Genomic DNA, 54443 nt, shown 5'->3' on the forward strand with positions numbered 1-54443 from the left:
CGTCACGGAAACGAAGATATCCCGCCATTCTTCCGGAATGCGTATATGACCGATGTAACCGCGAATTATGCCTTTATCGGGGCAAAAAACATCACGATTCCTTTACCGGACAGGACTAAACGAACATTTGCTTATCTGTGCGTATTCGATCCGGGCGGATGGATGCCTGTAGCATGGGGAAAGGTAACGGGAGACAAGGCAGATTTCTCTGCCGTCGGACCCAACATCGTGTATCATGCCGCGTTATACGCCGGCGGAAAGTTAGCGTTGACAGGAGACCCGTTTCTGTTGGATACGATGGGACAGATCGTTTATTATACGCCCCGGCCGGAGACGATCGACTGCGTATTGGAGCGCAAGAACCCCGAAGCCGGGAATCTGGCTTTCCTTCCTCCTTCGATGAAAGGCGGCCGCTTTCAGGGAGCCGACAATCCGGAGTTTGAACATCCCGTCACATGGCATATCATAACCGAAGAACCGGATTTTAAATACACAACCGTCGTGCCGGAAAGTAAAACGCCGGTAAAATATGTCCGGTATCAGGCTTCGGACAGAACGCAAGGCAATATGGCGGAAGTCGAATTCTATGCCGCAGACGCAAGCCGACCCTTGAAAGGGAAGATCATCGGCCGTTACAAACCGAGCATCTATTATCCCCGAAACGGAGCCGAAAAACTGTTCGACGGAGACCCGCTGACCTTCTTCCATTCGAGCGACACGCTGAGTTGGGGGGGATTGGAACTGGAGAGACCGGCTGTGATCTCAACGATCCGTTATATCATCCGAAACGACGATAACGGTATCCGCAAAGGCCATGAATACGAACTTTTTTACATGGATAAAGGACGCTGGAAATCGTTGGGAAAGCAGACAGCCGCGGAAGATGACCGGTTGCTTTACAAACAAATACCGGAAGGCGCTTTGTATTGGCTTCGCGATTATACCAAAGGCAGAGAAGAAAGAATATTCGAAATAAAAGATCATACGGTTATTTGGCATTGAGGAAATGGAAACGTTACGAACATCGTCTTATATGATTCCGGTCAGACTGGAGAAAGAAGCAGGAAAGTATATGCTGATTCACGGCTATACGGGAGCCGTGGATATCGTATCGGAAGAATTGCTGACAAAAATCAAATCCGTATCTTCCGGAAATAATTTCTCGGAAAGTACGCTGCAAACGTTATTGAAGAGAGGATATGTAACAACGAAAACTCAAGCAGAAGAATATGCGTATGTAGCAAGAATGGCCAAGGCTTTGCATAGAAAAAACGATATTTTAAATACCTCGTTTACGTGGGTCGTTACTTACAATTGCAATTTCCGTTGCCCGTATTGTTTTGAAGGACGTGATAAAAAAGACGGAAGACGCCGCTTCGTTTTTACCAAAGAGCAGGTCGATATCGCTTATAAGGCACAAGATATTATTCAGCCTCATAAAGAATTACGGAAACCGGTAATAACTCTATATGGAGGCGAACCTCTTTTGGCAGAGAATAAAGATATTGTCAATTATATCGTAGAAGAAGGACGAAAACGCGGTTATTCATTCAACGCAATAACAAACGGGTATGAGATAGACCGGTTTTTGAACTTGCTTTCTCCGGATGGTATTCATAAACTTCAAATAACGATCGACGGCACGAAAGAAACTCATGACCGACGGAGAAAACATTATAAAGGTTATGAAACATTCGACCGGATTGTAGAGAATATCGGATTGGCATTGCAAAGAGGGATAAGAATCGTTGTTCGGATGAATTCGGACGAACATAATATCGAACAGTTTGCCGAATTAGGAAATATATTTGAGCAAAAAGGGTTCTTTAATTATCCTGAATTTTATATCTATTCAGCCAGATTGAGGGATTATTATGATCGTATTTCATCGGAAACGAAAGACTTAAGCTTTATACCCCCGAGTTCCTTTACAACAAAACAAATACAGTTCAGCTCGATGGCTTTCAGACAAGATAGCGGGATGTATAAAAAAATATACGATGCGCTGGTAAACAAACACCCCATGCCTTTTAATTCCATCAGTTGCATGGCACAATCAGGAGGATACGTTCTCGATCCGATCGGAAATATCTATCCGTGCTGGGAGGTGGTCGGGCAAAAAGAGAATATAAAGGGAGTCTATTCCAAAGAAGGAGTTCGGTGGAACAACGACGTATTGAATAAATGGCAAAATACGGATATCAGCCAAAAAGAACCTTGCCGGCATTGCAAATACGCCCTGATATGCGGAGGCGGATGTCCTTATCACCGACAATTAAAAGGACGCAAATCACAATGTATAATATTTAAAGGATCGTTTGATTTGATTATAAATAAGGCGTATGCCGAATTAAATAAACAGTATTAATTTAAATTCTTATTTTATGAAAAAGAAAAAAGACGAGAGAGGAGAGTTGAACTCCTTAAATTCGGAGTTATCCGAATTCGATTTGGAACAGTTGGAAGAACGTTTGGAAACCGATCCATTGGGGGTTGGAGGTTTGTTGGACCTTGCATCGACACAGGATCTATCACAATCAACGGGGATAGTAGGTGATTGTGAATGTTATTGTAGTTGGGGGTCTCACAACAACTAACATTGGCAAAAAATGTTATTTACTATCTATTGAAACCTATATAAAGGAGTAGATAAATGATAGTAATGTTAAGCGTATCAACGGATATTATATCATGATTGGTAAGAAGTTTTATATCTTTATGCTTTATATTCGTTGATACCTTTTTTTCTTATAACCGATTTACGAAAAGATATCTTATGTATAAAATACTTCTTATTCTAAGTTTGATATTGGGGGTTATGCAGCCTGTTCAGGCACAGCATATCCTCAAAGGCGTTGTATATGACGAGGCCGGCACGGGAGTCTTCTCCACGACCCTGCGGGTTCTTACGGAAGACTCCGTCTTCGTAAGCGGAGGCGTCACGGATGGCAATGGGGACTTCGAAATCAAAAATATAAAAGCCGGAAAATATATCTTAGCCGTAAGCAATATCGGATATGCCGGACAGTTTATCGCTTTCGAGATGCCCGGTAGCGATTACACCCTGCCGACGGTCGTCTTAAAAACCGATGTGGTCGCACTGGGCGAAGTGACGGTGAGAGGAAGTACATTTATCCGAAAAAAAGACCATCTGTTGGTTATCCCGGACAAGCAGCAGATCAAACACGCCTTTTCGGGATACGATCTATTGTATAACCTGATGATTCCGGGACTCGACGTAAACCGCAAAGATAAAAAAGTAACGGCTACGACCGGCGAAGCGACGCTTTATATCAATGGCGTAAAAGCGGATTTTCGGGATGTACAGAATCTTCGTCCCAGAGACATCGAAAAAGTGGAATATTACACCTTGCCCACCGGAAAATATACGGGCGACGCGGCCTCCATCAACTATATTACCAAAACATACACGACCGGAGGCTATGTAAATATGGAAGCAGAACAAAAGATCGGTTATTTGGGGGGCAACTACGATGTAGCGGCTAAGTTATCGCACAAACAAACGAATTATTCCTTTTACGGAGGATACAGTACAACCGGATACGGCGGTATAAAAAAAGAAAAAAACGAAGCGCTGTTCCTTTCCGATTATACGGTAAATCGTAACAGGGAAACCGGATACGCAAATTACCGAAGCAATTACAAATACATACACTTTCAGGTTAGTAACAGTACGAAAAAACGGAATCTATTAAGCCGGTTTTCCTTAAATCGCAGTGCAACTCCGCAAAACGACCGTGACGAACGATTGAATTATACCGGTCACGATGAACGGAGCGTAATGTCGTCCGAAAAGAGCGAAAGCAGCAGCCTGAAACCGACGGCATACCTGCGGGGCGATTTCAATCTGTCGGAAAAGCATCTGTTAAAAAGCGAATGCGTGACATGGTATACCCGAAACACATACGAAAGGACCTATACGGAAGATCAACGACGGTCGTCAACCTCGGTAAACGAAAATCTATACTCGTTCGTTATGACAAACCGATATACCTTCCGACCGGATGCCTATAATACATTTTTTACACGACTGAATCATTATCATGATATCTCCTCATTGACATATACAGGCGATTATGATTCGCGGCAGCATTTGCAGAAAGGAGAGACTCTTCTTATGTTCGATTATACTCACGAGTTCGGTGAAAAAATTACGTTGTCAATCGATCCGGGAATTTCGCTAATGAATTACCGATTGCAAAACGAAAGAATGAAATACGTCTGGACATTCCGAACCAGTACATGGGTTCGTTATCGTTTTAATTCTCTGCATTGGATTGGCGTGGGCTTTTCACATCACAACAATCAACCGGAAATAAGCACATTGAACGAGGTCGATCAAACGATCGATTTCTATCAGATCAAACGCGGCAATCCCAATTTGAAGAACACCAAGCTGCTCAATCTGTATATGATGTACGAAGGTCGTATAGGTCCTTTCAACATGCAGGCCAGAGTTTGGAAAGAGCAGTTCAAACACAATATTTATCCCCACTACTACGCGGAAGGAAATAAATTGATCAGCAGTTACCGTTCCGACGGTTCGTTCAATCGTTTCAATGCCGATATGTCCGTCTCCTGCCGCATCTCGGATCATATACGAACTCGTCTGGGATTGGAATACCATGATATGTACACCGACATCGAACAGTTGCATCTGAGCCGGAAAAACTTTGCCGCATCGGCAGATGTAAATTGTTTTATTCAATCGTTCGCAATCAATGCTTATCTCAAAACTCCGAAGAAGATGCTGGATCAGAGCCGGCTCGTATTCATGGAAACGCCGATGATCTACGGACTGTCCGTACGTTACAGCAATCGAAACTTGATGGCCGAAGCCGGTACGGAAAATCCGTTTACCCGACAGGCGCAATACAGGGAATATGCCGATTATAACATCTACCGATACGACCAGACGCAAACGAGCCGTATCTATCAGCAGACGGCATACCTCAAACTCGCTTATACTTTCGACTTCGGCCGGAAAACGTCGCGCGATCAGAGCGAGGTAGATAAAACGATCAAGAGCGCCATCCTGAAAGCAGAGTAAAAGATATGGACAGAACATACAAAATACTTCTTATTCTAAGTTTGATATTGGGTGTTATGCAGCCTGTTCAGGCACAGCATATCCTCAAAGGCATTGTGTACGACGAGGCCGGCACGGGTGTCTTCTCCACGACCTTGAGGGTCCTTACCGAAGACTCCGTCTTCGTAAGCGGAGGCATCACGGACGACAACGGAAGCTTCGAAATCAAAAATATAAAAGCCGGAAGATATATCTTAGCCGTAAGCAATATCGGATATGCCGGACAATGTATCGCTTTTGAGATGCCCGGAAGCGATTATACCCTGCCGACGGTCGTCTTAAAAAACGATGTGGTGGCGCTGGGCGAAGTGACGGTGAGAGGAAGTACATTTATCCGAAAAAAAGACCATCTGTTGGTTCTCCCAGACAAACAACAGATCAAACACGCCTTTTCGGGATACGATCTATTGTATAACCTGATGATCCCCGGCCTCGACGTAAACCGCAAAGATAAAAAAGTGACGGCTACAACCGGCGAAGCGACGCTTTATATCAATGGCGTAAAAGCGGATTTTCGGGATGTACAGAATCTTCGTCCCAAAGACATCGAAAAAGTGGAATATTACACCTTGCCCACCGGGAAATATACGGGCGACGCGGCCTCCATCAACTATATTACCAAAACATACACGACCGGAGGCTATGTGAATATGGAAGCAGAACAAAAGATCGGTTATTTGGGGGGCAACTACGATGCGGCTGCCAAGTTATCGCACAAACAAACGAATTATTCCTTTTACGGAGGATACAGTACAACCGGATACGGCGGTATAAAAAAAGAAAAAAACGAAGCGCTGTTCCTTTCCGATTATACGGTAAATCGTAACAGGGAAACCGGATACGCAAATTACCGAAGCAATTACAAATACATACACTTTCAGGTTAGTAACAGTACGAAAAAACGGAATCTATTAAGCTGGTTTTCCTTAAATCGCAGTGCAACTCCGCAAAACGACCGTGACGAACGATTGAATTATACCGGTCACGATGAACGGAGCGTAATGTCGTCCGAAAAGAGCGAAAGCAGCAGCCTGAAACCGACGGCATACCTGCGGGGCGATTTCAATCTGTCGGAAAAGCATCTGTTAAAAAGCGAATGCGTGACATGGTATACCCGAAACACATACGAAAGGACCTATACGGAAGATCAACGACGGTCGTCAACCTCGGTAAACGAAAATCTGTACTCGTTCGTTATGACAAACCGATATACTTTCCGACCGGACACTTCCAACACATATCTTGTTCATCTAAATCATTATCATGACAGATCATTCATGGAATATAGCGGAGATTACGAATCCAAACAGCATTTATTAAATGGACAAACAATTTTCAGAATAAACTATATACGTGAATTTGGGAAAAAAGCCACACTATATGTTGATCCGGGCATTTCACTAATGAATTACCGATTGCAAAACGAAAGAATGAAATACGTCTGGACATTCCGAACTAATACATGGGTTCGTTATCGCTTTAATTCTCTGCATTGGATTGGCGTGGGCTTTTCACATCACAACAATCAACCGGAAATAAGCACATTGAACGAGGTCGATCAAACGATCGATTTCTATCAGATCAAACGCGGCAATCCCAATTTGAAGAACACCAAGCTGCTCAATCTGTATATGATGTACGAAGGTCGTATAGGTCCTTTCAACATGCAGGCCAGAGTTTGGAAAGAGCAGTTCAAACACAATATTTATCCCCACTACTACGCGGAAGGAAATAAATTGATCAGCAGTTACCGTTCCGACGGTTCGTTCAATCGTTTCAATGCCGATATGTCCGTCTCCTGCCGTATATCCGATCATCTGCGTGTTAATATTGGAATGAAGTACCGTTACATGTATACCGACATCGAGAAGTTGCATCTGAGCCGGAAAAACATTGCCGTATCGGCAGATGTAAATTATTTTATCAAATCGTTCGCAATCAACGCTTATCTCAAAACGCCGAAGAAGATACTGGATCAAAGCCGGCTCGTATTGATGGAAACGCCGATGATCTACGGACTGTCCGTGCGTTACAGCAATCGAAACTTGATGGCCGAAGCCGGTACGGAAAATCCGTTTACCCAACAGGCGCAATACAGGGAATATGCCGATTATAACATCTACCGATACGACCAGACGCAAACGAGCCGTATCTATCAGCAGACGGCATACCTCAAACTCGCTTATACTTTCGACTTCGGCCGGAAAACGTCACGCGAGCAGAGCGAAGTAGATAAAACGATCAAGAGCGCCATCCTGAAAGCAGAGTAAAAGACTATGAACCGATACGTCGATATAACCGTTCAGCCGTTGTCTTCTTCCGTACAGGAAGAACGATACCTCTTGTTGTGCCGCGGACACTATTACGAGGCCAGCGCTTCGGTGGCCGAGTTGGTGGAGGAACTTCGGAAGCATCCGGACGAAGAAGAAGCGATTGCGGCTTACGTCGGCCGGACAGCAGGGAAGTATACGGCCGCACAGATACGGCAGGTGATCGATACGTATCTTGCTCCGCTTTTCGAGGCTCAAGAGAAAAAACGTATTTTTCTTTATGAGAAAGAACTGTTCGGCGCAGCGACAATCGATAAATTCTCGGACAGATTCCGCTTTTTGTTCCACCGGGCGTGTATGACGGTCGTAGCCCTTACGGCCGTCGTGCTGAACGTATATTTCTTTCTGACGACCGAGGATTTATTGCTCTTCAATAATAAAGTAGACGTGTATACGGTGGCGGGACTGTTTGTCTTTATGCTGGCATCGTCTTTTTTTCATGAACTGGGACACGCCTCCGCCTGCAAATATTTCGGCGTACGGCACGGAGGCGTGGGCTTCGGGCTGTATCTGAACTTCCCCGTGCTCTATACCGACGTGACGGAGGTGTGGAGGCTGAAGCGTTCGCAACGATGCATCGTCAATCTGGCCGGTGTGTATTTTCAAAGTTACGGGCTGATCGCGATGATCGTTTTATTCCTCCTGACAGGCAACGATATTCTGCGTTACCTGATCCTGATGATGAACTTCGGTTTCGTCATGACACTGAATCCTTTCTTCAAGTTCGACGGTTACTGGATCGCTTCCGATCTGCTGGGCGTACCGAATCTGCGCACCCGGTCGATGGAGTTGCTCGGATACGGATATAAACGCCTGCGCCGACGTCCGGTGACGAAGACTCCCTATTTGCTGCAAATACGTCCGTTGGAGAGATACGGATTGTTGTTGTATGCCATTGTCGTAAACCTGTTCATGGCAAGTTATTTCTTTTATATCATCCCACGGTTTCTGTACCGGTTCGTACGGACTTTCCCCGATCAGATTCATGAACTGATCCTTTATCTGTCGAATAACATCACCCCGCCGTTTACCCTGTTGCGGAATATCGGGGCGCAACTGCTTTTCGTCGGATTGTTAGTTTACTTATGCTGGAAAGCGATTCGTCCACTCATAAAAAAGTATGCCGGCAAATAGTTTTTTTCGTTCGGAGCGGACGCACACGGGCGCGGCGGTTTTACTGATTGGCTTGGTGATCGTCTTTTTATTTCGTATAGAAGACCCGTATCACTTCGCACTGCTGTTTTCGACCTTTTTCATGGCCATTGTTCGTCCGTTTCCTTTCAAACAATGGACGAGCATTGATATCTGCCTCGGACTGATCACGGTCTACGACCTTGCCTCGTGTCCGTATGCCGAATATTCGGCCCCGGCTATCCGTCATGCCTGCGTGTCGCTCCATTGTTTTGTTGCCTACCTCATATCGCGGAGACTGTTTACTTCCGCGCGTGCCGGACAAATCCTGCTGCAAGGTAGCTGCCTGCCTGTCGGTGCCGCATTATTCCTTGCCGGCTGCTCGTTTTTCATCTTCCGGCAGTCGGTATGGACTGCCGGCTTTCAGGATACGTATCATCTGCGTTTTCTGTTTCGTCCGTTAGGATATATTACGAATGTCTGGGCGGAAATATTACTTGTTCTGTTGGGATGGGTATGCCTCATACGCCGCTGTTCAAATCTTTTTGTTTTTGCAGTCACCGGGGCGATCCTGCTTTCCTTTTCGCGGGGCGCATACATCGCATGGGGAGTCTATCTGATCGTTTGGATGCTGTCGGTAACGCCTGTACGGGAGAAATGGCGTCTGCCGGCTATCGGCCTTATCGCTGTGGTGCTGGCAGGGATATTTTTTCAGAGAGAAATAAAGACCACCTTACAGATGAATCGTACCGTATCACAGCAACGCAGCACCGAAGGACGCATCACAGCCACACAAGCCGGATGGAACGCTTTCGTCCGACGCCCCATACAGGGTTACGGCAACGGAAATTATGCTCATGCCGCCGATCGGTGGCTGAATCAGGACAGCACGATGCCTTATACCTCTTTCGCTCCGAATATCCTGATCCGGTTATTGACGGAAAAAGGCATCGCAGGCAGTTTGCTTTTTCTGATGCTGGCCGTCGCCGTCGTCCGAAGCCTGCTGAAACACCCCGAACGTCAGGAAAACCGCATCATCGGATGTACCTTCGCAGCCATAACTACGAAAGAGATGACACAAGCCACACTCTTCGACACGCCTTTCGCGCTGCTGATCCTGTATATCATGCTGGCATACCTGCAAAAAGAAGAGGCATGCGGCGAAGAAGAACAGCCTCGCCTTCTTTGGGCAAACAGTCAACTGACGATCCCCGTCGTTCTGTCGGCGCTGTATCTTGTACAGCTGCGGTTCGACTTGCAGCGGAAAGAGAATAACCGTTATTTGCAGGAAAGTAGCGAGGCCTGGAAAGAAGGAAGGTATACGGAAGCCATTCGCCGGACGGAACGGACGGAGAAGCAAACGTCCGGACTGATCAACCGGGGAATCGTCTATATGCAATATTACCGTACGACGAAAGAGCGCGAATCTTTGCAGAAAGCGTCGGAAGCCTTTCGCGAAGCGCATCGCAAACATCCGGACGACACGGAAATACGTTATTTGTCCGTACGTCTGTATACCCATGCCCGTATGCCGGAACGGGCACTGCCGGTAGCCCGGGAATTAGCGACGAATTATCCGAAACATTCACTTTATCTGGCCGCCCTGTCGGATGTCCTGTATCAACAAAACCAAAAAGAAGCCGCATTACAACCCTTGACGGAGGCTATCCGTTATACTCCGCGCCTGTTGACCGGACAGCGGATACGGGAATTAAAACAATACGACCGGAAATTCTATGACGCCCTGCTGCAACGGCTATGTACCCTGACACCGAACGACGGAGACAGTCCGGCCGACTATGCACGTTACGGATACATTTCCCGATGGTGCGGAAATCGTGCCCTGTCCGACAAATACCTGCGGATAGCCGTAGAAAGACTGCCCAACCTCGCAACACCCTGGCATCTGTTAGGCAATGACGATAAATATCACCTGCTGATATACGGAGCGTTTCGGAAAAAACAGCCGACGACCGATTTTTTCGAAAATAAGGAAATAACGGATTGGGAATTATTCGTGCGATCTTACAGACATAAGTTCGAAAGTCGCTACGGATGTTTGTTGACAGACATCGATACCCGATAAAGTACGATTCTTCCGGCAATAGAAATATTCGAACAGACGGATCTTATTTGTGCAACTTCAAGTTAAACAGGACCAAAAAAGGATTCGAATCTTCGTCGATATTTATGTTGAGTATTTCATCGGCTATTTTTTTCATGTATTGAGGGTGCGAAAGTTCAACGATGAATTTATTTTCTGCGACGCCTTTGATCTGAGTGCAACCGTTCAGTTGTTCATCATAGAGGAAAGAAGAGAAGTGTTTGTCAGACTTTGAATATACGGTATAGTTCAGAGTCGGTTCCATGCATGCTCTGAAAAGGAAATACGCATCGTTTTCGTATAAATCGACAATGTCTTTGATATGACTTTGTTCTTGAATATATGCAGTCAGATCAGCTTCTTCGAGTTGTCTTACGCCTTCTTCCGATAGATATTTATCGGACATGACTTTGATTTCGGGTCGAAGTTCTCCTTCGTTGTCAATCGAATAGATGATTGGGGCAAATCGTTTGTAGTAATAGACTTTATTCGCTGAGCGATAAAAGGGTTTTACGGCAAATAATCGGGATTCGTTTACTCCTTCATATTCCGGCGAGAGTAAAACGCTTGGGGCGGGTTCTTCGGTCGAAAACAATAATAGTTTACTTTGAGTATGTTTTTGCCCGAAAACATCGCTTAAAGCAAAGAGGTCTTTGTTCAGACAGCAAAAGGAACGGCAGTGTAATCCGATGTTAATGATTTTATATTCCATCGCAGGAAGTGTATATTGAACGATACTCGTTTTCGCATTATCCAATAAAATGCCCTACTTTCCAATAATGGAAAAGCATATCCGCATTTGCTGAAGCTATTAAACGTACTTGTGTATGCTCAAGGTCAGAGCCGATGGCTCGTACAACGAGAGATAAATCTTGGTTCTCTGTTTTGTTTATTTCTTGGCTCATATCGTTTCGGTGTTATAATTGATTGAATTTATTCATGGCATTTGCCTTAATATCGTCTGCAATATCAATGTAGGGTTTCATCGCCTTGTAATCGCTGTGTCCTGTCCATTTCATAACTACCTGCGGAGGTATTCCCAATGCAAGCGCATTGCAGATAAACGTTCTACGACCGGCGTGTGTGCCAAGCAAGGCATATTTTGGTGTAACTTCGTCAATGCGCTATTACCTCTATAATAAGTTTGGCGTATGGGTTCGTTAATCCCTTCCAACTCAGCCAATTCTTTGAGATAATCGTTCATTTTCTCATTGATTTCAGAAGCCGATTCTTTCAGCTTGTTGCTACAACCATTCTTTACACGTTGCTTGTCCGAGTCCCACTTGGCAGCATCGATGCGATAGCCTGTAGTGAACTCAATCCGCTTGGAAGCGAAATTGACACGCATACGAATCGGCATGTTCTCAACAATGAGAACACCGTCCTTTTTCCTACTTTCCAACGTGAAGATAATATTCCGTTTGATATTCATGCTTTGGGGTGTTTTGATTTCTGCACCCAAATTTACACCCCAAAATTGATTCTACCAAAGATTTTCTATGAAATCTTATTTTATTAATACTTTACTTAAAGTGCTATTATACAATAGTATTGAACGTTTATTATACTGTTTGAAGGTTCAAGAGAAAGAGCCTCGCTCTCTGCCGGAAGGCTAAGAGATAATCAAGCCGGTGGAAGAAAAAAAGTCCTACGGACACATACTCGTAGGACTTTTTGCATGTAAAGGCGTGTAAGATATTTATCTCCTCATCCAATTAAACACTCCGAAACCCATCAGAGCAATAATACTTATCAGATTTTTTTCATCGATTGCTATCATAAGATTCACTTTTTCAACTCTTTTTCCACCCATTCACGGACCGTCTGTTCGGTTGCGCCGTTTAGCAACCGGCCGTCTCGCCACTGGATTTCGGGATAATCTTTTTTCAGTTGAGCCACACTGTTCTCTATGCCGCTACTTCCCGATGTAGCAAAAGGGATCACCGTTTTCCCTTTCAGAGGATGACTTTCGATAAATGTGCGGACAATCGTTGGCGCAACATTCCACCAGATCGGATAGCCGATAAAAATCACATCATAATCCGAAATATGCTCTTTTTTCCCTTTGATAGCCGGGCGAGACTTCGGATTTCCCATTTCCTGCGAACTGCGCGACTGTTTGTTTCGCCAATCGAGATCGTCACTCGTATAAGATGTTTGAGGAACGATCTCATAGAGTTCTCCTCCGGTAACTTGCGCAATCTTCTTGGCGGCTCCTGCCGTAATTCCCGTTGCGGAGAAATAAACAACTAAAGCTTTATTAAACAAAGCTTCCTGTTTACGAGCCTCTTGTGTGTAAGCGTTGCTGCCGAATAAAATGATACTCAAAGCAGCAAAAATAATTCGTTTCATGTTTCTTTTGCGTTAAAATATTCTACTTATTAAAATGCGTTTCATAAAAGTCCGATCATTTTTCTACAATCTGTTCCACATATTCCGGTTTCCTTCTTCGTACAGTCAGCTTGCTTTTGAGTATCGGTGTAAATATCGTAAAACCAATGTTCTCCCGCTTCGACTTGCAATACCGTAAGCATCAGCGGCAAAACAAGAAACACCGTTCACATCATCCATTTTTGCCGTCTCATATATCCCATTTTTTAGCGTTTACAATGCATTTCCTTTCAATATCAATCCGTTTTCTTCAAACCATCGAACAAGCAGATCTGCAAGATCGTTGTTATTGAGGTTGCTCATCAAGAGATGCTGACCTATGGCAAAGATAATCATAATATCTGATAAACTCACTCCTTTCGGCGGATTTTATTTCACGAACAAAGTTTCGTACTTCATAGGCCTCACCTGTCTTCACGACTCTCATACCGACATCCGGAGTTGCGATCAATGCATTTTGCAGATTTAGGGAGAAATGAGCCCTTTCCTCTCCCCGACAAAAAGTCGTTATTTTAACTCCGGATAGCTGATACGGGTGTGATACATTGTTTTGAGCTTGTCGATGAATGTAGCTTTGACGGTATCGATATCCTTAAATGTCAAAGGAGCATTGTGCAACAGGCCGTCGTTGATCTGACTGTCGATAATTTTATGGACGAGTGTTTCGATATGCTCATCCGTATATTCGTTAAGGCTGCGCGATGCCGCTTCGATCGAGTCGGCCATCATCAGAATGGCTGTTTCTTTCGTAAACGGGTTGGGTCCGGGATAGGTGAATTTCGCTTCGTCAACGGGCTGATCGGGATAAGCATTTTTGTATGAATTGTAGAAATATTTCGTTTTGCCGCGTCCGTGGTGTGTTTGGATGAAATGGATGACGGCACGTGGGAGCATGGCTTTTTCAGCCATCTTAACGCCTTCTGTCACGTGGCTGATGATGATCTGTGCACTTTCTTCGTACGACAACTTGAGGTGTGGATTCACCTGCTTGTGCTGGTTCTCGGTGAAAAATGCAGGGTTTGTCATCTTCCCGATGTCATGATATAGCGCACCGGTACGTATCAGTTGGGTATCTGCGCCGATCTTGGCGCCTGCCGCCGAGGCCAGAATAGAGACTTGCAGGGAGTGTTGAAATGTGCCGGGACACGTTTCCGAAAGTCTCTTGAGCAGCGGCGTGTTGATGTTCGACAGTTCAACCAGCGTGATGGGGGAAACGAAACCGAAAAGTTTCTCGAGCATGTATATCAATACGTACGAGAACATCAGCAGAATAAAGCTGATGCCAAAGAAAGGCATCATCTGCCAATTGATTTTGTTCAGATCCCCTTCCTGATAGAGCGCAAGCCCCAAGTAACACAACACATAAGCAAGAGAGATGAAAAAAGCGCACCGGATCAGTTGCGAACGCTGCGTCAATTCTTTCAGACTGACCATAAAAACAATACCTGCAATAGTTTGCAGCATCAGAAATTCGTGTGGAAACGGGGCGATGAGTGAACAAAGCAGTACCGTGATCAGATGCGTGAAGAGCGCCGTGTGCGAGTCGAAGAACGTACGAACTACGATCGGGACGATGGCAAACGGCAGGATATAAATATTGATCAGGTCGTATTTGAGGCATATCTCGGTCAACAGACAAGGCACCAGTATACATATCTGAATAAAGATGTTATTGTTGCGCCGAAAGAAAATCTCGGGATGAAATGAGATAAAATAGAATGCACAACAGAGTAAGATACCAAAGATGAGCACGAGCTGACCTGCCCATATCGTGCCATATCGGCGGCTGCCACCCGATTTTGTTTCGTGGATGATTTTCAGGGAGCGGAGGATGTTGTACGTTTTGGCATCCACCACCTCCCCCCGGTCAACGATTCGCTCGCCTGCTTGCACCATCCCGATGGAGAGGGAGACGTCGTGCAACCTCTTGTTCAGCACATTGTCCGATGTTTTCACATCATACGTGAGGTTGGGCTCCAGATACTGTTCGAAATTGCTCGACCACAGTTCGTCTTTATCCATCGGCTCGGGAGCGTTCTTCATAATTTTTTTGTAAGCTGTTTTGGCCGAATATAAGTCACTGACATTCCTTCCAACAGCCACGTTTTTCTTCAGCACGTTTATTCGCGTACGATTTTCCGAAGCCAGTTTCTCGAGCTCCGGAGTGGCTACGATACCTTGTTCATAAAGCTGTTGTATCTGACGGTTGAGGTATTGCCATAACGGAGTGCTCATCGTATGTTGTGAGAGGTAATCGTTTTTCAGGTTTTCCAACACCGTTTTCGATACATCTTCTTTCAACCGGAAATACGGTTCGAAACGCGCCCTGATGCTGTCTTTTTCAGCCTTGATTTCCTGATCGCTCTTGTAGATTGGAAAGTCGTTCGGTGCTGTCAGCAGGTCATACCTCCACGGCTTACCTTCATGGAACTGATAAGGGAATTTCCCTTCACGCGGAAAAAAATAAGCGATAATCGCAGCCGTAACGGCGAAAAAAAGGAACGATTGTATAAATGCTTTCTTTGACTTCATACGTATCTTCTGCTCAAACGAATCATGAGTTTTCAGGGCGAAATGTACGCAAAAAATCAATCTCAGCAAAAAAAAGAAAGCGGCGGAAGATGTCGAGATTCTTTCTCTGCAATTTTTTCATATCTTTGTACGCCGATCTTTCTTATCGACATGAACAAATTTATTCATCTTAATTTAATAATAACATAGCGTATGAAAAACTGGAAAAAAACACTTTGGACAAGTTTGTTGTATGTGGGAGGAGGAATGCTTCTTTCCGCACAGCAACCGGCTTTAAAGTTCAATGCAGACAAAAAATTCAAGATCGTTCAATTTTCCGATGTGCATTATATCGAGGGCGATCCGCGCTCGGCCGGTTCATTGGAAAATATCGTTGAGACGCTTGATGCCGAGAATCCGGACTTCGTCATCATCACCGGCGACGTGATTTATGGCAAGCCGGCCGAAACTTGTATGCGGGCTGTGTTGAAGCCTGTCTCCGAACGAAAGATTCCTTTTGCCGTAACGTATGGCAATCATGATGACGAGTTTGACATGACCCGTGAAGAACTGTTTACGGTGATTCAAAGCATACCTTACAACTTGACAGCTACGACCGAAGGTATCCATGGCGTGACGAACTTTATCTTGCCGATTCTCTCGGCTACGACCGGAAAAACGGCCGAACTGCTGTATTGCTTCGACTCGAATGCCTATTCGAAACTCGAAGACGTGAAGGGATACGATTATATCAGAGCGGATCAAATTGCTTGGTATCGCGCACAAAGCGAGTCTTTTACACGTGCCAACGGAGGTATTCCCATCCCCTCGTTGGCTTTCTTCCATATCCCGTTTCCCGAGTTTAATCAGGCCTCTTCGGACGAGCATGCACACTTCTGCGGAACACGTATGGAAGCCGCTTCATCTCCGAAACTCAATTCGGGCATGTTTGTGGCGATGAAAGAGATGAAAGATATCGAAGGGGTGTTTGTCGGACATGATCATGACAATGATTACGCCGTTCAGTGGCATGGCATTCTGCTGGCTTTCGGACGCTATAGCGGTGGAAATACGGTTTACAACAACCTCAAACCGAATGGAGCCCGCATCATTGAACTGACGGAAGGGGTCAAAGGTTTTCGTACGTATATCCGTCTGCGGGGTGGAACTATTATTAACGACCTGAAATATCCCGAATATTTTACGGACCAGAAGAATTAGCACAAACAAACACTCCAATATGCCACATGTCGGGATAACCGGCTATCCAACCGCCACGTTTCGTTTTTCCGTTTGGGAAGAGCGAAACGTGGCGTTTGTTGTTTTAGCTTTCTTTCTCCATCTTTTTTTCAGGCTCGGGTCCATCCCTCGCATTTTATACCCTAAAACCCATTCGTTTGATAAGAAAGACGGCTTCTTCGTCCAATAGCGGCCTGAAAACTTGTAGAACCACCTGTCTCGTGCTTATCTTTGCATCCACAGACATAATATTTCATAATAAAGTCTTTTTAGTGGTATATAAATGGTTTATGCGAGGAATCCGAGACGTGAGTCTGGGATTTTTTCTTTTTAAGGCTTTACCATAGCCGAATGCATGCCGCCGGAATATTGGATCCGGTTTTGTCCTGCCTCGTCCGAATAAATCACATAATATTCGATATCCCGAAGTGTTTCGGCCATGCGGAGAGCTGCTTCTACGCCCATCGCCATAAACGCCGTGGCATATGCATCTGCCGTCATGCAGTCAGGCGCAATGATCGATGCACTCAGGATCGTTTGCTCCGAAGGATAGCCGGTGCGGGGATCAATCGTATGGGCGTATTTCTTGCCTCCTTTGATATAAAAATTACGGTAATTGCCTGACGTAGCCATCCCTCTCTTACCGCAAAGCGCTACCACCTGGCCGATGTCATTTTTAATCCCTGTCGTATCGTCTTCAGGCTTACTGATACCGATACGCCAGCATTCTCCTTTGGGATTCAATCCTTTGGAGGTAACTTCGCCACCGATATCGACCATATAATTTTCTACTCCCTCACGTTCAAGCAGTGCAGCAATCACGTCGCAGGCATACCCTTTGGCAAGGGCGGAGAAATTAAGCTGGATACGCGGGTCTTCCTTGATCACACGCCGGCTTTCGAGACGTATTTTTCGGTAGCCGACAAACGTTAACAAGCTATCGATAACGGGTTGCGATACACTGTCTTTTTGTTCAAATCCAAAGCCCCACAGATTGATCAACGGAGCAGCTGTTGCATCGAAAGCTCCATCGGAGTGCACAGATACTTCCATGGCCTTGTTAAAAACGGTTATGAACCGATCGTCAATCTCCACCTCTTCGTTTCGATTTACTTTGGCCAATATCGAGTGGGGATTAAAAGGGTTCAGAGAGAGATTAAAGGCCTGAAACTCCGCGTCGATTTTTTCGGTCAACAACACGGACGATTCGTATTTAATCTGATAGAGCGTATGAAAAACCGTTCCGCTCTCTTCGTAATATTGAGGTGGAGAAGAGCGGCACGATATAACCGACAGGATGGTCAAAAAAAAGAGAGCAGATCGAAAAAAAACGCATTGTTTGTTTGTTTTCTCTGAAGGAAATTTCATCATCGGATTCATTGTATTTTCTGCATTAATTTTCGCGCAAAGATACGTTACAATTTTCATTTTCTTCAACAATAAAATTTCAAGGATTCTACAAGGCCATCCGCTGTAAACTTTACAAACTATAAAATTATTGAAAATCATCTGCTTGTAAAAATTTTAACGATTTTATATTATCGGATGATTTGTTTATTTTCAAACAATTACATAGGATTTGCTAAAAAAGCATCACGCCACAAAATACAGACAAGGTTTTACGCAATCAGGATTGATTGGAATAAAGTAATGTAGATTAACAATAACAGTGCCGTTTAAAGCCGTAAAAAAAGAATTTATAGCGGAAATATCGAAATAAATGCTTAATTTTGCAGCTGTTTTGGTGATACGTCGGTCATTCTGCCGTTCGCATAAAAGGGAATCCGGTCGGAGTCCGGAACAGTGCCCGCTACTGTGTAACCCGTGAAGAGGAAAAGCAAACTTACACCACTGTCGTCATTGACGGGAAGGTCGCTTTTCGGGGTGCAGTCAGGAAACCTGCCAAGCATAAAAGACGAACATGTTCTCGGGGGCAAGAACAGCGTGATTGGAATCGAATGATTTTTTAGTTTCGACCATAGGGTGAGAAGCCTGCAAGTAGCCATGCTGCTTTGCAGGTATGTTTAGGTTATTGTTTATCAGTTTTATGATGAAGTTGATCCTGTCGTTTGCATTATGTTTATGTCTGTTCGGTACGGAAGCGGTGGCGCAGAATAAGTATGTGTTGTCCGGAGCCGTCACCGATGCGACAGGACATCCCGTATCGATGGCAACCGTTGCGATTGAACATACATCGCTGGGGGCATTTACCGACGACAAGGGACATTATACCTTGGAGTTGTCGGCCGGGAAGCATATCGTTGCCGTATCTTCGGTCGGATATAAAACCGAGAGAAAGGAACTGAACATCCGAAAAAACACGAAGCAGGATTTTATGCTCGAAGAAAACACGGTTGTTTTAAAAGCTGTCGAGGTTTACGGCAAGACGCAGTCCCAACAGGTCAGAGAGGGAGCATATGCCGCCAATGCCCTTGATATGAGGCCGCTTACCAATACGATCCACAGTCTGAATACGATCGTCAACCGCACCATGGGCGTCAAAGTGCGTGAAGAAGGTGGGGTAGGTTCCGATTTCGAACTGTCGGTCAATGGCCTTTCGGGCAATTCCGTGCGTTACTTTATCGACGGAGTGCCGATGAGCGCGAAAGGGCGCGGCATATCGCTGGCCAACTTGCCGGTCAATATCATCGACCGGGTAGAGATCTACAAGGGAGTAGTGCCTTCGCATTTGGGAGGCGATGCCTTGGGAGGCGCCATTAACGTCATCACCCGAAAGGAACGGAAGAACTACCTTGACGTGTCGTACGGCATCGGGTCGTTTCATACCCATAAAGCCGATATGTTCGGGCAGTATGTGATGCCGAAGAGCGGCATCGTGATCCGTCCCGTAGCCGGAATTAATTATTCAAAGAACGATTATCTGATGAAAGGCGTCGAGCTGTGGGACGAGGCCGAGCGACGCTTCCGGCCGTTCGACCGCAAGCGTTTCCATGACGATTATTTCTCGGTACTGACACAGCTTGAAGCCGGTGTTACGCATCGCCGGTGGGCTGATGAATTTTTCCTTTCGGGATCGTTCTCGTCCGTACACAAGCAGCTGCAGACCGGTTCGATTCAAAGCATCGTGTACGGTAAGGCCGAGCGCGAATCCGAAGCATGGAACATCTCGGCGCGGTATATGAAGAATGATTTTCTGCTGCCCGGCCTCAAAGCCAACCTTTCCCTGTCGCATACGTGGGACCATGCGCTGACGACCGACACGGCATTCCGCAAATACAACTGGGACGGCGCTTACATCGAATCGTCACGCAACGAGATTACGGGGCGCGACCGTACACGCCGGCATAACAAACGGCCGCTGACGACCGTGCGCACCGGGTTCGATTACCGCATTGACGCGCGTCACGGTCTTAACCTAAACTATTTGATGAACCGCACGGGCAATGAACGATACGACGAGATCGATACCGACTTTGATCCGTCGAACGATATCTTTACGAAGCATATTCTGGGGCTTTCGTATAATCAGCGTCTCGTGAACGATCGTTGGCAGAACTCGTTATTTGTGAAGAATTATACGAATTATTTGAATGTCACCCAGCAGGATTTGCCGTGGATTACCGGCTCGCGCGAGAAGCAGGGCGCTTCGACGAAAAACTATACCGGCTACGGACTGGCTATGCGCTATGGTTTCGGCGAAGGGCTGTCGCTCAAGGCTTCGTACGAACACAGCATGCGTCTGCCGCTGGCACGCGAGTTGCTCGGCAACGGTACGACCGTCTATGCCAACCTGCAGCTGAAGCCCGAAAGCAGCGACAATTACAACCTCGGACTGTTCGGTACGCTGAACCCCGCGCCCGGTCATCAGCTGTTTTACGAAGTGAACGGCTTTTTCCGCAATGTGAAAGACTATATCCGCGCCGTGATCTCCGAGGCCGAAGGGCTGAGCCAGTACGGCAATGTGGCCAGCGTGGCCATTAAAGGCATTGAGGGCGAAATAAGATATACGTACGACGATTGGTTGCAGGTGATTGCCAACGGCAGTTATGAAGACGCCCGCAGCATGACGCGCTATTACCCCGACGGCAAGGAGATGATTACATACAAAAACCGTGTGCCGAATCGGCCGTGGCTGTTCGGTAACGTGGAGGTGAACGTGAAGAAGCGCGATTTTCTGCTGAAAAAGAGTATTCTGCGTGCAGGTTATAACTTCGAGTATGTGCATTGGTTTTTCCTGACGTGGGAAGGATACGGCAGCCTTGCGAGCAAGTCGCGTATTCCTTCGCAATATCAGCACAACGTATCGCTTTCGCTATCGTTCGATAACGACAAATACAATGTGTCTGTTACCTGTAACAACCTGTTCGATCGTTTGGCTTACGATAATTTTAAGCTGCAGAAGCCCGGCCGGTCGTTCTTTTGCAAATTCAGAATATTTATTAACTAATTATATTAACAAGGACAATGAAAACTATTCGATTTTATGTATGGATGCTGCTGGCCGCATTGGCTGGCGTAGCTTTTACGGCGTGTGAAGATGACAAACCCGATCCGAAGATCATCGATCCGCTGTTGGAATCGCATTTCGATGTTTGGGTATCAATCGGCAAGAATGCCGGTATGGGGTCTGCAGGGACTTTATTGGTGCAAAACATGAAATCGCTCGACACAAAGGAGCAGATTCATTTTGTGAATACCGGAGCCGACGTAACGGCTAAACTGTATCAGGAATCCATTATTAAAGGCGCTTATTACTATCAGGTTCCGAAAGAGCAAAACCGTTTTGGAAAATATCAGATTGTAGGAAATAAAGTCAGAGTTATCAAAGAGTTTTCGTTTCAGAAGAATACGCTGAAAGATCGCCGTTATACGCATGCGTGGATCGATGACCATACGCTGGTGTTGATGGCTGCTAACGGAAAGGCCGATAAAGTGATCTGGATCAAGGTGAATACGGATCAGATGAATATTGTTGCCGAAGGCGAACTGAAGTTGCCGAAATTGCCGGGCAAAGCCGGTAAACCGGGTAAATTCAGCACATCGGGTATTGCCGGCTTCAGAAAGAGCGACGGAAAAATCCTGTATTCGTATCTGGATAATAATGATAAGGTACGTTTTTACATGGCTTTTATTAACCCTGCCGATATGTCGGTAGAGAAGACCGTGATGGAAGACCGCGCCGAGTTTATGGCCGGAACGGCTTATGGCGAACTTTTGCAGAGCAAGAGTTTCTTTACGCCCGAAGGCGATTACTACTTGGCCTGCAACAGCGTACTGAAAGGGGCAACGAGCAACACTCAACAATATGGCTCATTGTTACGTATTAAGAAAGGTGAGACCGACTTCGACAAGAGCTACAAAGGGTATAATTATCCGAAAGGCAAAATCGTAACGGTCGATTATCTGGGTAATGAGAAAGCATTGCTCTACATTCAGGACCCGGAATATACGAAAGCGAAAGGCTGGGGAGAAGACTATAACTGCTACTACGCCGTCCTCGACTTGAAGACCGACAAAGTGGAAGAGATCAAGCACGATGGCAAAGTGCTGCCTTACAGCAGCGGTACGTTCTCGCAGCGTTCCATTGTGCTGGGCGACAAGGCGTATATCGGGGTGAATCCCGAAAATGAGCTGCCTTGTGTTTATATCTACGATATCAAAACGGGAGAGGTAACGAAAGGCCTGACAATTGCCAAAGGTTATCTGTTCGGTCGTATCGTGGCATTGAAAGATAAATAGAAACAGTATTGAAATGAAGAAGGTAAGGGCGTTTTTCTTTTCCGTTCACCGGATATTCGGGACGATCGTCTGCGTATTCTTTTTTATGTGGTTCGTGTCGGGGCTGGTACTGATTTATCACCCGTTCCCGAATGTGACCGATCAACAGTTGCGCGAACGGATGGAGCCGTTGCCTTCTTCATTGCCTGATGTGGAGGCTGTGTTGGCGCGTCTGCCGGAGCCGGTCTCGAACATTGAGGCTGTCGGTGTGCGTCAGTTTCAGGGGCAGACGCTCTTGACCATCGAGACGGCAGACAGCGTCTATGTGCGTTGCGCCGATACGTTGCAGACGGTCATGCCCGTTACGTGCGAGACGCTCGACGCCGTAGCACGGCGGTGGGTCGATGCCGATCCTGTGCGTGTCGATACGTTGCATAAACGTGACATCTGGATCATGTATTCGCGCTACCTGAGCGAAATGCCGATCTGCAAATTTTATTACGACGATGCCGAAAAGCATGAGCTGTATATCGCTTCCCGCACGGGAGAAGTGTTGCAGTTCACCACCGTCCGTCAGCGGTTCTGGGCGTATATCGGAGCCATCCCGCATAAGTTCTACCTGCCTGTGCTTCGCCAACATACCGACGCATGGGTCTGGTCGCTCACCATCGGCGGGATTATTGCGCTGATTGCCGCCCTGTCGGGGTTGTATGCCGGCATATACATTTTATATAAGCGCTACAAGTCGCGCGGTAAATTCGGCAGTCCGTATAAGAAACACTGGTATAAGTGGCATCATATCAGCGGACTGATTTTCGGCGTCTTTCTCGTTACGTTCGCCTTCAGCGGCGCGATGGCTTTGCAGCGTATTCCACAGTGGGTCATCAAGACGCATGGCGACTATCGCGTCAGCGACACGAAGTTTCGGGGGCGTCCGCTTCCGGTCGAACGTTATACGCTCGATTACCGCCTTCTCGCGGAGGCTTATCCCGGGCTGAAAACGGTCGAATGGTCGCATTTCCGCGATGTGCCCGTCTATGAGGTGCAAACGGCCGACCTTACGGTCAGCATCGACGCCTCGGGTACGGACGTGAAAGAGCTGAGCCTGACGGACAAGCAGATTACGCAGGCTGTACGTCATATCCATGGTGAAGAGGCGGAACTCACGGTTTCGCTTATCGACACATACGAAGAGTATTACCTCTCGCGAAGCGGTCGGTTGCCCTTGCCTGTATATAAGGTGGAGGTCGATAATGCGGATCGCAGCGTCTATTATGTCGATCCGGCTACGGGCGAGTTTCGTTATTTGAATCGTGCCCGCAAAGCCAAAAAGTGGGTGTTCAGCGGGTTGCATTATCTGAATATTCATTGGTTAGTGGAACGTCCGGTCTTGTGGACCATCGCCATCTGGACGCTGTGCCTTGGCGGAGCGTATGTGTCGTTGTCCGGTATTTGGTTGGGTATAAAATATCTTCGGCGGAAGATGAAGAGGAGATAATGGTTAATTGTCAATGATTAATGGTTAAGGGGAACCTTTGATTTTTAGCTTTTCTCTTTTCATTTTTAACTTTTAATTTTTCACTTATAAAATAAGAAAGATGATGAAAACATATTTATGGATGGGGATGCTTATGGTAATGAGTATATGTAAGGCACACGAAGGACGAAACTTCGTTCACTCGGACATGCTGAAAACGATGTCGGCAAACGATAAGGCGGCGATCGTAATGGTTTATTTCGGTACGACGCACGACGACACACGCGCCTTGACGATCGACCGTCTGACGGAACAGGTGCAGGAAACATTTCCCGATTTTAAGGTGCGCGAAGCGTATACGTCGCGCACGGTGATTCAACGTCTCGCCAAAAGAGACATTACGAAAAAGACGCCGCTCGAAGAGCTTGACTGGTTGAAGAGGCACGGTTACACGCACGTGATCGTACAGCCTACGACGCTGATCGAAGGCGTGGAGATGGAAGCCCTGCGCCGTGAGGTAGCCGGCGTATCGGGTGATTTTAAGGATATCCGCGTAGGGACGCCGTTGCTGTACACGCCCGATGATTACCGGGCGGTAGCCGCAACGCTCGGCACTGTGCCTTCTGACGGTCGGGCTGTCGTATGGGTCGGACACGGAACGTATATACCGGCTACGGCACAGTATGCCATGCTGGGCGATGTGATGAATGTCGAAGGGCATGAGCACCATTTCGTCGTGACACTCGAAGGCTACCCGATGCTTTCCGATACCGAAGCACGGATCAGGAAGAGCGGAGCCGAACGTGTGGTATTATGTCCGCTCATGTTCGTGGCCGGCGACCATGCCAAGAACGATATTGCCGGCGAGATGAAGGAACAACTTGAAGCAAAAGGGTATCAGGTAGAAACGATATTGAAGGGATTGGGAGAATATGAAGGTATCCGTGCCGTTTTTATCGACCATATCCGTTTCAGTCTGCATCATAAGATGACGGACATTGTAGAAAGAAAAAAGGTTTATGCGACGCCCGGGTACGAATACCGGCACGACGAATAGAGAACCTGTAAAACCGTTTGTATCGGTGCAAAGGAAAACAGTTATTTTAATAGTATTAGTTTTTTATGAGAATCAAAAGTATTACGTTATGTGCTGTGCTTTTCGGTGTTTTATGTACCGTGCAGGCACAGGATCAGAAAGGTTACACGAACTTTCAGGACACCACCTTTCATCTCGACGAAGTATCGATAACGGGAGCGCAGCAAAAGAAAGTTTCCGTGATGAAACTCGACGTGCCGGCGTCATTTCTGCCGGTATCGACCAACAGTTTGCCTTCGAAGGTGCTCGAAAACCGTGGCATCCGCAATATTCAGGATGCGGTGCGTTTCTTGCCCGGCGTGCGTGTACAAACCTCCTACGGAGCGTTTCAACAGATTTCGATCCGTGGTTTTGACCACTCTATCGTGATGGTCGACGGGGTACGTGATGAACGTTCGTCGATCAACAACTCGTATCCGTTCATGGATCTCTCGTCGATCGAGAGCATCGAACTGCTCAAAGGCCCAGCATCGGTGCTTTACGGACAGTCGGCTGTGGGCGGTGTACTAAACATCGTCCGTAAGGCGCCTTCTGAAAAGCAAAAAGTCAATGCACGCATCGCTTACGGCAGTTATTACAATCTGGAGACAACGCTCGGTTTCGGAGGCAAACTCGCAGGGCCGCTCAATTACTTCGCGAACTTCAATTATCAGACGCAGGAAGGCTGGCGCGATAATGCCATGAGACGCTTGTCGGGGTATGTAGCCTTGGGAGGCAAGCTGACCCAGGCCGATGAGCTCGATATCCGTATCGCTGCCCATCGCGATTATTACCCGACCGAAATAGGTCTGCCCGATGTGATGCCCGCCGATATTTATAACACAGTCGATAACTCGAAGTACCTCAGTAAAGGGGATCTGCTGCCGGGGTTAGACCGCAAGGCGCGTTATAACAGCGAATCGGATTTTATGTATAACCGTAACTTCAACGCGTCGCTTATGTGGAAACATACGTTTAGCAATGCCGCCAAACTGATGAATAAATTCTCGTACACAAACGACGATATTGACTATTTCGGCACCGAAGACCTGGCCTATCTGACGAGCGATAAGCCGATCTATCCCCACTATTATATGAAAGGTAAGACGAAGGTCTATATTTCGCTCGATTCGCTTCGTTATGATTTTCCGTTGCGCTTTTCGCACATGGCGCAGACGTACAACAATCAGTTGGAGCTGAACGGAAAGTTTTCGACCGGAAACATTAAGCACAATTATCTGGCAGGGTATTCGTTAATTGCCCTGATCCGTGATTCATACAGCGGTTACGACTTGGGAAAGAATGTCTACGGTCCCGGTTTGACCGGACATGGTACGGTACATAATCCACACAGTATTGGATGGATGGAGACGAATTTTGGGAAGGCTTACGTATCACGTACGTATATGCATGGTTTCTATTTGCAAGACCTGATCGAAATCAGTGACAAACTAAAAGTGCTATTGGCCGGACGTTACGATTTGTACGGCTATAAGCGCGTAGCCGGTGTGCCGACCATCGATGGACAACGAAGTTACAAAATGCCGGCCGATACGCTTTTTGATCGTGTGAAGACCGGGGCATTTACGTATCGTATCGGAGCTGTTTATCTGCCTGTCGAGCAGCTTTCGCTCTATGCTTCGATCGGTTCGTACTTCAAACCGATTGTCAGTTTCTATCGCGATGATATACGCTATTTCGACCGTCACGGCAAAGAATTTTTCCCTACGAAAAACGGCAAAGTATTCGATCCCGAGCAAGGTTTTCAAGTAGAAGTCGGGATACGTTATACACTGGTCGAGAAACTCGAAGCCAATGTCAGCCTGTTCTATATCAACAAAAAAAATATCCAATACACGCTGGGTAACAAAGGCGATATTGTCAAAGGCGATACTTTGAGTAAGACAATTGTAGGACAGGTAGGCCGTATGGACTCGAAAGGATTTGATGTCGAGCTGACGTACAAACCGATTGCAGGCATGTCCTTGACGGCAGGATACGGTTATACCGATGCGCGTGTGCGCGAGGTCGCCGACAATCCATATCTTGAAAGCTACCGTCTGAAAGGAAAACAATATCCCCGCATTCCCAAACATACGTTCTATGTCTATGGCGACTATGAAGTGACCGAGGGGATGTTGAAAGGCTGGGGAGCAAACTTCGATGTGACCTATCAGGATAAGGTTTTCCGTAATGCCGACAATACGACACAGTTCGATGCTTATTGGTTGGCTAATGCCGGCCTCTCGTACCGGATGAGAAATAACGTCCGTTTGGGATTGAATGTGAACAACCTGTTCGATCAGGATTATTTCAATCAGTCGCTCGGTAACCAGTTTGTGCCGAGTATGCCGCGTAACTTCTTACTTTCTGCCTCGTATTCGTTTTAAACGGAAAAGATAATAGGGAATTGCAACTTAGTTTATACTAAAATGAAAAATTCTATTTATAGGATACCGAGGGATAAGCTTGCTCTTTTCTTTCTATTTGGATTGTTTTTGATTTTTACTGCCAATTGCCAAAATTCATCTGATACTAGATTGGAAAATAGGTTGCGGCAAATTGAGACCGGAAAATTGTTTACATTGGACACTTTGTGGCAGGGAGATTGGGACTTTGTATGTATAATATCTCCTTACCAAGATGATAAGGAAATACTTCGAGAAAAAAATATCAGCAGAGGAAAAGCAAAGTTAGTACGCAATAATGTATTTTTTGATTCGGTATGTACTTTATTGTTTATGGAAGGTAATTATGTGAAGGAAGTATTAACTGTCAAGCGCAATATCGCTGATTTTGCCATTCCGTCCGATACGGTTCGTGTATTTGGACGCAAAACCATATTACGGATGAATATGGATCGTAAGATATCTGTTTATGTCTCATCTCTGGTATTATTACCTATTTTGTATTGATTCTGATTGAATTATGTTTTCACGTATCATGTTTACCATTCACCGGGTGCTGGGCACGTTGCTCAGCGTCCTGTTTCTCATGTGGTTCGTATCGGGCATCGTGATGATATATCACGGGTTTCCTTCGGCCGGTCGCGACGAGAAAGCGGCTAAGCTGGAGCCGCTCGACACCGATCTGCCCTCGGTTGATGAGCTGGCGCGACGCTTGCCCGACACTTGTACGATCGACGAACTGTCGGTCAGCCGTTACCTCGGACAGACCGTTTACGAGATTCGCAGCGGCAAAGAAACGTTCCGTCTGCCGGCCGACAGCGCCGAGCAACTGCCTGTCATCGACGGAGCATATATCGCTCGTGTAGCGGCGCTCTGGTGCAACGCTCCCGTCAGCCGGATCGATTCGCTGCATGCTTTAGACCAGTGGATACCCTTCGGACGGCTGAAGGAAGAGTTCCCGATTTATAAATTTCATTTTGCCGATCACGACGGCACCGAGCTGTACATCTCGTCGCGCAGCGGTGAGGTATTGCAATATACGACGCGCTCCGAGCGATTTTGGGCATGGGTCGGGGCAGTGCCTCACTGGGTTTATTTTACGTTGTTGAGGCAAGACCGCGAATTGTGGATCAAAACGGTTATTTGGCTTTCGGGCGTCGGGGCGATCATGGTCATAGCCGGTCTTTATGTGGGCATTTACGTCAGTGTGAAGTCGCGCCGGCGGAAAAAGAAATGGTTTCCGTATAAGAAGAAATGGTATTACTGGCATCACGTGACGGGGATCGTCTTCGGCCTCTTTGCACTGACGTGGGTATTCAGCGGGATGATGTCGCTGGCTGATCCGCCCGAATGGCTCGTGAAGGAGCATCAAAAATATCCTGTTCGTCAGACGATGGAAGCTCTGGCACCGCCGCCCACCGCTTATCCGCTCGATTACAAGGCGCTGATCTCCCAATACGACGGACGTGCCATCGAGATACGCTGGTCGCACTTTTTCGGCTTACCGACATACGAAATTATGCTCTCAGGAGCCGAACGGCTGACGATTGACGCCACGACCGCCCAACCGCTTGCCCTGACGGAAGCGCAGGCTACCGAGGCCGTGCGTAGAATTCACGGCGATGACGCCGTTATCCGCACCGAACAGCTTAATGAGTACGACACGTACTACCTTGACCGTAAACGTCGACTGGAGCTGCCCGTCTGGAAAGTCAGCGTTGAGAATGAAGACCGGAGCTGTTACTACATCACTCCGTCCAACGGCCGTTTGCGCGAATACAATACACGCCGTCGGACACATTTCTGGATGTATTCCGCTCTGCATGCGCTGCGCTTCAAGTTCCTCACGGAGCATCCCGTATTGTGGACGACGGTGATGTGGATGCTGCTGCTCGGCGGCGCGTTCGTATCATTGAGTGGCGTGGTGCTGGGAGTAAAATATATCGTGCGTCTCTTCCGGCGTAAGGCAAGGCGTACTGCCGGTCATAAATAGCGCAAGGAAAGGGAAAAAGAACCTATGGAAAAGTCATTACCATAGGTTCTTTCTTTATCATTGCTGTCGTCCGTAAAATTTTCCCCTATGACCGATGTAGGAAAAAACGACTTTAAAACGATGATTTGTTGAATTATTCACTCCTTATTCGTTTTTATCTCATAAAGACAAGAGATTCAACTCTACTTCTATTTCTTTGGCCTGCTCGATATCCGGGACGGTGATACGCGAAGAATGTGCTCAAGCCCGGGTTTCCTTTGCTGTTTTTCAAAACATGCCGATGTTTACACGGGGCGTACGGATGCCGGGCTTGATTTCGCCGTTCACGACAATCAACCGCCGATTGTGGAACAATGCACCGGCTCCGGCACGTGCCACGGCCTCGTAAGCGCCTCGGTTGGTCCAGGTACGTGAACGCACGTCATAATGCAACACTTCGTCGTTGAAGCGGTACCAGTCGACCGGGTGGCGGAGATAATCGGCCGCTTCGCTTTGCAATGCCTCTAACCGTCGCGTATCGTTGGCGGCGCGGGCCAGAGCCATTTGGCGCGGGCGGTCGACCGCATCGAAGAAACGCGTATAATTTACTCCGCCAAAGAAGAGCATGGCGCTGTCGCCGCAAGCTACGGCGCATCCTCCGGTCAGTGTGCGCGGATTGCCGTCGCTCAAAGGGGGCAGAGCGGTTTCCGTTTCCCATGTTCCGGTGCGAGGCGAGAATGCGAGGATTTCGTCAGGGATTTGGGGCGGAGTCTCGGTTGTTCCGGGCTGAAATCCTCCGGCTAAATAGAGGCGATATTCCTCGTTTCCGCAGTGTTGCGCCACTAAAACAGGCTGTACGCGTGCAGCTCCGGGAAAATCGGGGAGTTTTTCCCATCGACCGGAATCCGTTCGCACGGAAAGATCGAGATAATAGAAGGCATGAGACGGTGTTCCGTTCGCATTTCCTCCCGCTACGTAGACTTTTCCGTCCATATACGTCGCGGCGAAGTTGTCCATTGCCACGGGAAGCGACGGCAGAGGACGGATGGTACACGCTTCGGAGGTGTCGTTCGCGGAAAGTAAAAAGACGTCCGTAAACGAAGACGCGCTGTCGTTTCCTCCCGCACAGACAATTCCGTAGGGTGTGCCGATGCTCGCGCCGTAAGCCACGGCACGAGGCAACACGCCCGCGTTTGTCCATTGGGCACTGTCGGCCGACAAGTCGAGCGTCCAAATCTCGGCATAATATCGCTTGGTGCCACCTTCGGCCACCGGTTTATCGGGGAAGTTGCATCCCCCGGCCACAATCAGACGGTTTCCCGTTACTCCCGTAAAAGGCGCGGAGACACCCAGCGAGGCTGTCCCCTCCATGCCCGGTAAATCGGGCAGACGATTCCATTGTATCATTTCCGTTTCTTCTTTTTTGTCCGTGCCGCCGTGCCGACACGCGCTCCAAAGCGCGAGCCCCAGCGCGACACAGACGATATAATGTATATTGTTCATCTCTTGTTTATTCAATCACAGCCTGAAACGTTGAAGCCGGCAATCCCGCTCCGTTAATCAGGTTTGCCCGCGTAAACGGCTGCCATCCGTAACGTACTTTCCGCGGACGTGTTACCTGCGGCGAACGTAGCCGGAGACGATGCCCGACAATTTCGGCCTCGGCCGGATAGAAACGTTCGTCTTCGCCAGCCAATTCGAACGTACACAGCGGTTTTCCGTCGGATGTCGTCAATCCTTCGGCATAACGGAACGAAAGCCAGACAGCTTGCTCACTAAATGTGGCCGAAAGGAATGAAGGTCCCGAAGGAATGACGGACGATTGTCCGTAACTGCGGTTCAACGCGATGCGTGCCAGCCGTTCGCCGACGTCGGTCTTGCGTTTGGGATGCACATCGAGCGAGTCTCCGCGATCGCTGCTCACTGCCATGTCGCACGACGGAATTTCTTCGGCCAGACGGCGCTGCGTATCGCGAAACCACGCCCAAGTCGGACGGTTCAGGCTCGATAACTGCACGAAATAGAAGGGCAATGTTTCTCTCCAATAGCTTCTCCAACTGTTTACCAGCATCGGAAAAAGTTTACTGTATGCTTCCAAGTTGTGCGCATTCGATTCGCCCTGATACCACAGTACTCCTTTGAGCGGATAACGCGCCAATGGCGCGATGCCTGCTTCGAACAGATAACAAGGCTCGTAAGGATGCCGCTGCAAGGGGATCGTCGCTTCTTTGAGGTTCAACGTTGCACGCTCACGCACCCAGTCTTGTATGAAATCGTTCTTCGTCCAGTCGTATAAGAGGTCGGGAAATTCAAATTCCACCGTTTTCCGGTCGATCCACGCCTCGGCCGGTGATCCGCCTACGGCATTCGAGATCAAGCCCACGGGTACTCCGAGGCTGTCGGAGAGCATACGGCCGAAAGCCATGGCAATGGCCGAGAAACGGTCGGCCGTCTGTTCGTTACACGGTTCCCATCGGGTGTCGTGGTAATATTGCAGGTGATTCAACGAGTCGAGCGCGGTCTTGCTCCATGCCGACGCGCCGGTATGCCAGCGAGGTTTCATGTCGAAGAAGCGTATCTGCGGATTCTTCCGCGCGAAATCGAGCAGCTTCGCACGTTCCGCAGCGTCGGCTTCCGATGTTTGGAACGCCATGTTCGACTGTCCCGAACAAAGCCACACTTCACCGACGGCCACCTGCCTGTAAGTAAGTTTGCGCGAAGGCGTCGCGACGGTAAGCACGAGTCCTGTCTGCGCGGGCATAGGGTCGAGCGTAACCGTCCATCGTCCGTTATCGGGAGTCCGGGCTGTCTTCGTCTGCTTCGCGATGCTTACGGTGACGGTCTCTCCCGCATCAGCCGTCCCCTCAATCGTTAACGCGCGATCCCGCTGCAATACCATATTATCCGAATAGATGGCAGGCATTCTCAGTCCTCCGAAATCACCTGTCACGGCCTGATAAACGGTCTTCGCCAGCAATCCCGCGCCTTCCTCATCGGGATGAAGAGCATCGGGCAACAAATCGGGGCGATGGTATAACGGCTCCTGCAAATCGATCAGTCCTACGCCGGCCCATCGCGCCACCTGTTCGATTTTCTCCTGAATCATCCAGTACCAGTCGCGCGTACCGGATTTAAACCGGCGATGCCGGTGCGCAATCGGCGTCATCCGACATACCCAGATGCGGCATGCGGGATTGACGCGGCGAAACGTATCGATCAACGCCAGATAATCGTGCAAAAACTCATCCCTGTAGTTCGGCCATGCCTTCGGATCGGTATCGTTCAGTCCCAAATGAATGATCACCCGGTCGCCCGCAAACTCGACCGCCCTTCTGTATTCTTCCTGCTGCGTGTATGGGCGAAAACCCTTATTTAAAAGCGTCGCTCCCGGTTTACCGAAACTGCCTACCTCGTATCCTTTGCCTAACAAACGCTGCAATTGCGCGGGATACGAGTCGGTTTCACGATTCTTGATGCCTGTTCCGTAGGTAACGCTGTTTCCTACACAAGCCACTTTCACAGTCTTCTGAGCCAACCCCATACTTACACAGGTCAGCATCCACAGTATTCCTATCCAATATTTTTTCATTGTATATCGTTAATATGTTATTTAGGTTCGGGCGAAAAAATCAGTCCTTCGAGCACCTGTTCTCCGTCAAGGGTGACGAAGGCGACGGTAAACATCCATTTTACGAGCCGCACTTCGGGGATCGTAAACCGCCCGACGGGCAGTTTCAGAAACACATGGTTCCAGCCTTTGCGAAGGCGGACACGTACCGGCGGACGAGCCACGCTGTTCTCGTTACCCAGCGCCGTCTCGTTGCTTTTTTCAGTATGCGTAGCCGTCCAGACGGGCGGCATGATTTCTTCACCGTTCAGACGAATACTACTTTGGCGATCATCCCACGTACCTTGACGTGGAGGCAGGTCGGGTTCGGAACGACTGTAGTTCTGAAACTCGATCCGCATGCCTGCTTCCTGCTCCTGCGGCGCGTAAACCCACGTATAGGCGTAAGCGGTATGATTTTCCTGCGGATGTTCGTAGAGCGCAGGCACCAAATCGCCCCATACATGGCGCAGGTAGATACCCGAGCCTGTCACAGTACGCGTTCCGTACGTCTTACCCTCATATTCATACGTTGTTTGGATTTGTTCTTCGGGCGGAAATCTTTTCGAGAGATCTCCTCCGTTCGGAAAAGCGTCCGTTACGGTCCATTTCACATGCGTTTGCCTGACGTAAGGAAACGGATACCCTTTAAAATAATGAGCTTTGTGCCAAAGCATCCGTCGTTCGAAATCGGCAAACGCCCTGAACGGCTCGGAATGTTCGTCGGGAAGGATAACACCGTTTCGGTCGAAATATTCAAATCCCCCACCCCGCCATGCGCGTTCGGCTATGGCAAGCATGTTTGGATAGAGGCCGTTTTGGAGGATGATACTCCGTTCATCGGGCAGAAGACGGTCGTTCCAGATGCCGAGGATGACGCCCGCGAGGTTTTCACTGCCCTGTTCTTCGTTATAAATACGGCTGTTATACAGTGCAACGATATCTCCAAACGTATCGAAGTGATTCAGGTAATGAAAGCGCGAATCAATGGCCGGTATGCCTTGCTGAGCCTTGCCGCGATAGCTCCAAAGCTGTGTCATGTCGATCTCGCCGGGTTGATACGTCCAACCCGGATTCCATGAAACAACCTTTTTCCCTCTGGCACGGACAAAAGCCACCATTTCAGGGACAAACAGAGGGTTCGTAAAGTCAACTTCGTCCGTTCCGATATGCAGATACGGCACATCAAAGACTTCACACGCTTCATCAATCAGTGTCTTCAAGATGTTCATGCCCTTTTCGCTCTGCATACCGCAACCGAAAGCGCGTTCAAAGGCGGCGCTATGTCCGGGTATGTCGATTTCGGGAATCAGGGTCACGAAATGTTTCCGGCAGAAGTCGACCAGTTCACGTGCTTCCTCGTGTGTGTAATATTTTCCCGGCATACGCGTCGTATGGGCGCTGTCATTAAGTGCCGGATAGCGTTTGCTTTCGAGTCTCCACGCTTGATTCTCGGTCAGATGCCAATGAAATGTGTTGATTTTGTAACGGGACAATAGGACGATCTCCCGTTTCAGCTCTTCGAGCGAGATATATGAGCGTCCGACGTCGTGCATCCATCCGCGGATACGGAAAGCCGGCCAGTCGGTGATCCGGCAGCCGCGCACACGTACGCCCTGTTCACTGCGCTCCGTCAGTTGGCGAAGCGTTTGCATCGCCCGATAGACTCCCTGCGGCTTTATCGCCTCGATATGTATGTGTTCACGCGAGATATGCAGCGTATACGCTTCGTCTTTGTTGCGGAGCGCTTCGGGAATATCGGTCACCCAGTGCACCTCGAAGCGTCGCGAAGCGTTTGTCTTTTCTTTGACCTGCCATTCGTCCGCCCACTCCGTCACCATGCCTTTTACCTCTTCCGGCAGACGAAAAGCGACTTCCTCACAAAGAAATACTTCGTCCGACCGGCTTATCTGCTGAGGCAAAGGGAGCAGTTCGCTCCTTACAGACAAGGCTACAAAAGAAAAAGCGACCAAAAGAAAAGACAAACGATGCTTCATCGTATCAGATCTTTGATTTTAACAGCCTGAAAGGTCATGTGTGCCACACTCGATTCGTAAAATATCCCGACCGTTTCCCGGTCGATCATCGACAGACACGAGTAGCCCCATCCGTCTTCTTCGTCGAGAAGTACCTGATGCGCAGGAAGCCACGTAACACCTCCGTCGAGGCTCGCCTTGATGGTGATGTGATGACGTCCTTCCGTCGTGTTGGGATTCGAGAAGAGCAACAGGTCTTTCCCGATGATGTTGTCTTTCGCTTTGACGCTGATCAGGCTCGCCATACAGATCGATTCCGGCAAGGCGCTGCGGTTCGACGAGTGTTCCGTCCAACTTTTTCCCAAGTCGCGTGTAATGCTGACGGCACGGCTGCCGCCACGATTGTCACGCATGTTCAGCATGAGCACGCCCGGCTCCACCTCAGCCACTTGCGCCTCCGTCGTGTTGGTACGCGCCGGCTGATGGATATGCCACGTCTCTCCACGGTCTTTGCTGTACATAATACCCGCGTGAGGGACACGTAGGGAGTCGATAAACTGGATCGGGAAGACAAGCGTACCGTCCCGCATTGTGATTCCTCTTCCCGGACCTTGCAGCAGGAAGCACCACGAAGGATTTTTCACCTGCGACGTGATGTTGATCGGTTCGCTCCATGTTCGGCCGTCGTCCGTACTTTTTACCATCATCAGTTGGGCTGTTTCATCGGGTGTCATTCCGGGCATGGAATTGGTCCATGCGCGCGCATTGCCCATCCCGTGCGTCCATGCGGCAACAACCCAGACGGTGTTCGTGCGTTCATCGACGAGGATGGACGGATCGCCGACTCCATTCTGCCCCGACGGTAATCCGTCGGTCTCACCGAACGACATGGCAATGCGCATCGGTTCCCATGTCTGACCTTTGTCGGTGCTGCGGCTCAGCCCTACGTCGACATGCTCCTGCAAATCTACACTGTTATTGTAACGTACATCATAGACCCCGAGCAATGTTCCTTCGTTCGTTGTCACTAATCCGGGAATACGGAAAGAGGCCGATCCGTCGTCGCCCGCATGACGCACCCCGATCCCCATACGGCGCACAGCGGCCTGTTCGCCGGCAATAACGGCCGGCTTATCGTTGATAACCGCTTCCGTCACCGTCGGGGTGAGCTTCGACAGTAGCGAAGTGTTACGATCCATCTCCACACTCACCCAAAAATAGTTGATGCCTTTCACCATCGGCTGACGTGTTTTCAGCGTCAATGTATTTGCAGCGGTCGTCACTTCATCCTGCCGGACGGAATAGGACGGGTTGGCCGAACGCGTGTTACGGATATTGTGCGAAGAGACATACGTCACCGGTGCAAAACGGGAACGGCCTTTTGTGGCCGCTTCCGTACCGGCATAAAACAGACGAACGGCTTTCACCTCCGACAACTTGTCTTCGTTACCGAAGCGTATGGTCAGCCGGTTCAGCACATCGCCTTTCGTCGCGTCAGGAATACGGATACGGAACAGCACATTGTCCGTCCGATCGATGAGGATGGGGATCTGTGGGTTTTGTACGTAAACACTGTCCGCCGCCCGTGTCATCTGCATCGATATAAATAAACCAATAATCCAAAAAAACTTTTTCATACGACAGGTATTTTTACATGAAAGCCCAAAGAAAGGCATATTTTTTCGAATCGCACTTCCTTTGGGCTTGTTATTTTTAATTATTCATACCCCGGAGTCTGCTTGAGCAGGGGGTTGATGTTCATCGTGCCGATGTCGAGAGGCCAAAGCAGTTTGTGTTTTTCGGATGCGCTGATAAGCGGACTGCCGGCAGGATAATTGGCCGATGCAGAGAAAGCCAGTGAGTTTTTTGAAGCATCGCGCATGCGTACAACGTCGAACCAACGCTTGCCTTCCCATACAAATTCCTTATCGCGCTCATGCAAAATAGCCAGTTCATTCGTTGCAAAATCGCTTTCCTTATACGAATGTTCTTCGTAATGCTTTCCATACGCACGTTTGCGTACCTGATTGATATAATCGGCACACGGTTCTCCCAATCCATTGCTCACTTCCGCCATCATAAGTAATGCATCGGCATAACGATAGATGATGATGTCGGCATCGTAGACGCGGTTGTTATTCTCATTGATGGAGCCGACGCCTTTCTTCATTACGCATCCGAACTTCGAGGCGGTGAGCAGTGAGTCGCCGTAATACTCGAGGAAGGTGGCATCACGTCGTTGGTCGGCGGCATCGTAGGTCTTCCAGAAGTCATAAGTATATTCGCTGCGGAACACCCCGCCCGTACCTTTCAGATTCAGCGTGTCGTTCTCGATCTTTTTCCCGTTGCGGCCATATACCTGACCCACAAACAGCGCTTGTTGGTAAAGGAAACTTGAAGCATTATTCGTGGCTTCGCGATCGGCAAAATGCAGTGTAAAAACAAGCTCCTTGTTATTGCGATTACTTGTGCTGAAAATGCTTCCGAAGTCTTTGAGCAATTCGAACTTACCGACTACTTCATTCAGGGCTGTTTTCGCCACTTTCAGATCGTCCGTACCGGTCGCCGTATATCCCTGGATGGATACTTTGGCCGCCCACAAGTAGATTTCGGCCTTGAGCATCAAGGTAGCCGCCTTCGACCACATCATCTTCGGATAGTTGTTACTTACTGTCTTACCGGCATAATACTCTTCCGATTTCAAGATGTCTTTCTTGATGAATTCCATCGTAGCCTGCGGTGTAGCCCGTTCGACATAAAATTTCTCGGCAGTTGCCTTCCCGTTGAGGATTTCGGTTTCCGTCACGATCGGCACGCCGCCGTACGTCTTATAGAGCATAAAATAGTACAACGCTCTGAACCCGTAAGCCTGTGCCAGCAGATTTTTACGGCTCTCGTCGCTCAAAAACGTACATTTGTTTTCTACCTGATCGATAAAATGGTTTACCTGAAAGAGATTGTCGTAAAGCCCATACCAGTTTCGGATGCCTGTGCGATCCTTATCAAACAGGTTGGAACGCTCGTTGGCATAGTGAAGACTGGTGTTCAACGACGAGGAGCCTACACGCTGGGTGCCTCCCCGTATTTCTCCCAAATGATAGAACATGAAATAACTTCTTCTTAAGTCGGCATGCAATCCGATGAGTGCACCGTTCACCTGCGCTTCATTTTTCCAGAAGTTTCCGCTTCCGAAATAATCTTCGGGAGCCAGATTCAATGAGTCGCACGACATGAGAACAACCATGAAAGCGATCCATAGGACAATATGATTTGCTATCTTTTTCATATACTGTGTATTTTTATATTCGTTAATCAATCAAAAAGTTACATTAATCCCGAAAATAACTGTACGGGGTAACGGATAACCGCCGTTATTATTCGCTTTTTCGGGAGAAAAGAGGTGTTTGGCCTGTGTCAAATACCCTAAATTTTGTCCGGTCACGGATAACTCTACGGCGTTCAGTCGAGCTTTTTCGATCCATAATGCCGGTAATTTGTAAGCCAGGGTCAATTCGCGTAAAGCCAGATAATCCCCCTTGTAGATGAACATGGACGTAGTGCGGGAATAATTGCGTTTACCCAATTGGTCGGCCCAGACATATTTCGGATAGGCAGCATTCGGGTTATCAGGTGTCCAGGTATCTTTCGTCTCGGCAATCGTATTAAAGGTTCCCTGAGCGGCTCCCATAAACCATGGCGTTCTCCAGTCAACTGCTTTGAACCCCAAGGCATAGTCCATACGCGCAGAGAGGGTCAGGCTCTTCCAACTTAAAGACGTGCTGATCCCACCGGTCCATTTCGGTACGGTATTGCCAATCTTCACCCTGTCAAAGTTATCGATCACTCCGTCGCCATTGACATCCTTCCATTTGATATCGCCCGGCTGAATGGGGAGTGCATTCTTTTTCTGCGATTCCGACAATTTATGATACCCTTCGGCACCCCCATAAAGCGGACGCCCTGTCGAGCCAAACCCTCCGGATGTGATATCAATCAGTCCTTTGGGAATCTCGTCCTGCGACCGGTAGATACCTTCCGCCACAAACGCATACAAATCGTTAGGGGTCTGTCCTTCCTGATAACCGCCGACCCACATTTTCTCATTGCCATTACCGGTATATACCTGAAAAGCACCCTGACGATTACGCTCAAGACCGTTATCCGGAAGCTGTATCACTTTATTCCTATTCATCGCTCCGTTCCAGCTTATGTTCCATTTCCAGTCTTTGTTGTCGATGATACGGAAAGCCAATTCAAACTCTAATCCCTGATTCTGAAACTTGCCGTTGTTGGATACGACCGAGTTGACCCCTGAAGTAGATGGGATGGTGATATTGGCATACTTGTCCGTCGTCAAACGATTATAATAGGTCAGGTTTGCGTTGATCCGATTCTCGAGGAACCCGAGATCAAGCCCGACTTCGAACGTACGCGATTTTTCCCATAACAGATAAGGATTGGGAATCGCACCTAACAGGAATCCGGTAGAACCGTTGTATGTCAAACTTCCATACGATCCCTGTACGGTATAATTGCCTACGAAATTTTTATTTACATTCCCGTTCAGCCCGAAACTGGCACGCAGTTTACCGAACGAAAGGATATCGGTTGTGCCAGCCATAAATTCCTCTTTATTGAACACCCATCCGGCCGAGACTCCCGGAAAGATTCCCCACCGGTTTTCTTCAGTCAGCTTCGAATAGCCGTCTTTTCGCATTACGATCGAAAGCAGGTATTTACTTTGATAATCGTAATTCACGCGTCCGAAAAACGACATAATGCGCTGACGTGAATGCCACGAATCAATACTCCGCTGATTTTCTTTTTTCGACGTCAGCCCCAAATCCATAAAATCATCTGTCGGTGCTCCGGATCCGGCCGCATTGAACCCCTTCTCATACGAATCATAATATTCAAAACCTGCCATCGCGTCAAGGTAATGATCTTTGTTAATCTGACGTTTATAATTCAAAATGGCATTGTAGGTCTGATCCAGTGTACGTTTATAAGAAGCAGACGTATGGCGTGCCGTGTTCATATTACCCGGCGAACTAAGATAATCTTTGTTGAATGCCTCATACTTCCCTTCCGAGAAATACCAGATCGTCCCGAGTTTAAGCGAGAGACCTTTCATCAAGTCAAGTGTAAACGACTGATTGATGGTAAACTTATCCGTATTGTTATCACGGATAAACTGTTTAAAGTTATATTGCTGGTTTCCGTCACCCGAATTCGGTCCGAGCAACATTTCACCTTTTGCATTGTATCCCCGGAATGTAGGAGGTACGGAAAAAACGCGCGAAAAATAATTCGCTTCATCGGCCTGCGAAGGAGGTAAACCGTACCATGTTGCATCGGCAAACGTGAAACTCGAATTCGATGTCAGCCATTCTTTTAGTTTATAATCGGCATTCAACGTAAACGTAATCCGTTTATACCAATTGCCGTAAGCTGTTCCGTCACTCTTATTATATCCTAAGCCCGCGTAGTAACTTCCTTTATTGTTACCGCCGTTTACACTCAGATTGTAATCCTGCGAATAAGCCGGAGACTGAATGTTGAATTCATCCATAAAAGTATTTTTATAGATGATCTTGTCACCATATACCGGATCCGTCATCGTTTGCCATCCCTGATCGAGCAGGAAAGCGAGTTTGTCATTATATTTCATCGGACTCCACACAGCCGAAGCATGCTTGTTCCCGTCTAAGGGAGTCACTCCATCCTTGCCGAAGTAGGCATTTCCTGTTCCGTAGGGTGTGGCACCGGTCAAACTGCCCAAACTGGACCAAGACTTCACTTTTGTTCCGTCGGGATTCTTCAATTCATCCACATAAGCGTTTTTGTAAGCCGAACGCATCCAATACAAGTACTGACCGGCATCCAGAAATTGATATGAATCATGAAAATAGTTCATTCCGAACTTGGCTTTCAGATTCACCTCGGCACGGCCGCTTTTCCCTCGCTTCGTCGTTACTAAAATAACCCCGTCGTTAGCACGCGCTCCGTAGATAGCCGTTGCACCGGCATCTTTCAACACTTCCATCGACTCGATATCGTCAGGGTTGATATCGCTTAAAGAACTGCGCACTTGCCCGTCGATCAGGATCAACGGCGATCCCGAACCGTCGAAGTTCGTTCCTCCACGAAGCACCAGCGTCGGAGTAGCTCCGGGATTCCCCGAAGTCTGGCTGACCGACAGACCGGCTACTGCACCCGACAGCGCCTGTGCGGGATTTGAAAATAACCCTTGACTTAAGGTCTCCTCCTTCACTTTTGAAATGGAGTTGGTGACTTTCGAACGCAACTGCCGTCCGCCGTAACCGGTTACGACGACTTCGCTCAATTGAGCCACATCTTCTTTTAACACCACGTCGATCTTTGTTTTTCCGGCCACCGAAACCTCCTGAGAGGCGTATCCGATATAAGAAAAAACAAGAACCGCATTCGAAGCAGTCGACAAGGAATAGTTTCCGTCTATGTCGGTAACTGTTCCGTTTCTCGTTCCTTTCTCTACAACAGACGCACCAATCACCGGCTCACCTGATTGATCAGTGACTGTGCCTGAAACATTTTTGTTTTGTTGAGAGATATTCGTCTCGCTTATGCCCAAATTATTTTTGGCATTCACACCGTTCGGATGCAGAGATATGAATAAAAATACCCCCCCCAATACAACATTTTTTAAAATTCTTTTCATAAATTTAAATAGTTATTGATTAATGAAGACCTTTATTTCTCTTTCTTGTCTGCGGTTTGGGGACGCAGAAAGAGTAATTGTACGACGAGAGCACCAGCGACTACGACTGCCAGCATCGCGAAGTCTTTCCCAAGGTTGCCGGCATCGGTCGACCGTCCGAGGAAATTCGTAATCATGGCGCCGGCAAATACCCCCGTCATGTTCATGAGTCCGTAGGCTGTAGCACGGTATCTCGACGAAATAAACTGACACAGGATCGGCATGTTATTCGCATCGAACATGCCGTAACCGATACCGAAGCACAGTCCTCCGCCGATAATCATCGTCAGACTATGTCCGAAGCCGAGCAGCAGCAAGGAAGGGATCATCAGTGACAACCCGATCGCTCCGGTATAAATACGTCCTCGAAGGTTACGTTGTATCCACCGGTCGGAAAGGATGCCACCGGCAATCACTCCGATGAATGATGACACGGCAATGACAATCGTCGATAACGGTCCGGCTTTCGTCATATCGATCGACAGGTTTTCGGAGAACAGCGTCGGTAACCAGTTCTTCGTCGCCCATCCCGGAAGACTCGGAGTCGCAAAATAGAGCAGGATGATCCAGAATGAAATGTTACCGGCCAACATGCCGATACCTTTCAATGCCGATTTTACCGTTTCGCCCAACGAAGTGGGCTGTGGAGTACTTACCGGTGTCTCACTCTTTTTATCTTTCAGGAAAAGGATCAGGATGAGACTGTATATAATACCTATCCAGCCAAAGCTCTGGAAAGTAACATGCCAACTGAAAATACTGGAAACCGTTGCCCCAAAGCCGCCTAAGGCCTGTCCGACATACAATCCCGTCATGTGGATGCCGACAGCCAGCGAACGTGTTTTCTCCCGATGATAGTCGGTGATCAGCGACAGTCCCGCAGGGATATATAATGCTTCGCTGACTCCCATCAATGCACGCAACCAATAGACCTGTTCGAAAGTCGTACAGAAGCCCATCATCAGCGTCACAAACGACCAGACAAAAAGGCTTGAGACAATCAGCCATTTACGATTCACACGGTCGGCAATCATACCGGCGACCGGACTCATCAAACCGTAAATCCAAAGGAAGACAGCCATCAGCCGCCCGAAGTTTGCTGCCGATTCCAGCTCCGCGATATCGATCATCATCGTATCTCTCATGGTCGAGAGCATCTGCCGATCGAGGTAATTTAGCAGCGCCACAACCCACAAGAGGGCTACGACAATCCAAGGGTAATACTTTGAGTTTTTCATCATCGTCCGATTTTAATCCATAATTTAAGTCATAAGCTCACGGCACAGGAGGTGTGCCTTTATCATCATCCGCGGAATATGAAACGGACCTTTGAAAAGATTTCCTTTAGCAGGCTGCGCCACAGTTCCGTCGCGATGCAGGTAGCCGTACCACTCTCCGTATTGACTGTCGGGGAAGTGAGCATACATGTATTCGTTCACCTGACGGTGCATCTCCAGATATTTTTCGTTGCCGGTAGCTTGATAAGCGTAAAGTGCTGCTATCACCGTCTCGGTCTGCGGCCACCAGAACTTCATGTCCTGCGAATAATCCTGCGCGGGGAAATTGCGACAGTCGCGGAAATTGATGATACCGCCGAATTCGGTGTCCCATCCCCATTCCCACGACCAGTCGAGGATGGTCAGCGCTGTTTCAAGCAACGCCTTATCCCCCTTCCTGAACGCAGCTTCTTCCATCAGAAACCATGCCGTTTCGATGCAATGCCCCGGATTAATTAACCGGCCGGCCGACGTGTCGATAAACTCGCCGTTAGGGCCAACCGTCTCAAGCAATGCACGATATTCCGGATGCATAAAGTAACGACGGATCTCATCGATCGACTCATCGATCTGTCGTGTCAGCACCTCATCATTGATTGCCGCGCGGATTCGTGATGCCGTATTGATCAGAATCATGCAAAGCGAGTGCCCTTTCGCCTGAAAAGCAGGAAGGTATTTCGGTTCAGTCAAACCCGGCGTATTTTTGTATTTGAGGATCAGCTTAAACAGAGCCAAGGCTTTTTCGGCATACGTCCGGTCGCCCGAAGCCATCGCATATTCCGACATGGCAATCGCCGCAAACGATTCGGAGAAGAGATAACGACGCTTACGCAAAGGCGTACCGTCGGCAGTTACTTCAAAATACATCCGCCCGTCCCTATCGGTACAGTGTTCTTCGATAAAATCAATACCCGATTTCGACAAGGCTAACCATTCTTCATTGCGCTCAATATGGTTATACGCATACGCCAGCACAAACGCAAAGCGCCCCTGAAACCAAACCGATTTTGTCGGGTCGTACAGTGTTCCGTCCCGATCGACACACGTGTAATAGCCTCCGTTAACACGATCTACCCCGTATTTTATCCAAAACGGGAAGATATCCGTCAGTAAATCGTTCTTATACTTTTCCGCCCAATATCCCAGATATTCTTTGATATCCATATTCATTTATTTATTACATCTTTCAAAAAATCCGATCGCTTCGAGTTCTTTCTTCATCGAAGTTTCTTCGGCATCGGTCATGTTACGGAAAGGCGTACGGTTTTTCCCGAGGTCGAGACCGATCAGTTTCATGATTCGCTTTCCTCCGACGATATTTCCGCGATAATTACAAATCACATTGATTACTTCCTGCGAAAAGTTTTGTCGTTCACGCGCTGTTTCCAAATCACCGGCTTCCCATGCCTCGATAATACCGACCAGCTCGCGGCCGTTATAGTTCGTCGTGCCGCCGATACCGCCCTGTGCTCCTCCCATGGCCAGACAGGGAAGAATCGTCTCGTCCTGCCCGTGCAGCATATCGAACTTCCCGTTCTTGTAAAGACGGCACTGGTTGTATTCATAAAGACTCTCATACGTATATTTAATACCGGCAAAGTTCGGGATACGTCCGTCTACCGTTTGCAGAAACTCGACCATCGACAGGTATGCTCCATTGAAGGCCGGTATATGATAATAGTAAAACGGGAGTTCCGGTGCACCGCTCGCAATCTCCTCACAATATTGTACCAACTCTTCCACACGCGCCACTTTAGGAAACGGCGAAGCCATCGCCCCCGTTCCCCATGCACCGATTTCTTGAGCATGAGCGGCCAGACGGCGGCTCGATTTCACACACGTACTCCCCACATGAACAATCACTTTAAAGCCCGACGGAACAACCGAAACCCATTTTTCAGCCAGTTTCATCCGTTCGTCTTCCGTCAGCATGTAGCCCTCACCGGACGAGCCGTTAATAAAAACACCTTTCAACCCGTTACGCGCCAACAGTGCCGCATATTCCGCTATCGGAGCATAATCCACCTCGCCTTTTTTGTCAAATGGCGTAAATGGAGCATCGATCAATCCTTTAATCTTTTCCATCATTCTTCTTTTTTATACAATATTAGTCAAAGATTTTTTTACACCGCAAAGATAAATACTATTTTTATTTTAAGCATGCAGAATTATTAAAAAATTTTTGAATCGTCCTATAAAAACCATATTGATATTTCATTTGATATCTTCTTTCCGTGTTCGCTTTTCAAAACGATCCACCTGACATGCCCTTTTCATTGTCTCCTTCTTTTTCTTTTTTAGCTTCATACTTTGCTACATTGCCTCTTTAATCCGTTACTACTTATTATCCCAAATTACGCGATACACTGTTCGGTGTTTACCGTTAATAATGGACGTACGAATGTACGACAATGGTTACGTCAGGCTTACAGCCCTCCGCCGAGATGCGATGCTTTTTTTCCCCAACGCTTCGCATTGGGCTGAATTATTATGCCCTTTCAGGGCTTTTACAGCAGTCAGCTATCAGTATTCAGCTTGCGTAATTCGTAATTGTTTGTTAGCGGTCAGCAATCAGGACAGCCAACAAATCAACGAATCAACAACTCAACGCCCGCAGGGCATACAAGGGCTGGAAGCCCGAATTATTTCAGCCCCATCCCGTAAGGGTGGGGAATCCATGCCCATACCTTGGTTAGAGGGCTGTAAGCCTGATATAATCGTTAGCGGTCAGTATTCAGCGGTCAGCCAACAAATCAACATGTCAACGAATCAACATGTCAACGAATCAACAACTCAACAATTTAACAATTCACCGCCTCTGCGAGGTTTATAAGGGCTGAAGGCCTGAATTAAATTCATTCTTATTGGTTCTATTGCGGAATCTGGGTTTATATGATTCAATAAGGTTTATTCCAATCCTTCAGGCGACAGACAAAAGTTGCAGATAAAGAGCCAGCCTCCCATTTTTCAGTCTGCCGACCGTAGAAAAATTTCCGCCAACCGTTTGCAGGTGTAAAAAAATGCGCTATCTTTGCAGCGCATTAAAAAAGTGCAGCATAATGGTGAATGTAGCTCAGCCGGTTAGAGCATCGGATTGTGGTTCCGAGGGTCGTGGGTTCGAGTCCCATCTTTCACCCGTCAAAAAATAAAACGAAGGTTGTCGGCGAAAGCCGAACAACCTTCGTTTTGTAGTTTACTCAGAATGTTCCGAAGACGTTGAGTGTAAGTTGTACGCCATCCTTACCCTTGAGTTTAACAATATGGTGCGAAGCATCCACTTTTTCTATTGCGACGCGTTCCATGCTCTCCATTATTTTTTTATAGGAGAAATCGGAAGGAGTGGCATAAGGTGCTATTGGGTCGGGAAGCCAAACCACTTTCCATTCTCCGTCAACGAATATGAGGATGGGGCGTTTGCGTGGTCCACTGCCCTGTATGTAGAGTCCCGCGTCCTCCCGTACCATTTCATCAAGAAGCTTGCCTACCGCTCCTAAAATGGCGTGTTTGGTTGCAGCGTTGTAGGAGTTGAAGCGGCGGAAGGTATCGTACTTGATGTCACCCACTACCTTGTGGTTTACTTTGCCCAATTTTCCCTTTACGGGGTTCAGCCTGTAATACTTTGAATGTCTGTTCATAATTCTGATTTTTTAATCGTGAAACATTTGGTTATTGTTTATATCTCTCCTCCCGCCGCTGTGGGCGGGAGGAGAGGTTTTTATTGTCAGCTGATCGCACTATACCCATTTCGGGCAAGGCAAATTTTATGGGCGGACGGGCCGCACCGAGAACCCGTAGAAGCGGGGGTTGTGGTACCAGCCGCGCGCGCCCGAATCGAAGCCGAGGTTGCGGGCGCAGTAGCTGCGGGCCGCGTCGAGCGAACACGACCAGAAGTAGCCTCCGCTGCCGGCATAGTAGAGAGCGGAACCTCCGCGGTAGCCGGCGGCAGGCAGGAAGATGGAGTTGCCGTTCGTTTTGCTCTTCACTTCGTAGCCGTTCTTGCCGTCCTGTGTGGTCCACGTCCAGGTGCAATTGTTCGCGTCTAAAAGTTCCCGGATTTCGACCAAGGTCGGCATGCGCCAGGGCGAGCCGAGTTTCCGGGTGGCGGCGTCGTCGGCCGCTTCGAGGGTGGTCTTGTTGTCGCCGATGAAGGTGCCGCCGGCGTCATACCAGATGCCCTCGGTCTGGCCGTCGGCGACGGTGTACTTGGTGATGTGCTTCCAGTCGGACTGGCCCGCCTGCATCCACTTGTAGGTTGCCCAAGTGTAGTCGGTCTTGGGCTCGGTCTCGCCCCATGCGTAGTAGTGGCCGTAGTCGCTCGGCTTCGATGCGCCGAGGTTGCGCTTTGCCCACTTGATGCCGCTGGGCAGGCCGAGGTCCACATACTCTTCGGTAGAACCGCCGCCACCGCCGATCTTGTCCTTCAGTTCCTCGAGCTTCTGGATAATCTGCGCGAGGGCTGCGGCTGTATCGGCGTTGCCACTGTTCACGGCAGCGATGAGGCTGTTGATGGCGGCTGTCGTGTTGTTGATGGCATTGACGATGCCGGCCTGTCCCGTGCCGAGCGCCTCGATCTGCGCCTTCATCGCATTAAGGGCGGCAACCACGGCGTCGAACTTGTCGCTGTAGTTCGGCATCGCCTTGATCGCGGCTTCGATGAGACCGAGCTTTGCCTCGAGCGAGAGGGTCTGAGCCTTGATGGCCGCCTCGATGAGGGCGAGCTTGCTCTGGAGCGTAGTGTTCACGCTGTTGATGGCCTCGGCGATGGCTGCTATCTTCGCCTCCATGCTGCCTTGCAAGTTGTTGATAGCGGTGATGAGCTTGCCGGCCATTTCCTCCTGCTTGAGGGTCTGGTTTTTCACGGCGGTCTCCAAGAGTGCTAGCTTGCCTTCGAATGAGAGTGTCTGCGCCTTCATGGCAGCCTCGATGGCTGCAAACTTGGTTTCGAGCGTGGCGTTCACGGAGGTGAGCACGTCGATGATGGCCTGCAGCTTGGTCTGCCGGTCAGCGTTCATCTTGTCGATGGCCTCGGTGAGCTTCCTGATGGCTTCCTCGTGATCGAGTTTACCTTTATTGATTTCTTCCACGACCTTGGTGAAGTCGTTAATGACCGACACGCTCAAGGTGTAATGGATATCGGGTGCGTCCTCCTGACATGAGGTGAAGAACGCAGGTGTTGCCAACGGCATGGCGATGGCAAGCAGAATGGATTGAATTCGTTTCATATTTCAGTTGGTTATTGGTTTTATTTTACGAAAGTATAGCGCAGGGTCACCAAACCGAAGACAAAACGCTTCGGAGCGATGCCCTTGCGGTTGAAGAGCCGGTCCGTCTCGCCTTTCAGTCCGATGCTGAACTCCCGGCTCATGTCGGCCTCGATATGGAGCGAAGCGGGAACGTAGAGCGTGTTGAACTTCTCGTGGCGGTTCGTGCTACGTATGCTGCCCGTGATGGTTACTTCCGAGTCGTTGCCGATGGTTGTTCCCTCGCCAATGGGCGTGGTTTGTCCGCCCTGCGTCTGCGTGTTGCTGATGTAGATGCCATACTCGTTGCCCTTGGCAAAGGTGTAGCCTACGCCCGTGCCCACCCAGATGTTGAGCCACTGCGCGCCGCGGCGGGGCCACAGCTCCATGAGGTTGAAGCCTAAGCCGAGTTTGGCGTTGTGGTAGTTCATCAAGTAGTTGCCGTACGCCTTGATGGGCGTCGTCTTGGTGTCGAGCACGGAGAAGCGCTGCTCACGGCGGTAGCGCGACCAAAGATACTCGGCGCCCACGCGCACCCAGGGGCGGATGGTGAAGTCCACGCCGCCACCCATGGCGGGCGACTGTTTGTAACTGCGCTTGGCATCGAGATTCTGATACCATACGTCGCTTGCCCACGACAGTCCGCCCTCGGTATAAATACTCCAAGTGCGGGTGCGCAGCTCGCTGCTTTGGTCTCGCGGCAGCTGTGTTCCGCTCCCGTCTGTGGCCTGCGCCTGCGCGCCGACGGCTACGGTTGCGGAGAACAGGACGCAGAGACCCACTCGTGCCCATCGGCCGCTGAGCGGCGGAATAAGCGGTTTCGTTCGCTTTCGCGCGCCTTTTCTCGCCGTGGCATCACTCAAGCCGGGCTTGGTGCTGCTCATCCGGCTGGTCGAAAATGTTCGTCTTTTGTTCATACTTGTTGCTTGAATTAAATTAAAAGAGTTGATGATATTGTCGTCTTGTCTCACATACCTTATTATAACAGGCCACCTGTGAAGAACCCCATGAGCCGTTGCCGGAGGATGCGGCGGGTCTGTTTTTCTGCTGCAAAATTAAAGGTGAGACGATGGGAGGGGACTATGCTAATCGGACAAAAAACTATGCTGATCGGACATTCTGCATTTGCCCCGATTATTCTAATCGGACATTTCAGGCTTATAACTTACTGATAATCATAAGAAACACATGAATAGTTTTACAACTTTTAAGAAATGGGGCTTTCGGGACTTCAAAGCAGGTCTTTTCGCATTTCATGATTGGTTTCGGAGCAGAAGACAATGAGCCGATAAAAGAAATATTTGGTGATTTATGGAAGTTTTCTCAGTGTCGTGTCGTGGATTATGGAACTTTTTCGTTATCTTTGCAGGCAGTTAAAACATCATGATGACATGGATGCAAGAAGACTGATAACCATCTTTTCCGACCAAAAGGAGGAACTGCTGTCACACGACCTGTCGCTGCTGTGCGACAGGATGGAGGAAAGACAGCTCTCGCCGTCGAGCAACCTTGCCCAGATTGTGACAGGTGTGCGGAGAAGCGGAAAATCCACCCTGTGCGAGAAGTTCATACGGCAGCAGGGAGTGGAATTTGCCTACGCCAACTTCGACGACGACCGACTGACAGGGCTGGAGACCGGCGATTTCGACCGCGTGCTCGACGCCTTGTACCAGATATACGGTGATTTCAAATATCTCTTCCTCGACGAGGTGCAGAACATCAAGGGCTGGCAGCTGTTCGCCAACCGGCTGCTTCGCCAGAAAGTGCACCTGTTCGTCACGGGCTCCAACTCCAAGCTGCTGAGCAGCGAGCTGACCACCCACCTGACGGGGCGACACAACAAGGTGGAGCTCTATCCGTTCTCGTTTGCCGAATATGCCACGATGCGCGGCGTGGAGCTTCGCTCCCTCTCCACCAAGTCCAAGGCCCTGCGCAAGAAAGCCCTGCATGAATACCTTACGGACGGAGGCTTTCCCGAACTGCTGAACGAGCGGAACAAACGGGGATACATAGAGGCGCTGCTCAACTCCATCATCAAGAACGACATTGCTCGGCGATTCCGCCTGCGGCACGTGGAGGTGCTCCGGCGGATGGCAACCTACCTTGCCGACAATTTCTGTCAGGAGTTCGTGGCTACGGACCTTGCCCGGATGTTCGGCGTATCGAACCATACCATAGAAAACTACTATTCCTATCTGAAGGAGGCATTCCTGCTTCTAGGCGTTCCCAAGTTTTCCTACAAGAGCCGGGAACGGGTACGAAACGAAAAAGTGTATGTCGTGGACGTGGCCTTCGTATCTGAGCGCAGCGGCACCTTCTCCACAGAGAACACGGGCTGGCGACTGGAGAATACGGTCTATGTGGAACTGCTCCGCCGCTACCGCCCTGAATATGCCGACGTGTTCTACTACCGTGACAAGCAATGGGAGGTGGACTTCGTCATCGCCAAGAGCGGCAAGGTGGAACAATTAGTGCAGGTGTCCTACGACATCAGTGCGGAGAAGACCCTGAACCGTGAAATCAACGCCCTGCTGAAAGCCGCCACGAAATTCCACTGCGAGAACCTGCTGCTCATCAACTTCGACGAAGACCGTGAGGTGGAGAAGAACGGATATACCATCCGTATGATTCCCGCCGCCGAATGGCTGACCAGACAATAAGCACGCCCATGAACAATCATAAAACATCACATTTATGCAGTACGATAAATATAACCTTAAAACCACTTTACAACCTCACCATGAGCCTTTTAACAGTTATGGAGGGGGGGGGGGCTACCGACTGATTTTAAGCGCGTTAGCGGCGTTTATTTCAGTTTGTCTCCTGCTCGTTTCGTGCGGGAAGAAGTCCGTATCATTCACCCCTGACGAACGCAAGATGGCGGACAGCATCGTGCGCTCCGCCCACGACATTGATTCGCTCGCCCTACTGCAAAAACGAATGGAAAGCGAGGGCGACAGGCTCGGCAGCATCATTGCCCTGCGGGAATGGGGCAAGGTATTGCGCAACGAGAGCCGCTTCGAGGAAGCCCTGAACGTGCACAGCAAGGGGCAGCAGCAGGCAGAAGCCGTCGGCGATACGCTCGAGTGGGTGCAGGCGCTGAACAACATCGGCACCGACTACCGGCGGATGGGTGTGCTCGACGTGGCGCAGGAATATCATTACCGGGCATGGACACTCAGCGAGGAATGCGCCGACACCTCGTCCACTACCAGGAAAAACCGGGCCATATCGCTCAACGGACTGGGCAATATTTACATGACATTAGGCAATTACGAGCGTGCAGACAGCGCACTACGCATGGCACTGGAAGGTGAACGGCAGTTGCACAGCGCGTTGGGACAGGCCATCAACTACGCCAATCTCGGTTCCATCTTCGAGCATCGCGGACAAACAGACTCGGCCTAGGTGTATTACCTCAAGTCGATGGCACTCAACACAGAGGCGGGCAGCACACTCGGCATATCGCTCTGCCACACTTATTTCGGTTCGCTCTACGAAAAGGCGCGGCAATACGGCAAGGCGACCGAGGAATATGAAACCGTCTACCGGCTAATGCAGGAGTCCAAAGACGAATGGCATGCCCTGAACTCGCTCATTGCCCTTGCAGACATCTATCACACCACCGGCAACGACGCGAAGGAGATGGAATACCTGGGCAAGGCAAAAGCGATAGCCGAACGCATCAAGTCGCCGGAGCATCTGGCGGAAATCCATACCTTATATTACAAGCACTATAAACGGGCGGGCGACTACCGTACGGCCTTGTCCTCTTACGAGCAGGCTATGACCATGCAAGACAGTGTGCTGAACATGGAAAAGGTGAACCGCATCCAGAACACGAGCCTGAACATCGAGCGCAACCGGCAGGCGAGGGAGATGGGTGAGGCACGGCACAGGCTGGAACAGGAACGGACGGCGCGCTATGTCGGCTTTGGTGTTTTGGGGATTGTGCTGCTCGTCTTGTCAGGAGTGCTGACAATCGTACTTTATACCAACCGACTGCACCGCCGAAACCATCTGGCACTGAAAAGACTGTCGGCCTTACGCGAGAACTTCTTCACCAACATCACCCACGAATTCCGTACGCCGCTCACCGTGATACTCGGACTGAGCCATAACTTGCAAGATGCCGACACGGAAGCGGTCAGGGAGAACGCACGCACCATCGAGCGGCAGGGCAAGGGCTTGCTCACCCTCATCAACCAGCTCCTGGACATCTCGAAAATCAAGTCTTCCGTGGGCAATCCCGATTGGTATAACGGCAACATCACGGCGCATCTCACCATGATTATCGAGGCCTACCGCGACTATGCCCGCAGCCGTAATATCGACCTGCACTTCCTTGCCAGAGAGGCGGTGGAGATGGACTTCGTGCCCGACTATGTGAGCAAGGTAATGAACAACCTGCTATCGAACGCCTTCAAGTTCACGCCCGAATACGGAAAGGTAAGCGTGTTGGTATGGCGCGAAGGCAACTGCCTGTTCTTGGATGTATCCGATACGGGCGAGGGAATAGACAAGGAAACAGTTTCCCATGTCTTCGAGCCTTTCTATCAGGCAGAGACCGAGGCGCGAAGCATCGGTACGGGCGTGGGGCTGGCACTCGTCAAGCAGATTATCGACGCAGTGGAAGGCTTCATCACGATAGAGAGCACGGTAGGAAAAGGCACGACATTCCATATCCATGTGCCGATACACCATGACAGCAAGCGAAAAATGGACAGTACAATGATTGACAGCGCTCCGCTCCTGCCCGAAAACGAGACAACACTTGCCGACAGCGAGAACGACGACAACCAATGCCGTCTGCTTGTCATTGAGGACAACCACGACATCGCCGCCTATATCGGTTCGCTGTTTGCCGACCGTTACGCTGTCTCCTATGCCGCCAACGGCAAGGAAGGAATGGAAAAGGCGCTCGACCTGGTACCCGACCTCATCATCACCGACCTGATGATGCCCGGCATGGATGGTCTGGAAGTGTGCCGGCAGGTGCGTGGAAACGAAATCATCAACCACATTCCCATCATCGTCGTTACGGCGAAGATTACGGAGGAAGAACGAATCAAGGGATTGGAGGCAGGGGCCGATGCCTATATTTCCAAGCCGTTCAACGCCGACGAGCTGCGAACAAGAGTAGAAAAATTGCTTGACCGTCATCTCCGTCTGCGTGACAAGTTCAGCAATAGTGCCGATACGGACAAGGAGCAGAAGCTCACGGATGCTGAGCGACGCTTCCTTGCCAAGGCGGTGGATTTCATCTATCAGCTCTTGGACAAACGGCACTTGGATGTGAACACGCTGGCAGAGAAACTCTGCATGAGCCCACGACAGCTGCACCGGAAACTCGTTGCCATTACAGGCGACTCCCCCGCCACGTACATGTTGAAGATAAAGATGCAGAAGGCACGAAACCTGCTGGAGACCAAACCCGGATTTACGATTGAGGACATCGCCGAGCATTGCGGTTTCGAGCATACGCCCAATTTCTATAGTGCTTTCAGGAAAATGTACGGCGTCACGCCTATGGATTATCGCAGAGGAATCGGCTTTTGAGGACACATAAGTAGCAGATAATTAAACACAATCTCTACCGAACGGACATGTTCATGCACATGCTCCGTTCGGTATTTTTTGTCATAATGTCACTTCCATCCATATCGAGGCCACAAGTACGCAGTTATCTCAAACCTGTAATACACACAGTTTCTTTGGTTTACCTTTATCCGTACACCGCTGTTGGTGTCATTAAATCCATAGTAATATAGAACAAATAAGAATGAATTTAATTCAGGCCTTCAGCCCTCCGAACAAGGTCCGGATGTCGATACCCCACCCTTACGGGATGGGGCTGAAATAATTCGGGCTCCCGGCCCTTTCGGGTAATGGGTATGCGCATTACACGCCGAATCATGTACCCGGCATGACAATTCACCATTGACAATTAACCTGTCGTACATTCGTATCCATTATTAATTATATATGATTATCCGCACTTATACCTAAACTCATTTCTATAGCTTACACAGGCAACCAGCAATCTTCCCAAAAGAGCTTCTCCCAAATATCGGCGATTAAACTTGTAACAGAATTCATCTAAGTAATTTTGTAAGAATTCGGGCTTGATGTCATGGAACGTATTTATCAACTGTCTCTTGGCATTGCTGATGGCGA

34 protein-coding genes, 1 tRNA gene, 3 pseudogenes and 1 riboswitch (1 of these 39 only partly in view) are annotated in these 54443 nt (G+C 48.7%); of the genes and pseudogenes, 19 read left to right on the plus strand and 19 right to left on the minus strand.

The window, feature by feature from the left end:
• The 6 genes from Tanf_RS13545 to Tanf_RS13570 form a co-directional block, all read left to right on the plus strand.
• Nucleotides 1–1002, plus strand: the 3' portion of a protein-coding gene (locus Tanf_RS13545; RefSeq protein WP_046826213.1) for a transglutaminase-like domain-containing protein. 951 nt of this gene lie to the left of the window's left edge; the window shows 1002 of its 1953 coding nt (coding positions 952–1953); its start codon lies beyond the left edge, outside the window; the stop codon is at nt 1000–1002.
• Nucleotides 1003–1006: 4 nt separating this feature from the next.
• Nucleotides 1007–2368 (plus strand): radical SAM/SPASM domain-containing protein, encoded by a 1362-nt coding sequence (locus Tanf_RS13550; RefSeq protein ID WP_046826214.1) that lies wholly within the window; start codon nt 1007–1009, stop codon nt 2366–2368.
• Between the two features lie 408 nt (nt 2369–2776).
• Entirely contained in the window at nt 2777–5071 is a 2295-nt protein-coding gene (locus tag Tanf_RS13555) for a carboxypeptidase-like regulatory domain-containing protein (RefSeq protein ID WP_046826215.1), read from the plus strand.
• A gap of 5 nt (nt 5072–5076) precedes the next feature.
• Entirely contained in the window at nt 5077–7380 is a 2304-nt protein-coding gene (locus tag Tanf_RS13560) for a carboxypeptidase regulatory-like domain-containing protein (RefSeq protein WP_046826216.1), read from the plus strand.
• A 6-nt stretch (nt 7381–7386) separates the two neighbouring features.
• Nucleotides 7387–8574, plus strand: a complete 1188-nt coding sequence (locus tag Tanf_RS13565; RefSeq protein ID WP_046826217.1) for a zinc metalloprotease — start codon at nt 7387–7389, stop codon at nt 8572–8574.
• Nucleotides 8561–10657 carry an O-antigen ligase family protein gene (locus Tanf_RS13570; RefSeq protein ID WP_046826218.1) on the plus strand — a complete coding sequence of 699 codons (2097 nt, stop codon included), beginning with the start codon at nt 8561–8563 and terminating at the stop codon, nt 10655–10657. The genes Tanf_RS13565 and Tanf_RS13570 overlap by 14 nt, the downstream gene beginning before the upstream one ends.
• A gap of 43 nt (nt 10658–10700) precedes the next feature.
• Here the strand turns inward: Tanf_RS13570 and Tanf_RS13575 are convergent, their stop codons facing one another.
• From Tanf_RS13575 to Tanf_RS13590, 5 genes and pseudogenes are all read right to left on the minus strand, one after another.
• On the minus strand, nt 10701–11387 hold the full coding sequence (locus Tanf_RS13575; protein ID WP_236684447.1) for a 6-bladed beta-propeller: 687 nt from the start codon (nt 11385–11387) through the stop codon (nt 10701–10703).
• 43 nt (nt 11388–11430) lie between these two features.
• Nucleotides 11431–11580, minus strand: a pseudogene (locus tag Tanf_RS15340) (PDDEXK nuclease domain-containing protein); the annotation flags it as partial.
• 12 nt (nt 11581–11592) lie between these two features.
• Nucleotides 11593–12107 (minus strand): annotated as a pseudogene (locus Tanf_RS14540) (hypothetical protein).
• Between the two features lie 353 nt (nt 12108–12460).
• Nucleotides 12461–13027, minus strand: a complete 567-nt coding sequence (locus Tanf_RS13585; RefSeq protein WP_046826220.1) for a flavodoxin — start codon at nt 13025–13027, stop codon at nt 12461–12463.
• Nucleotides 13028–13573: 546 nt separating this feature from the next.
• The gene (locus Tanf_RS13590) at nt 13574–15598 is read right to left on the minus strand and encodes an HD family phosphohydrolase (RefSeq protein WP_014225526.1); all 2025 of its coding nucleotides are present in this window, start codon (nt 15596–15598) and stop codon (nt 13574–13576) included.
• Nucleotides 15599–15790: 192 nt separating this feature from the next.
• Here Tanf_RS13590 and Tanf_RS13595 point away from each other — a divergent pair, with 192 nt between their 5' ends.
• Nucleotides 15791–16798: a metallophosphoesterase family protein gene (locus Tanf_RS13595; protein ID WP_014225524.1), complete on the plus strand. Its 1008-nt coding sequence runs from the start codon at nt 15791–15793 to the stop codon at nt 16796–16798.
• 348 nt (nt 16799–17146) lie between these two features.
• On the opposite strand, the gene Tanf_RS13600 is transcribed toward Tanf_RS13595, so the two are convergent.
• On the minus strand, nt 17147–18187 hold the full coding sequence (locus Tanf_RS13600; RefSeq protein WP_231964085.1) for an FAD:protein FMN transferase: 1041 nt from the start codon (nt 18185–18187) through the stop codon (nt 17147–17149).
• Between the two features lie 354 nt (nt 18188–18541).
• Nucleotides 18542–18737, plus strand: a riboswitch (cobalamin riboswitch).
• 126 nt (nt 18738–18863) lie between these two features.
• On the opposite strand from Tanf_RS13600, the gene Tanf_RS13605 reads away from it, so the two are divergent.
• From Tanf_RS13605 to Tanf_RS13635, 7 genes are all read left to right on the plus strand, one after another.
• Nucleotides 18864–21224: a TonB-dependent receptor gene (locus Tanf_RS13605; RefSeq protein WP_046826221.1), complete on the plus strand. Its 2361-nt coding sequence runs from the start codon at nt 18864–18866 to the stop codon at nt 21222–21224.
• Between the two features lie 17 nt (nt 21225–21241).
• On the plus strand, nt 21242–22516 hold the full coding sequence (locus Tanf_RS13610; protein WP_046826222.1) for a DUF4374 domain-containing protein: 1275 nt from the start codon (nt 21242–21244) through the stop codon (nt 22514–22516).
• 13 nt (nt 22517–22529) lie between these two features.
• A complete protein-coding gene (locus Tanf_RS13615; RefSeq protein WP_046826223.1) occupies nt 22530–23993 on the plus strand; it encodes a PepSY domain-containing protein in 1464 nt (487 codons plus the stop codon).
• A gap of 100 nt (nt 23994–24093) precedes the next feature.
• Nucleotides 24094–25029, plus strand: a complete 936-nt coding sequence (locus tag Tanf_RS13620) for a sirohydrochlorin cobaltochelatase (protein WP_046826224.1) — start codon at nt 24094–24096, stop codon at nt 25027–25029.
• Between the two features lie 65 nt (nt 25030–25094).
• Entirely contained in the window at nt 25095–27437 is a 2343-nt protein-coding gene (locus Tanf_RS13625; protein ID WP_087879765.1) for a TonB-dependent receptor, read from the plus strand.
• Between the two features lie 42 nt (nt 27438–27479).
• On the plus strand, nt 27480–27962 hold the full coding sequence (locus tag Tanf_RS13630; RefSeq protein WP_046826225.1) for a hypothetical protein: 483 nt from the start codon (nt 27480–27482) through the stop codon (nt 27960–27962).
• Nucleotides 27963–27972: 10 nt separating this feature from the next.
• Nucleotides 27973–29448, plus strand: a complete 1476-nt coding sequence (locus Tanf_RS13635; RefSeq protein WP_052449132.1) for a PepSY domain-containing protein — start codon at nt 27973–27975, stop codon at nt 29446–29448.
• Between the two features lie 267 nt (nt 29449–29715).
• Here the strand turns inward: Tanf_RS13635 and Tanf_RS13640 are convergent, their stop codons facing one another.
• The 9 genes from Tanf_RS13640 to Tanf_RS13680 form a co-directional block, all read right to left on the minus strand.
• Complete coding sequence (locus tag Tanf_RS13640; protein ID WP_052449134.1) at nt 29716–30930, minus strand: cyclically-permuted mutarotase family protein; 1215 nt, start codon at nt 30928–30930, stop codon at nt 29716–29718.
• 7 nt (nt 30931–30937) lie between these two features.
• Nucleotides 30938–33016, minus strand: a complete 2079-nt coding sequence (locus tag Tanf_RS13645) for a GDSL-type esterase/lipase family protein (protein ID WP_046826227.1) — start codon at nt 33014–33016, stop codon at nt 30938–30940.
• Between the two features lie 17 nt (nt 33017–33033).
• Nucleotides 33034–35031 (minus strand): family 20 glycosylhydrolase, encoded by a 1998-nt coding sequence (locus Tanf_RS13650; RefSeq protein WP_046826228.1) that lies wholly within the window; start codon nt 35029–35031, stop codon nt 33034–33036.
• Complete coding sequence (locus Tanf_RS13655; protein WP_046826229.1) at nt 35028–36647, minus strand: sialidase family protein; 1620 nt, start codon at nt 36645–36647, stop codon at nt 35028–35030. Before Tanf_RS13655 ends, Tanf_RS13650 begins: the two co-directional genes overlap by 4 nt.
• A gap of 80 nt (nt 36648–36727) precedes the next feature.
• Nucleotides 36728–38296, minus strand: coding sequence for a RagB/SusD family nutrient uptake outer membrane protein (locus Tanf_RS13660; RefSeq protein WP_046826242.1), 1569 nt, complete (start codon nt 38294–38296; stop codon nt 36728–36730).
• Nucleotides 38297–38326: 30 nt separating this feature from the next.
• A complete protein-coding gene (locus Tanf_RS13665) occupies nt 38327–41710 on the minus strand; it encodes a SusC/RagA family TonB-linked outer membrane protein (RefSeq protein ID WP_080948655.1) in 3384 nt (1127 codons plus the stop codon).
• Nucleotides 41711–41742: 32 nt separating this feature from the next.
• The gene (locus tag Tanf_RS13670) at nt 41743–42987 is read right to left on the minus strand and encodes an MFS transporter (protein WP_046826244.1); all 1245 of its coding nucleotides are present in this window, start codon (nt 42985–42987) and stop codon (nt 41743–41745) included.
• Between the two features lie 24 nt (nt 42988–43011).
• Entirely contained in the window at nt 43012–44190 is a 1179-nt protein-coding gene (locus tag Tanf_RS13675; RefSeq protein WP_046826245.1) for an AGE family epimerase/isomerase, read from the minus strand.
• Between the two features lie 6 nt (nt 44191–44196).
• Complete coding sequence (locus Tanf_RS13680; RefSeq protein WP_046826246.1) at nt 44197–45111, minus strand: dihydrodipicolinate synthase family protein; 915 nt, start codon at nt 45109–45111, stop codon at nt 44197–44199.
• Nucleotides 45112–45427: 316 nt separating this feature from the next.
• Here Tanf_RS13680 and Tanf_RS15195 point away from each other — a divergent pair, with 316 nt between their 5' ends.
• Both Tanf_RS15195 and Tanf_RS13685 read left to right on the plus strand, forming a co-directional pair.
• Complete coding sequence (locus Tanf_RS15195) at nt 45428–45859, plus strand: hypothetical protein (protein WP_161794975.1); 432 nt, start codon at nt 45428–45430, stop codon at nt 45857–45859.
• A gap of 228 nt (nt 45860–46087) precedes the next feature.
• Nucleotides 46088–46163 (plus strand) — tRNA-His (locus Tanf_RS13685).
• Nucleotides 46164–46223: 60 nt separating this feature from the next.
• On the opposite strand, the gene Tanf_RS13690 is transcribed toward Tanf_RS13685, so the two are convergent.
• The 3 genes from Tanf_RS13690 to Tanf_RS13700 all read right to left on the minus strand — a co-directional run bounded on the left by Tanf_RS13690 (nt 46224) and on the right by Tanf_RS13700 (nt 49183).
• On the minus strand, nt 46224–46661 hold the full coding sequence (locus Tanf_RS13690) for a hypothetical protein (protein WP_046826230.1): 438 nt from the start codon (nt 46659–46661) through the stop codon (nt 46224–46226).
• Nucleotides 46662–46787: 126 nt separating this feature from the next.
• Nucleotides 46788–48248, minus strand: a complete 1461-nt coding sequence (locus Tanf_RS13695; RefSeq protein ID WP_046826231.1) for a hypothetical protein — start codon at nt 48246–48248, stop codon at nt 46788–46790.
• 20 nt (nt 48249–48268) lie between these two features.
• A complete protein-coding gene (locus Tanf_RS13700) occupies nt 48269–49183 on the minus strand; it encodes a hypothetical protein (protein ID WP_087879766.1) in 915 nt (304 codons plus the stop codon).
• Nucleotides 49184–49570: 387 nt separating this feature from the next.
• Here Tanf_RS13700 and Tanf_RS13705 point away from each other — a divergent pair, with 387 nt between their 5' ends.
• The 3 genes from Tanf_RS13705 (at nt 49571) to Tanf_RS13710 (ending at nt 53825) form a co-directional block, all read left to right on the plus strand.
• On the plus strand, nt 49571–50926 hold the full coding sequence (locus tag Tanf_RS13705; RefSeq protein WP_236684448.1) for an ATP-binding protein: 1356 nt from the start codon (nt 49571–49573) through the stop codon (nt 50924–50926).
• A gap of 376 nt (nt 50927–51302) precedes the next feature.
• A complete protein-coding gene (locus Tanf_RS15950) occupies nt 51303–51674 on the plus strand; it encodes a tetratricopeptide repeat protein (RefSeq protein WP_306766693.1) in 372 nt (123 codons plus the stop codon).
• Nucleotides 51675–51692: 18 nt separating this feature from the next.
• The gene (locus Tanf_RS13710; RefSeq protein ID WP_306766692.1) at nt 51693–53825 is read left to right on the plus strand and encodes a response regulator; all 2133 of its coding nucleotides are present in this window, start codon (nt 51693–51695) and stop codon (nt 53823–53825) included.
• A 430-nt stretch (nt 53826–54255) separates the two neighbouring features.
• Here the strand turns inward: Tanf_RS13710 and Tanf_RS14545 are convergent.
• Nucleotides 54256–54443, minus strand: a pseudogene (locus Tanf_RS14545) (IS1595 family transposase); the annotation flags it as partial.

The organism is Tannerella forsythia (assembly GCF_001006485.1).
Taxonomy (GTDB): domain Bacteria; phylum Bacteroidota; class Bacteroidia; order Bacteroidales; family Tannerellaceae; genus Tannerella; species Tannerella forsythia.

What these genes read in the sequence shown, in the direction of transcription:
- Tanf_RS13550 (WP_046826214.1), top strand. Translation starts at nt 1,007, where the DNA reads ATGGAAACGTTACGAACATCGTCTTATATGATTCCGGTCAGACTGGAG.
- Tanf_RS13555 (WP_046826215.1), top strand. Translation starts at nt 2,777, where the DNA reads ATGTATAAAATACTTCTTATTCTAAGTTTGATATTGGGGGTTATGCAG.
- Tanf_RS13560 (WP_046826216.1), top strand. Translation starts at nt 5,077, where the DNA reads ATGGACAGAACATACAAAATACTTCTTATTCTAAGTTTGATATTGGGT.
- Tanf_RS13565 (WP_046826217.1), top strand. Translation starts at nt 7,387, where the DNA reads ATGAACCGATACGTCGATATAACCGTTCAGCCGTTGTCTTCTTCCGTA.
- Tanf_RS13570 (WP_046826218.1), top strand. Translation starts at nt 8,561, where the DNA reads ATGCCGGCAAATAGTTTTTTTCGTTCGGAGCGGACGCACACGGGCGCG.
- Tanf_RS13575 (WP_236684447.1), bottom strand. Translation starts at nt 11,387, where the DNA reads ATGGAATATAAAATCATTAACATCGGATTACACTGCCGTTCCTTTTGC.
- Tanf_RS13585 (WP_046826220.1), bottom strand. Translation starts at nt 13,027, where the DNA reads ATGAAACGAATTATTTTTGCTGCTTTGAGTATCATTTTATTCGGCAGC.
- Tanf_RS13590 (WP_014225526.1), bottom strand. Translation starts at nt 15,598, where the DNA reads ATGAAGTCAAAGAAAGCATTTATACAATCGTTCCTTTTTTTCGCCGTT.
- Tanf_RS13595 (WP_014225524.1), top strand. Translation starts at nt 15,791, where the DNA reads ATGAAAAACTGGAAAAAAACACTTTGGACAAGTTTGTTGTATGTGGGA.
- Tanf_RS13600 (WP_231964085.1), bottom strand. Translation starts at nt 18,187, where the DNA reads ATGATGAAATTTCCTTCAGAGAAAACAAACAAACAATGCGTTTTTTTT.
- Tanf_RS13605 (WP_046826221.1), top strand. Translation starts at nt 18,864, where the DNA reads ATGATGAAGTTGATCCTGTCGTTTGCATTATGTTTATGTCTGTTCGGT.
- Tanf_RS13610 (WP_046826222.1), top strand. Translation starts at nt 21,242, where the DNA reads ATGAAAACTATTCGATTTTATGTATGGATGCTGCTGGCCGCATTGGCT.
- Tanf_RS13615 (WP_046826223.1), top strand. Translation starts at nt 22,530, where the DNA reads ATGAAGAAGGTAAGGGCGTTTTTCTTTTCCGTTCACCGGATATTCGGG.
- Tanf_RS13620 (WP_046826224.1), top strand. Translation starts at nt 24,094, where the DNA reads ATGATGAAAACATATTTATGGATGGGGATGCTTATGGTAATGAGTATA.
- Tanf_RS13625 (WP_087879765.1), top strand. Translation starts at nt 25,095, where the DNA reads ATGAGAATCAAAAGTATTACGTTATGTGCTGTGCTTTTCGGTGTTTTA.
- Tanf_RS13630 (WP_046826225.1), top strand. Translation starts at nt 27,480, where the DNA reads ATGAAAAATTCTATTTATAGGATACCGAGGGATAAGCTTGCTCTTTTC.
- Tanf_RS13640 (WP_052449134.1), bottom strand. Translation starts at nt 30,930, where the DNA reads ATGAACAATATACATTATATCGTCTGTGTCGCGCTGGGGCTCGCGCTT.
- Tanf_RS13645 (WP_046826227.1), bottom strand. Translation starts at nt 33,016, where the DNA reads ATGAAAAAATATTGGATAGGAATACTGTGGATGCTGACCTGTGTAAGT.
- Tanf_RS13650 (WP_046826228.1), bottom strand. Translation starts at nt 35,031, where the DNA reads ATGAAGCATCGTTTGTCTTTTCTTTTGGTCGCTTTTTCTTTTGTAGCC.
- Tanf_RS13655 (WP_046826229.1), bottom strand. Translation starts at nt 36,647, where the DNA reads ATGAAAAAGTTTTTTTGGATTATTGGTTTATTTATATCGATGCAGATG.
- Tanf_RS13660 (WP_046826242.1), bottom strand. Translation starts at nt 38,296, where the DNA reads ATGAAAAAGATAGCAAATCATATTGTCCTATGGATCGCTTTCATGGTT.
- Tanf_RS13665 (WP_080948655.1), bottom strand. Translation starts at nt 41,710, where the DNA reads ATGAAAAGAATTTTAAAAAATGTTGTATTGGGGGGGGTATTTTTATTC.
- Tanf_RS13670 (WP_046826244.1), bottom strand. Translation starts at nt 42,987, where the DNA reads ATGAAAAACTCAAAGTATTACCCTTGGATTGTCGTAGCCCTCTTGTGG.
- Tanf_RS13675 (WP_046826245.1), bottom strand. Translation starts at nt 44,190, where the DNA reads ATGGATATCAAAGAATATCTGGGATATTGGGCGGAAAAGTATAAGAAC.
- Tanf_RS13680 (WP_046826246.1), bottom strand. Translation starts at nt 45,111, where the DNA reads ATGGAAAAGATTAAAGGATTGATCGATGCTCCATTTACGCCATTTGAC.
- Tanf_RS15195 (WP_161794975.1), top strand. Translation starts at nt 45,428, where the DNA reads ATGTACGACAATGGTTACGTCAGGCTTACAGCCCTCCGCCGAGATGCG.
- Tanf_RS13690 (WP_046826230.1), bottom strand. Translation starts at nt 46,661, where the DNA reads ATGAACAGACATTCAAAGTATTACAGGCTGAACCCCGTAAAGGGAAAA.
- Tanf_RS13695 (WP_046826231.1), bottom strand. Translation starts at nt 48,248, where the DNA reads ATGAAACGAATTCAATCCATTCTGCTTGCCATCGCCATGCCGTTGGCA.
- Tanf_RS13700 (WP_087879766.1), bottom strand. Translation starts at nt 49,183, where the DNA reads ATGAACAAAAGACGAACATTTTCGACCAGCCGGATGAGCAGCACCAAG.
- Tanf_RS13710 (WP_306766692.1), top strand. Translation starts at nt 51,693, where the DNA reads ATGGCACTCAACACAGAGGCGGGCAGCACACTCGGCATATCGCTCTGC.